Source organism: Roseobacter sp. FCG-D35, from assembly GCF_033436665.1.
Lineage (GTDB): Bacteria > Pseudomonadota > Alphaproteobacteria > Rhodobacterales > Rhodobacteraceae > JAWQFO01.
In genome coordinates, this window is record NZ_JAWQFO010000001.1 from 1 (window position 1) to 56,797 (window position 56,797).

At 63.3% G+C, this 56,797-nt stretch carries 49 protein-coding genes, 2 tRNA genes, 1 other RNA gene and 3 pseudogenes (1 of these 55 cut by a window edge); 35 read left to right on the top strand and 20 right to left on the bottom strand.

The features are described 5' to 3' along the window. Positions 1–69 precede the first annotated feature (69 nt). The 13 genes and pseudogenes from R5H30_RS00005 to R5H30_RS00065 all read left to right on the top strand — a co-directional run. Positions 70–324: pseudogene (locus tag R5H30_RS00005) on the top strand (DDE-type integrase/transposase/recombinase); the annotation flags it as partial. A 57-nt stretch (positions 325–381) separates the two neighbouring features. Beyond that, positions 382–786, top strand: coding sequence for an IS66-like element accessory protein TnpA (tnpA, locus tag R5H30_RS00010; RefSeq protein WP_318325934.1), 405 nt, complete (start codon positions 382–384; stop codon positions 784–786). Next, positions 783–1,133 (top strand): annotated as a pseudogene (gene tnpB, locus R5H30_RS00015) (IS66 family insertion sequence element accessory protein TnpB). Before tnpA ends, tnpB begins: the two are co-directional and overlap by 4 nt. Positions 1,134–1,194: 61 nt before the next feature. Continuing rightward, a protein-coding gene (tnpC, locus tag R5H30_RS00020) for an IS66 family transposase (RefSeq protein WP_318325935.1) occupies positions 1,195–2,819 on the top strand; the annotation gives its coding sequence in 2 pieces (ribosomal slippage) (positions 1,195–1,867 and positions 1,867–2,819; 1,626 coding nt in all). A gap of 154 nt (positions 2,820–2,973) precedes the next feature. After that, positions 2,974–3,228: pseudogene (locus tag R5H30_RS00025) on the top strand (integrase core domain-containing protein); the annotation flags it as partial. A gap of 764 nt (positions 3,229–3,992) precedes the next feature. Next, on the top strand, positions 3,993–5,348 hold the full coding sequence (locus R5H30_RS00030; RefSeq protein WP_318325936.1) for a tyrosine-type recombinase/integrase: 1,356 nt from the start codon (positions 3,993–3,995) through the stop codon (positions 5,346–5,348). Between the two features lie 744 nt (positions 5,349–6,092). Beyond that, positions 6,093–6,299 carry a helix-turn-helix transcriptional regulator gene (locus R5H30_RS00035; protein ID WP_318325937.1) on the top strand — a complete coding sequence of 69 codons (207 nt, stop codon included), beginning with the start codon at positions 6,093–6,095 and terminating at the stop codon, positions 6,297–6,299. Between the two features lie 93 nt (positions 6,300–6,392). Continuing rightward, positions 6,393–8,579 carry an AAA family ATPase gene (locus R5H30_RS00040; protein WP_318325938.1) on the top strand — a complete coding sequence of 729 codons (2,187 nt, stop codon included), beginning with the start codon at positions 6,393–6,395 and terminating at the stop codon, positions 8,577–8,579. 500 nt (positions 8,580–9,079) lie between these two features. Further along, positions 9,080–11,098 (top strand): type I restriction-modification system subunit M, encoded by a 2,019-nt coding sequence (locus tag R5H30_RS00045; RefSeq protein WP_318325939.1) that lies wholly within the window; start codon positions 9,080–9,082, stop codon positions 11,096–11,098. Beyond that, positions 11,095–12,474: a restriction endonuclease subunit S gene (locus tag R5H30_RS00050; RefSeq protein ID WP_318325940.1), complete on the top strand. Its 1,380-nt coding sequence runs from the start codon at positions 11,095–11,097 to the stop codon at positions 12,472–12,474. Before R5H30_RS00045 ends, R5H30_RS00050 begins: the two co-directional genes overlap by 4 nt. Beyond that, positions 12,471–13,406 carry an HNH endonuclease gene (locus tag R5H30_RS00055; RefSeq protein WP_318325941.1) on the top strand — a complete coding sequence of 312 codons (936 nt, stop codon included), beginning with the start codon at positions 12,471–12,473 and terminating at the stop codon, positions 13,404–13,406. The genes R5H30_RS00050 and R5H30_RS00055 overlap by 4 nt, the downstream gene beginning before the upstream one ends. Next, positions 13,399–14,253: a hypothetical protein gene (locus R5H30_RS00060; RefSeq protein WP_318325942.1), complete on the top strand. Its 855-nt coding sequence runs from the start codon at positions 13,399–13,401 to the stop codon at positions 14,251–14,253. Before R5H30_RS00055 ends, R5H30_RS00060 begins: the two co-directional genes overlap by 8 nt. Then, positions 14,253–17,219 carry a type I restriction endonuclease subunit R gene (locus R5H30_RS00065; RefSeq protein ID WP_318325943.1) on the top strand — a complete coding sequence of 989 codons (2,967 nt, stop codon included), beginning with the start codon at positions 14,253–14,255 and terminating at the stop codon, positions 17,217–17,219. The genes R5H30_RS00060 and R5H30_RS00065 overlap by 1 nt, the downstream gene beginning before the upstream one ends. A 75-nt stretch (positions 17,220–17,294) precedes the next feature. Here the strand turns inward: R5H30_RS00065 and R5H30_RS00070 are convergent, their stop codons facing one another. The 3 genes from R5H30_RS00070 to R5H30_RS00080 all read right to left on the bottom strand — a co-directional run bounded on the left by R5H30_RS00070 (position 17,295) and on the right by R5H30_RS00080 (position 20,027). Beyond that, entirely contained in the window at positions 17,295–18,314 is a 1,020-nt protein-coding gene (locus R5H30_RS00070; RefSeq protein ID WP_318325944.1) for a hypothetical protein, read from the bottom strand. A 644-nt stretch (positions 18,315–18,958) separates the two neighbouring features. After that, positions 18,959–19,033, bottom strand: a tRNA-Asn gene (locus R5H30_RS00075). 82 nt (positions 19,034–19,115) lie between these two features. Next, a complete protein-coding gene (locus tag R5H30_RS00080; RefSeq protein ID WP_318325945.1) occupies positions 19,116–20,027 on the bottom strand; it encodes an MBL fold metallo-hydrolase in 912 nt (303 codons plus the stop codon). A 45-nt stretch (positions 20,028–20,072) separates the two neighbouring features. Between R5H30_RS00080 and R5H30_RS00085 the strand changes: the two genes are divergently transcribed. Next, on the top strand, positions 20,073–21,398 hold the full coding sequence (locus R5H30_RS00085) for an ATP-binding protein (protein ID WP_318325946.1): 1,326 nt from the start codon (positions 20,073–20,075) through the stop codon (positions 21,396–21,398). A 32-nt stretch (positions 21,399–21,430) separates the two neighbouring features. Here the strand turns inward: R5H30_RS00085 and R5H30_RS00090 are convergent, their stop codons facing one another. After that, positions 21,431–22,219, bottom strand: a complete 789-nt coding sequence (locus tag R5H30_RS00090; protein ID WP_318325947.1) for a hypothetical protein — start codon at positions 22,217–22,219, stop codon at positions 21,431–21,433. Between the two features lie 1,123 nt (positions 22,220–23,342). Further along, a tRNA-Ile gene (locus R5H30_RS00095) sits at positions 23,343–23,419 on the bottom strand. A 112-nt stretch (positions 23,420–23,531) separates the two neighbouring features. Here R5H30_RS00095 and purM point away from each other — a divergent pair. From purM to rnd, 3 genes are all read left to right on the top strand, one after another. Continuing rightward, on the top strand, positions 23,532–24,578 hold the full coding sequence (gene purM / locus R5H30_RS00100; protein ID WP_318325948.1) for a phosphoribosylformylglycinamidine cyclo-ligase: 1,047 nt from the start codon (positions 23,532–23,534) through the stop codon (positions 24,576–24,578). Beyond that, a complete protein-coding gene (gene purN, locus R5H30_RS00105) occupies positions 24,575–25,171 on the top strand; it encodes a phosphoribosylglycinamide formyltransferase (protein ID WP_318325949.1) in 597 nt (198 codons plus the stop codon). The genes purM and purN overlap by 4 nt, the downstream gene beginning before the upstream one ends. Before the next feature lie 73 nt (positions 25,172–25,244). Next, positions 25,245–26,408 carry a ribonuclease D gene (gene rnd, locus R5H30_RS00110; protein WP_318325950.1) on the top strand — a complete coding sequence of 388 codons (1,164 nt, stop codon included), beginning with the start codon at positions 25,245–25,247 and terminating at the stop codon, positions 26,406–26,408. Here the strand turns inward: rnd and R5H30_RS00115 are convergent. Further along, positions 26,405–26,914, bottom strand: a complete 510-nt coding sequence (locus tag R5H30_RS00115; protein WP_318325951.1) for a hypothetical protein — start codon at positions 26,912–26,914, stop codon at positions 26,405–26,407. The two genes, rnd and R5H30_RS00115, sit on opposite strands and share 4 nt — an antisense overlap. Before the next feature lie 125 nt (positions 26,915–27,039). Between R5H30_RS00115 and R5H30_RS00120 the strand changes: the two genes are divergently transcribed. Next, on the top strand, positions 27,040–27,444 hold the full coding sequence (locus R5H30_RS00120; RefSeq protein WP_318325952.1) for a SufE family protein: 405 nt from the start codon (positions 27,040–27,042) through the stop codon (positions 27,442–27,444). A 128-nt stretch (positions 27,445–27,572) separates the two neighbouring features. Here the strand turns inward: R5H30_RS00120 and R5H30_RS00125 are convergent, their stop codons facing one another. Then, positions 27,573–28,169 (bottom strand): DUF1638 domain-containing protein, encoded by a 597-nt coding sequence (locus R5H30_RS00125; RefSeq protein WP_318326756.1) that lies wholly within the window; start codon positions 28,167–28,169, stop codon positions 27,573–27,575. A gap of 157 nt (positions 28,170–28,326) precedes the next feature. Here R5H30_RS00125 and R5H30_RS00130 point away from each other — a divergent pair, with 157 nt between their 5' ends. Next, positions 28,327–28,827, top strand: a complete 501-nt coding sequence (locus R5H30_RS00130; RefSeq protein WP_318325953.1) for a hypothetical protein — start codon at positions 28,327–28,329, stop codon at positions 28,825–28,827. Positions 28,828–28,863: 36 nt separating this feature from the next. On the opposite strand, the gene R5H30_RS00135 is transcribed toward R5H30_RS00130, so the two are convergent. Then, complete coding sequence (locus R5H30_RS00135) at positions 28,864–29,562, bottom strand: cobalamin B12-binding domain-containing protein (protein WP_318325954.1); 699 nt, start codon at positions 29,560–29,562, stop codon at positions 28,864–28,866. A 203-nt stretch (positions 29,563–29,765) separates the two neighbouring features. Between R5H30_RS00135 and R5H30_RS00140 the strand changes: the two genes are divergently transcribed. Further along, a complete protein-coding gene (locus tag R5H30_RS00140) occupies positions 29,766–30,845 on the top strand; it encodes a PA0069 family radical SAM protein (RefSeq protein WP_318325955.1) in 1,080 nt (359 codons plus the stop codon). 4 nt (positions 30,846–30,849) lie between these two features. Here R5H30_RS00140 and bmt read toward each other — a convergent pair whose 3' ends face one another. Next, entirely contained in the window at positions 30,850–31,872 is a 1,023-nt protein-coding gene (gene bmt / locus R5H30_RS00145) for a betaine--homocysteine S-methyltransferase (protein WP_318325956.1), read from the bottom strand. 157 nt (positions 31,873–32,029) lie between these two features. Further along, positions 32,030–32,347, bottom strand: a complete 318-nt coding sequence (locus R5H30_RS00150) for a DUF1476 domain-containing protein (RefSeq protein ID WP_318325957.1) — start codon at positions 32,345–32,347, stop codon at positions 32,030–32,032. Between the two features lie 159 nt (positions 32,348–32,506). On the opposite strand from R5H30_RS00150, the gene purC reads away from it, so the two are divergent. The 6 genes from purC to R5H30_RS00180 all read left to right on the top strand — a co-directional run bounded on the left by purC (position 32,507) and on the right by R5H30_RS00180 (position 40,616). Then, the gene (purC, locus tag R5H30_RS00155; protein ID WP_318325958.1) at positions 32,507–33,268 is read left to right on the top strand and encodes a phosphoribosylaminoimidazolesuccinocarboxamide synthase; all 762 of its coding nucleotides are present in this window, start codon (positions 32,507–32,509) and stop codon (positions 33,266–33,268) included. Positions 33,269–33,321: 53 nt separating this feature from the next. Further along, the gene (gene purS, locus R5H30_RS00160; protein WP_318325959.1) at positions 33,322–33,552 is read left to right on the top strand and encodes a phosphoribosylformylglycinamidine synthase subunit PurS; all 231 of its coding nucleotides are present in this window, start codon (positions 33,322–33,324) and stop codon (positions 33,550–33,552) included. Beyond that, positions 33,552–34,220, top strand: coding sequence for a phosphoribosylformylglycinamidine synthase subunit PurQ (gene purQ, locus R5H30_RS00165; RefSeq protein WP_318325960.1), 669 nt, complete (start codon positions 33,552–33,554; stop codon positions 34,218–34,220). The genes purS and purQ overlap by 1 nt, the downstream gene beginning before the upstream one ends. 36 nt (positions 34,221–34,256) lie before the next feature. Then, a complete protein-coding gene (locus tag R5H30_RS00170) occupies positions 34,257–36,017 on the top strand; it encodes a sensor histidine kinase (RefSeq protein WP_318325961.1) in 1,761 nt (586 codons plus the stop codon). Positions 36,018–36,020: 3 nt separating this feature from the next. Further along, on the top strand, positions 36,021–37,355 hold the full coding sequence (locus R5H30_RS00175) for a sigma-54-dependent transcriptional regulator (protein WP_318325962.1): 1,335 nt from the start codon (positions 36,021–36,023) through the stop codon (positions 37,353–37,355). 501 nt (positions 37,356–37,856) lie between these two features. Further along, positions 37,857–40,616, top strand: a complete 2,760-nt coding sequence (locus R5H30_RS00180; RefSeq protein WP_318325963.1) for an Rne/Rng family ribonuclease — start codon at positions 37,857–37,859, stop codon at positions 40,614–40,616. Positions 40,617–40,677: 61 nt separating this feature from the next. Here R5H30_RS00180 and R5H30_RS00185 read toward each other — a convergent pair whose 3' ends face one another. Next, a complete protein-coding gene (locus R5H30_RS00185; protein ID WP_318325964.1) occupies positions 40,678–40,908 on the bottom strand; it encodes a sulfurtransferase TusA family protein in 231 nt (76 codons plus the stop codon). Between the two features lie 94 nt (positions 40,909–41,002). Between R5H30_RS00185 and R5H30_RS00190 the strand changes: the two genes are divergently transcribed. From R5H30_RS00190 to R5H30_RS00205, 4 genes are all read left to right on the top strand, one after another. Next, on the top strand, positions 41,003–41,755 hold the full coding sequence (locus tag R5H30_RS00190; protein WP_318325965.1) for a cytochrome c biogenesis CcdA family protein: 753 nt from the start codon (positions 41,003–41,005) through the stop codon (positions 41,753–41,755). 57 nt (positions 41,756–41,812) lie between these two features. Then, the gene (locus R5H30_RS00195) at positions 41,813–43,048 is read left to right on the top strand and encodes a hypothetical protein (RefSeq protein ID WP_318325966.1); all 1,236 of its coding nucleotides are present in this window, start codon (positions 41,813–41,815) and stop codon (positions 43,046–43,048) included. Further along, positions 43,045–44,397: a cytochrome P450 gene (locus R5H30_RS00200; protein WP_318325967.1), complete on the top strand. Its 1,353-nt coding sequence runs from the start codon at positions 43,045–43,047 to the stop codon at positions 44,395–44,397. The genes R5H30_RS00195 and R5H30_RS00200 overlap by 4 nt, the downstream gene beginning before the upstream one ends. Before the next feature lie 66 nt (positions 44,398–44,463). Next, a complete protein-coding gene (locus R5H30_RS00205; RefSeq protein WP_318325968.1) occupies positions 44,464–45,357 on the top strand; it encodes a fructose bisphosphate aldolase in 894 nt (297 codons plus the stop codon). A gap of 52 nt (positions 45,358–45,409) precedes the next feature. On the opposite strand, the gene R5H30_RS00210 is transcribed toward R5H30_RS00205, so the two are convergent. Genes R5H30_RS00210 through fumC form a run of 4 tightly spaced genes read right to left on the bottom strand, consistent with a single transcriptional unit; the run spans position 45,410 to position 47,467 of the window. Continuing rightward, positions 45,410–45,601, bottom strand: a complete 192-nt coding sequence (locus tag R5H30_RS00210) for a hypothetical protein (protein ID WP_318325969.1) — start codon at positions 45,599–45,601, stop codon at positions 45,410–45,412. Between the two features lie 54 nt (positions 45,602–45,655). Continuing rightward, entirely contained in the window at positions 45,656–45,889 is a 234-nt protein-coding gene (locus tag R5H30_RS00215) for a ribbon-helix-helix domain-containing protein (RefSeq protein ID WP_318325970.1), read from the bottom strand. Continuing rightward, positions 45,886–46,065, bottom strand: coding sequence for a DUF4169 family protein (locus R5H30_RS00220; protein WP_318325971.1), 180 nt, complete (start codon positions 46,063–46,065; stop codon positions 45,886–45,888). The genes R5H30_RS00215 and R5H30_RS00220 overlap by 4 nt, the downstream gene beginning before the upstream one ends. Before the next feature lie 10 nt (positions 46,066–46,075). Continuing rightward, entirely contained in the window at positions 46,076–47,467 is a 1,392-nt protein-coding gene (gene fumC, locus R5H30_RS00225; RefSeq protein ID WP_318325972.1) for a class II fumarate hydratase, read from the bottom strand. Positions 47,468–47,671: 204 nt separating this feature from the next. On the opposite strand from fumC, the gene R5H30_RS00230 reads away from it, so the two are divergent. After that, on the top strand, positions 47,672–48,226 hold the full coding sequence (locus R5H30_RS00230) for a hypothetical protein (protein ID WP_318325973.1): 555 nt from the start codon (positions 47,672–47,674) through the stop codon (positions 48,224–48,226). 6 nt (positions 48,227–48,232) lie between these two features. Here the strand turns inward: R5H30_RS00230 and R5H30_RS00235 are convergent, their stop codons facing one another. The 3 genes from R5H30_RS00235 to R5H30_RS00245 form a co-directional block, all read right to left on the bottom strand. Next, positions 48,233–48,742, bottom strand: a complete 510-nt coding sequence (locus tag R5H30_RS00235) for an SspB family protein (protein WP_318325974.1) — start codon at positions 48,740–48,742, stop codon at positions 48,233–48,235. Between the two features lie 89 nt (positions 48,743–48,831). Continuing rightward, positions 48,832–50,079: a chromate efflux transporter gene (gene chrA, locus R5H30_RS00240; RefSeq protein ID WP_318325975.1), complete on the bottom strand. Its 1,248-nt coding sequence runs from the start codon at positions 50,077–50,079 to the stop codon at positions 48,832–48,834. Beyond that, complete coding sequence (locus R5H30_RS00245) at positions 50,076–50,891, bottom strand: chromate resistance protein ChrB domain-containing protein (protein ID WP_318325976.1); 816 nt, start codon at positions 50,889–50,891, stop codon at positions 50,076–50,078. The genes chrA and R5H30_RS00245 overlap by 4 nt, the downstream gene beginning before the upstream one ends. A gap of 462 nt (positions 50,892–51,353) precedes the next feature. Here R5H30_RS00245 and R5H30_RS00250 point away from each other — a divergent pair, with 462 nt between their 5' ends. Both R5H30_RS00250 and R5H30_RS00255 read left to right on the top strand, forming a co-directional pair. Then, the gene (locus tag R5H30_RS00250; RefSeq protein ID WP_318325977.1) at positions 51,354–52,934 is read left to right on the top strand and encodes a ShlB/FhaC/HecB family hemolysin secretion/activation protein; all 1,581 of its coding nucleotides are present in this window, start codon (positions 51,354–51,356) and stop codon (positions 52,932–52,934) included. Between the two features lie 17 nt (positions 52,935–52,951). Next, positions 52,952–54,019 carry a hypothetical protein gene (locus R5H30_RS00255; protein ID WP_318325978.1) on the top strand — a complete coding sequence of 356 codons (1,068 nt, stop codon included), beginning with the start codon at positions 52,952–52,954 and terminating at the stop codon, positions 54,017–54,019. A 115-nt stretch (positions 54,020–54,134) separates the two neighbouring features. Here R5H30_RS00255 and ssrA read toward each other — a convergent pair. Further along, positions 54,135–54,482, bottom strand: a transfer-messenger RNA (tmRNA) gene (gene ssrA / locus R5H30_RS00260). Between the two features lie 100 nt (positions 54,483–54,582). Further along, positions 54,583–55,317 carry a FadR/GntR family transcriptional regulator gene (locus tag R5H30_RS00265; protein ID WP_318325979.1) on the bottom strand — a complete coding sequence of 245 codons (735 nt, stop codon included), beginning with the start codon at positions 55,315–55,317 and terminating at the stop codon, positions 54,583–54,585. 89 nt (positions 55,318–55,406) lie between these two features. Here R5H30_RS00265 and R5H30_RS00270 point away from each other — a divergent pair, with 89 nt between their 5' ends. Together R5H30_RS00270 and R5H30_RS00275 are read left to right on the top strand one after the other, a co-directional pair. After that, a complete protein-coding gene (locus R5H30_RS00270) occupies positions 55,407–56,195 on the top strand; it encodes a DUF2182 domain-containing protein (protein ID WP_318326757.1) in 789 nt (262 codons plus the stop codon). Positions 56,196–56,197: 2 nt separating this feature from the next. Beyond that, positions 56,198–56,797, top strand: the 5' portion of a protein-coding gene (locus R5H30_RS00275; RefSeq protein ID WP_318325980.1) for a DUF1326 domain-containing protein. 108 nt of this gene lie beyond the right edge of the window; only the first 600 of its 708 coding nucleotides appear in the window; the start codon lies at positions 56,198–56,200; the stop codon falls past the right edge of the window.

Below are 56,797 nucleotides of genomic sequence, written 5' to 3' on the forward strand. Positions count from 1 at the left end.
CCCTTGGCCTTCGAAGCTCAGGCGGCGTAAATGAGAACCCGGGGCGGCATCAAATCGTGACAGGTCCAGCCAAACCAGAGATGGTCGCTCGACTTCGTGTCGGACGCTCTGGCTGACGGCCGCCGGTTCGCTCGCCATTGTTCTTGAACCAATGGCGCACAGTGGCTCGCCCTTTGCGTGATCGACGACTTCAGCCGGGAATGTCTGGCGACGGTCGTGGACACCTCGATCTCGGGCATCCGGGTGGCGCGGGAGCTGGACCGGATCTCCGAGATGCGCGGCCTCCCCTGCATGGTGGTCTCCGACAACGGCACCGAGCTGAGTATGCCTCCGGCGGGGACCGTCTGACGGATTTGGGTCGGCGGTGATAGATCCGGCCTTATGGCCGACCTTACGTTCAGACCCGAGATCGAAGTTCTTTCCGCGGCGGATGGTGTGCGGCGCCGGCACTGGAGCGATGCGGACAAGCTGCGGATCGTGGAGGAGAGCTTCGTCGGGCACCGCCAGGCCAGTGCCACGGCGCGTCGACATGGGATTTCGCGATCCTTGTTGACGACCTGGCGGCGGCAATTCCGGAATGGTGAACTCGGGGCCATGCGCACGCCGATGTTCACGCCGCTCGCGGTTTCTGCGACGCCTCCGACATCGGCCTCCATGACGTTCCCTGCGTCGAGCTTGGACAACAGGGTCGAGATCGTTCTGGGGAACGGGCGCCGCCTCGTGGTAGCGGTCGACGTGGACCCGCAGGCTTTGGCCCGATTGCTTCCGGTGATCGACGGCCGATGATTGCCTTTCCGGCGGGGGTGCGCGTGTGGATCGCTGGCGGGGTGACGGACATGCGCCGGGGGATGAACACGCTCGCGCTCCAGGTTCAGCAGGGGCTCGGGCGCGATCCGCATGCCGGCGAGATCTTCTGTTTCCGCGGGCGCAAGGGCGACCTGGTCAAGCTGCTCTGACACGACGGGGTGGGCATGTCACACTACACAAAACGGCTCGAGGCGGGGAAGTTCATCTGGCCGGCGGGTGGTTCGGGCGAGGCAATGCAGATCTCCGCAGCCCAGCTGGGCTATCTTCTTGAGGGGATCGACTGGCGCAATCCGCGCTGGACCCAACGCCCTGCAAAGGCGGGATAAATCGGGCTCGCGGGGCCTTATCTGTATGGGCTTTCCGATGCCCGTGTGGTAGCTCTCCGCCATGTCAGGGACCGCCTCCGAGATCGCCGGATTGCGTGCCGCGCTCGCGGCGTCAGAGGCCCGTGCCGAGGCGGCCGAGAGCGAGCTGGCGCAGGCCCGCGCGGTGGTCTCGACCTCCGAGGCGATGATTAAGCATCTCAGGCTCGAGATCGCCAAGCTGCGGCGGGAGCAATACGGCCGCAGTTCGGAACGTCGCGCCCGCCTGATCGATCAGATGGAGTTGCATCTCGAGGAACTCGAGGCCGCGGCCACCGAGGACGAACTCGCCGCGGAGACAGCGGCAAGGACCACGCCCGTCGCGGGGTTCCAGCGCCGGCGTCCGGCGCGCAAGCCCTTCCCGGAGCATCTGCCACGTGAGCGCGTGGTGATCCCGGCTCCCACGGCCTGTTCCTGCTGCGGCTCGGATCGCATCGTGAAGATGGGCGAGGACGTCACCGATACGCTGGAGATCATTCCGCGGCAGTGGAAAGTGGTGCAGACCATCCGCGAGAAGTTCACGTGCCGCCAGTGCGAGAAGATCTCGCAGGCGCCAGCGCCATTCCATCCGACACCGCGGGGATGGGCGGGGCCGAACTTGCTGGCGACGATCCTCTTCGAGAAGTTCGGCCAGCATCAGCCCCTGAACCGGCAGGCCGAGCGCTATGCGCGGGAAGGCGTCGACCTCAGCCTGTCGGTCTGGCCGACCAGGTCGGCGCCTGCGCGGCCGCGCTCGCGCCTGTTCATGCGCTGATCCGCGACCATGTCCTCGCAGCCTCCCGACTGCACGGCGATGACACGACGGTGCCGCTGCTGGCGAAGGGCGGGACCAAGACGGCGCGCCTCTGGACCTATGTCCGCGATGACCGGCCATTCGCAGGTGGCGCTCCCCCGGCCGCGCTTTTCCACTTCTCCCGCGATCGGGAGATGGCCCATCCCAACCGGCATCTCGCGGGCTGGCAGGGTATCCTGCAAGCCGATGCCTATGGCGGATACAACGATCTCTATCGCGTCGACCGCGATCCCGGCCCGGTCGAGAGCGCGCTCTGCTGGAGCCATGCCCGGCGCAAGTTCTTCGAACTCGCCGACATCAAGGGGACTGTCCGCAAGGGCAAGCCCGCCCACGACATATCGCCCGTGGCCCTGGAGGCGGTGACGCGGATCGATGCCATCTTCGACATCGAACGTCAGATCAACGGTCTTGATGCCATGTCGCGGCTCGCGGCCCGGCAACGGCTGGCCCGTCCGTTGGTAGAGGACCTTCACGACTGGATGCGCACCGAGCGTGACACGATGTCGAGACACAACCCGGTGGCCAAGGCGATCGCCTACATGTTCAAGAAGGACCGCTGGGAGGCCTTCACCCGCTTCCTCAAGGATGGCCAGATCTGCCTGACGAACAATGCCGCCGAGCGGGCGCTGCGCGGCGTGGCCCTCGGCCGGAAGTCATGGCTCTTCGCCGGCTCGGAGCGCGGCGGCGACCGTGCCGCCTTCATGTATTCCCTGATCGTCACGGCCAAGATGAACGACATCGACCCCCAGGACTGGCTGGCCGATGTCCTCGCCCGGCTGCCCGACATGACCGCGTCTCAGGTGCCGACTCTTCTCCCATGGAACTGGCAATCCCAAAAGCTTCGCCAAGCCGCCTGACCGTGGCCTACGCCGGATGCTTACGAGCGGGTAGGAGTTGCGTTTTCCGTTCCTGGTTCTGGCTCTGCGCTGTTTAGAGGTCCTTTGCGCACTTGCTTCGGTCCGTGGTCAGCGACAACGTCCTTTGTCGGGAAATTCTGGCTGCTTAGGTCAGCAGGTCGAATGGCACTACATCGCGCCCGGCAAACCGATGCAGAAGGGCCCGGTCGAAAGCTTCAACGGCAGGCTTCGAGACGAATGCCTGAACGAGCACCTGTTCCCGACCCTGCGCCATGCCCGCCATCTGATTGCGGAATGGCGCGACGACTACAACCACCACCGCCCGCACTCGAGCCTCGACGGGCTCACCCCGCGGGAGTATCACCAACGGTCAGAAGAGGACCAAAACCTGAACAGAGCTAACCTATAAACGCGGACTCCGAGGGGAGCAGGTCAATTCTTGCCGAGAAACTTGGTTCCATCTTGCCGAGATTGTAACAGCGAGATGAGGGCAGCATTTCCAACTGTGGCAAACAGACAAATTATTCATCCCTACTTGGATGACGACCATTTTTTCACGGAGAAGTGGACCACGGCCACCGTTGTGCGAACTGATCCGATTACGGTGACGTTTTCTGTGGCAGCGCCAAATTACTGGAGCTTGGTCGATCAAGACAGGGTTTGGTATCATTTTGATGACTGTGATTTAGCCCTCAGATACAGCAAGCAGGTACCGGGCGAATTCGGTCCGCTCATCGATCAATGCAAATACTCGCTTCGAAATTTGCCAGTTGTGGACTTCCGAGCGGTCTTGAGAGACGTAGCTGATAGCAACACGCTTCCACATGCCCCAAGTCCTTCAAAAACAGAAAGTGATCAAGCCGTACACACCTACCGTAGGGATGGAGTTATCATGCGGACAGTGTTTGCTGTACTTATCCTGTAATCGGAAAAAAAGACCTAGCGGATTTGCGCTAAGTCCTTGAAATCATTGGCTCCGGCGGTAGGGATCGAACCTACGACCAATTGATTAACAGTCAGGTTTCGGGACTTTCATTGAGTTTCACCACGTTGCACAGAAGATCATTAAGAGCCTGAATTAATTCGCATATTGTTTCATCCAGCCTGACTGTCTATCTTTGGCTTTGAAGCCACGGTGGCGACTCGGTGGCGACTAATTCAGAGGGGAGCCTAATGCCGACCGTGCGACTGACCCGCAAGACCATTGCCACGCTGCCAGCATCAGAGCGGCGTGTGGTGTTCTACGATGAAACATTGAAGGGCTTTGGCTTGGCAGTGCGTCCAACGGGCGCGCGCAAGTGGATCGTGGAATACCGCCCCGGCAGCGGCGGACGCGGCGTCGCGAAGCGACGTATCACACTGGGCGACCCCGAGACTCTGACGCCAGAAGCGGCGCGTGCGATGGCAAAGGAAATTCTGGCGAAGGCGAGGCTCGGTCAGGATGTGGCGGCGGAACGGTCGAGCGAACGACTGGCCGAAACGGTGGCTGAGATTGCCGAAAGGTGGATGGCAAACCATGTCGAGCCAAAGCGGAAGCCCAGCACAGCCGCACTCTATCGTGGCGTTCTTGACTGCCATATTCTGCCCGCTTTGGGGTCGAGGAAGGCCGTTTCGTTGACCCGGCAAGACGTAAGCAAGATGCACCAAAAAGTGGCCGCCAAGGTCATCGTGAAAGCCGAACCGCGCGCCCGCCGAGGCGCGCGGGTTAAGTCGCGCGGCGGCCCGTATATCGCCAACCGTTGTCTTGCAGTCGTGAAGGCTATGTTTTCTTGGGCGCTCGACATGGGTCTCCTTCCAGAAAGTTCGCCCAACCCCGCCGCACGCGTCGAAGCCTTCAGAGAAAAGGGGCGGGAAAGGTTTTTGACCGAAGCCGAAATGGGGAGACTCGGAGTTGCATTGAGTAAAGCAGAAACTGAGGGTCTTCCGTGGCAGGTTGATGAGACCATGCCGAACGCGAAGCACCTGCCGAAGACGAAGAACCGAGTCACATGCTTCGACGCTCACTCGGTCGCCGCAGTCAGGCTGCTTCTTCTGACTGGCGCACGTGTCAGCGAAATTCTCAATCTTGAGTGGAAGAATGTCGATTGGGAGCGTGGCCTTCTCCGATTGCCGGATTCGAAAACAGGGGCTAAGCCGATATTTCTTTCTTCGGCTGCATTGGCCATCCTTGATGAGCTGCCGAAACTAGGGCGTTACGTGATCGCTAGCACATCCGCAGGGACTTCAAAGGAAAAGCCGCGCGCGGACATTAACCGCCTCTGGCGCGCCGTGCGCACAGAAGCGGGGCTGGAGGGCGTTCGGCTCCACGATCTAAGACACAGCGCAGCGGCGGTAGGCGCAGGGGCGGGTCTCAGCTTGCACCAAATTGGCGGGCTACTAGGGCACAGCCAGCCTTCCACGACCCGGCGCTATGCACACTTGGCCGACGATCCGATGCGCCGGGCCGCCGATGTGATAGGTAGCGAGGTCGCATCGGCGCTGGGGCTCGGAACGAATGTCGTGCCTTTGGTCCGGGCTAGCCGCACGTGACCGGAAGACCGTTGTTGGTGCGCCAGATGGGTGCACTCAAACACTGGCTCACAAAGCCTCGGTGGACGGCGCGTGAAGCAGCTTGCCTAATGATTGGTGTCCTTCCTCCCGTTCGCGGCGACAAAAGGGAGTTCGGCGCATGGCTGCCGGGGAAGGAGGCATGGGAACATGCTCGGGACGCATGGGATTTTCAGGTGTCAACCGAGATTGATCACATCGAAGCCGTTCTAACTGATTCAAAGCCTTTCCGTGGCCGGACACCTAGACATTTTCTTATCCTCGGAGCGGCATTGGACATCATCCCGCCTTGGCTCCAAGCCGCTAGAGCAGATGCGGATTGCAGCGCGCTTTTGCCGAACGAGGTGCTGGGCGAAGGACAGCGACACGACGTTGACGTTCCTGTCACGGTTGCTGCCAACGCGAGTAAGGCCGCGAACACGCGCCACCGAAATGACACGGAAGCCGAAGAAAAGAGAAAAGCGCGACAAGAGCGCGCGAAAGAGTTGAAGGACCTAGGCAAGGGGCGGGGGGAAACGGCTTCGATATTGGAGGACGAGTTCGAGATAGGTCGGAGCACCGCCTACGAAGACGCGCGAAAGGTTTTCGGACCTATGTCACCGAAGGCTTAGTAGGCCGTTGAAAACGGAATCCGGGTGCGTGCATCCGGAATCCAGATGCTTGCAGCCATTTGAAAATATTAGTGAATCATGCCCAGTGGTCTCCAGTGAAAGTTGGAGGCGATCAATGGGCCGTGCTAAATTTGAACCGATCCTCGTGGATACTTCCGAAGCTGCTCAGATGCTCGGGGTAAGCGCCTCGCTGCTCGAGAAGTGGCGCTTCTTCCGCGACCCCGACGCCCCGCCCTACACCAAGATTGGGCGCTGTATTCGGTATCGCATCGCCGACCTCCGCGCTTGGGCCGACGAACGCGCATCGAGCGGCGACCGGTAGCTAAAGCGCCGTCCCGGTGGCTCGGGACGGCGCTTAAGTTGATGACCCCCGCTCGGGATGTCGTGAGACAAATTCATAAAATTGGTCAACAACATGAGAAATTATAATGATTGCACCGTTTCGGATCAAGAGTCTGAAGACAGCTGGCTGAACCATAGTTTCGCGGTGACGATCTGGCCCGGTGGGCAAAACGACATCAATAAGCCCTTGCGGCGCGAGATGACCGCGCCTGAGTTGGCTGACTGGATCAAGGAGCAACACGCGCCCCGGAAGGCCAGCCAGAAGATCGAAGGTCGCTGGGTCAAGGAGCTCCCGTTCGCCAAGCTGGCCGAGTTCGGCGATCAACGGAACATCAAGGGCGACGGCACTGAAGGTTCTTTTCGCTGCAACAAGAACATGATTTCAGCGACCGGCTGCGAAGGGGATTACGACCTTGGGGAGATCGATTTCGAGGAAGCGCAAATGCGCTTCAAAGGGGTTCTGACGGTCCTGTATGACAGCCCCTCCCACGGCGTGAAGGGCAACCGTTGGCGTGGGTTCCACCCCTTCTCCAAGCACTATCCGCCCAGCGAAAGAGGGCGCTTCCTAGCTCGGGCCAATGGTTTGATCGGTGGCGGCTTCGACCGTGCTTCTTTCACGATGAGTCAGGGCATGTTTGCGGGGTCCGTCGAGCAGGTAGACGACGCTGAAGGGAACGTGATCGCCCCCGGCCAGCCCATCCGAGTAGTCGTAATTCCAGGCACGCCCATCGATCTTCTCGACGATTTGGACTCAATCGCCATAGAGAAGCCCCGGAGGGGTTCGCGCGGAACCCGTATGCACAAGCACGAAGACGACGAACTGCTGGAAGACATCCGCAACGCCTTCGAGATAAATCCGTCCAGCTGGGAGTATGCACAGAAGCACGCAACGCGCGGGACCCCCAAGGAAGTTGTCTTGGCGGACCTGTCGACCGCCTACATCGAAGGTATGCGCCGTGCCGTCGAGGCCAACGAGCAAGAGGTCGTGGCACGCTTTGTCGCGCGGCAGGGCGCACTGCTGGAACTCGTGAACCGCGCATATGGACTAGACGTCGCCCGCCCAGATGCGAACCTCCTGCTGACTAAGGATGATGTGCCCGAAGCCGACGAAGTGATGTCGTCTGAGCTGATCGAAGAACAGCGTCGGGCGCTGGACCCGGAGGGCTTCGCACTGATCTGGGGTGCGCCGAACGACCCGACCTTCGGGCTCACGCTGCTTGACCCGGATCAGTGCGCTAGCTTCAAGCCCGCGCCCTACGTCGCGAAAGGCCTGATCGCTCAAGGTGATGTTGCCTGCATTGTTGGCGCGCCCGGCGTCGGCAAGACCCCGGCAGCATCCGAGATTGCCTATTGTGTCTCGCTTGGCAAGGAAGCGTTCGGTATGCGCACCCGGCAGGGTGGTGTCCTCTATCTCGCGACGGAAAACGAGCGCGACATGCGCAAGCGGGTGACGGCGCTCAGGAATCGGCACGACTATAGCCCGGACTTCCACGTCGTCGCAGACTGCGCCGGACGCTTTACTGACAAGGACTTCCTGACCCGGCTGAAGAGCCTGATCGCCGCGCGCCGCCCGGCTCTGATCGTGGTGGATACGCTCGGCGCGGCCATGCCCGGTTTCGAGGAAAACAGTTCCGAGGGCATGGGTGTGGTCTTGGCGATTTGCCAGAGCCTGCGCCGCCTCGGCCCGGCGGTCCTGCTGGTCCACCACGACACGAAAGGGGGTGACGGGCTGCCCCGGGGGCACAGCTCGCTCAACGGCGCACTGGACATGAACCTCGCCTTGAAACGGGGCGACGATGGGATCGTCGTCGGCGTCCCGTCGAAGAACAAGAACGGCCCGTCGAATGAGCCCATCTTGGCCTTCCGCAACGAGGTCGTTGAACTGGGTCTCGACGAGGATCTCGATCCGATCACGACCGTTGTTGCCGAAGTGGAGCCCTTGTCCGGGGTGTCGAGAAAAAAGGCTAAAGGTGAGAAGTTGGCCCCCTCTGCGAAGGCGGCGCTCAAAATCCTTGAAGACTTGACGCGAGACGGGGAGAAGCCCACGACCCGGGTGGAATGGCAAAAGGCGTGTGTCGCTAGCGACAAAGTCAGCGCGGCGAACCCCGATAGCCGCGTTCGAGCCTTCCAGCGGGCTATGGAGTCTCTCGCCCGCGCCGAAAACTACACGGCCCACGGGGACGACGGGGAGGAAATCCGTCTGGTAGTGGCGCGCGAAATGCTGGACTCGAACGACGATGACGGGGATGCGCTCCTATGAGGAGATGCCACAGGGTAACTTACCGTGGGATTCGCACTGTGAGAGCCCTCGCCGCCAAGACGCGGTAGTTCAGAGGATCGGACGGACACGGACAAATGCCGGACATGTCCGGACATGTCCGATGGCAATTCGGTGGTGCGGGACCGGACGGACACGGACACACCCCTTAAGGGGTGTCCGTCTGTCCGGTCCGCCCGTTGCTGGGCGTTTTCTTTGTGGGGTGCCAGCCATAGGGGCGTGCTGTCAGGGGGTGCAGAAAGTGCGCAATATGACGGTCCCATAGAAGATGCGGTTCTATCGGTTCGCTTGGGTCCCTCTGGGGTGGTAGAGCCTCCGGGGGGTGCGCGGAGGTCCCGGTTGCCCACAGCTTTCGGAAGGCACGGGCAGCACAGACCTATAACCCGCACCTTGGATGGTTTCAGAATCTCGTCTAGCGTGTGGTCGAACATTAACGGGAGGATTCCCGAGAAAGAACACAGAGATAGGGGCAGGCGGCACAGATGAATACGGACATCAAATCACTTGGCTCCTTCGTCTGGTCCATCGCTGAACTCCTTCGGGGCGACTTCAAGCAGTCCGAGTATGGCAAGGTCGTCCTGCCCTTCGTTGTCCTGCGCCGCCTCGACTGCATCCTAGAGGAGACCAAGTCGGCGGTGCTCGACATGGCTGCTTCACTTCCCGACGAGATGGACGACGACGCCCGCGACACGCTCCTCTCTGGCGCGGTCGGTCAGAACATCAGGCTCTACAACCTGTCCCGCTTCACCTTCGCCTCGCTCAAGGGGCAGGACGCCAAGGACATCCACAAGAACCTGATCGACTACATCACCAAGTTCTCGCCGAACGTCCGCGACATATTTCTCGACAAGTTCCTGTTCACCGATCAACTGAAGCGCCTGAACGACGCTGGCCTTCTTTATCAGGTTTTTGACAGGTTCACCCAGATCGACCTGCACCCGAACGCAATCTCGAACCTCGAAATGGGGTATCTGTTCGAAGACCTGATCCGTCGCTTCTCGGAAATATCGAATGAAACGGCTGGCGAACACTACACGCCGCGCGAAGTCATCCGATTGATCGTGTCGCTCCTACTGATCAACGACAAAGATGCTCTAACGGGGTCGGGCGTGATCCGGCAGGTCTACGACCCTGCCGCAGGAACGGGCGGTATGCTGTCGATTGCCGAGATGGAGATGAAGGCGCTCAACGACCGCATTCGCGTCGAACTCTTTGGGCAGGAACTCAACCCCGAGTCCTTCGCGATCTGCAAGTCCGATATGCTGGTGACCGAGCACAACCCCGAGAACATCGCCTTCGGTAACACGCTGACCCAAGACGCCCACGCCACCAGACGCTTCCACTACATGCTTTCGAACCCGCCATACGGTGTGGACTGGAAGAAATACGCCGACCCGATCAAGGACGAGGCGGCGGAACAGGGCATGTCCGGTCGCTTCGGCGCGGGTCTGCCCCGCATCTCGGACGGTCAGTTGCTGTTTCTGCAGCACATGATCTCCAAGATGCGCAATGACGAACAAGGGTCGCGCATCGGCATCGTCATGAACGGGTCGCCCCTCTTCACCGGCGGTGCCGGGTCGGGCGAAAGCGAAATTCGCCGCTGGATGCTGGAAAACGACTGGGTCGAGGCGATCATCGCGCTGCCGACCGACCTCTTCTACAACACCGGCATTCAGACCTATGTCTGGTTGCTCACAAACCGCAAGGACCCCGCCCGCCGTGGCAAGGTGCAACTGATTGACGCCAGCGGCGAGAGGTTCTGGAAATCGATGCGCAAGTCGCTCGGGTCCAAGCGTCGCGAAATCCCGCCCGAGGCGTGTGATGAGATCGCCCGCATCTATGCCGAGATGCTGAACGGCGATGGCGACTGGGGCGATGTGTCGAAAATCTTTGCCACGACCGACTTCGGGTATCGCGAAATCCGCGTCGAACGCCCACTTAAACTCGCCTTTGCAGTGACGCCCGAGGCGCTGGAGACGCTGCGCGAGGCGAAGCCGTTCCAGAGGCTCGACGAGGACGAGCAAAGCCGCGTTCTGAGGGCGCTGGAGGCGCTGCCAGCCGATGAACGCTGGGTAGACCGCGACGACTTCGACAAGACTCTCTCACGCGCGCTGAAGGCGTCTGGCGTAAAGGTCGGTGCCCCGGCCAAGAAGGCAATCCTGTCCGCGCTGTCTGAACGCGACGAAGATGCCGAGGTCTGCACCGACAAGAAGGGAAATCCCGAACCCGACACCGATCTGCGCGATCATGAACTGGTGCCGCTGAAAGAAGACTGGCGCGACTATGTGCAGCGCGAAGTCTTGCCGTTCGTCCCCGATGCCTGGGTCGATGAGACCCACACCGACGCGCAGGATGACGGCGTCGGGCGTGTCGGGTATGAGATCAACTTCAACCGCTACTTCTACAGATACGTGCCCCCGAGACCACTGGAAGAAATCGACGCCGAGTTGAAGGCGCTGGAAGCAGAGATCGCCGGTCTGCTGCAGGAGGTGGTCGAGTGAGCGACCTCGAACAGATGCGGCGTGAAGTCAGGCAACGCCTGATCGAAGAGAACGAGTTTCCGCATATCCCCGAAGACTGGGGGGTGGAACGCCTGCGCTTTCTCTTCACCGAAAGCAAAGAGCGAAACGGGAAGTCGCCCGTTGGGGAGATGCTGTCAGTCTCGGAGTATCGAGGTGTCGTTCCTCGCGAATATGAGAACGAAGAGCAAAAGCGAACTGACGACGAGTTGGAGAACTACCGCGTCGTCAGACCGGGACAACTCGCCGTCAACTCAATGTGGTTGAACCACCTTGGGTTGGGCGTGTCCGAACATACGGGACACGTCAGTCCAGCATATAACGTCTACGATATTTCGCATCGGTTGGACCGCCGTTTCGTGCATCACCTGATGCGTTCCAACTACTACCTGAAAATCTATCTGCGTTACCTTTACGGCATCCGCCCGAACTCGTTCCAGATCAAGTCAAACGACTGGGCTTCGATCCCAATCATCGTCCCCGACCTCGCGACCCAACGCCAGATCGCCGACTTTCTGGACCGTGAGACCGCAAGAATAGACCTGTTGATCGAGAAAAAGCAGCGGTTGGTGGCGTTGCTTGAAGCAAAACGCGAAGAGGTCATCAGCAACGCAATTATCAAAGGGCTGAATCCTAAAGCCGACATGCGGCAGACCGGTATACCTTGGCTGGGCGCGGTGCCATCTCATTGGACCGTGCAACCTATCAAGTATCTTGTTTCCCGCTCTTTGACAGACGGTCCGCACGTGACACCGACAAAACGAGATGAAGGTGTTCCATTCATCTCTGCGGAATCAATTTCCAACGGAAAGATCAACTTTGATAAGAAGTGGGGCCACATTTCTGCTGAAGATCATCGCTTTTACTCCCGCAGCTATAAGCCTCAGAGACATGATATTTTTGTTGTTAAGCTAGGGGCAACCACAGGGAGGGTTGCGCGGGTGGAAACAGACATGGACTTCAATATCTGGGTTCCGCTGGCCGCAATTCGACCCAAGTCACCTTTGCTGTCAAAACTCATCTACTTTGCGTTGCAATCGTCGCACATCAAAGATGCCTATCAGGTGCTTTGGACATACGGGACACAGCAAACTTTGGGTCTAGGAACTCTTTCAAAAATCAGATTGCCGATCCCGCCGGACAGTGAGATCGAGGAGATTGCAAACCACATTGAAACAAGACTGCCTGCTTTGGAGCAAGTTTCGGAAAGGACGTTGGTTTCCATTGACCGCCTCAAAGAATACCGCTCTGCCCTAATCACCGCCGCTGTCACGGGTCAGATCGACGTATCGACCTACGCCAAAACCGGCACCTCCGACCGCCGCCTCGACGCCATTCAAGAGGAGATGGGCGCGTGAACCAGTTTGTCTTCAAAGTCAGCGGTATTAGCGACTGCCCGAATGGGATCGTTCGGCCTGCCACCCCGGATGATTGGGAAGGGGGCGAAGTCATTACACCTCAAGCTGGCCCGGCGTTGGCGCGAAAAGGGCCGCACCAAGCTGCGCCTGACATCCAAGAGGGTGACAAGGTTTGGATATGGACCTACGAGGACAAGGAATATGGAGACGGGCTAGGGCTGACGGCGACGGCGACAGCCGGAGCACAACGCGAGGCGGGTGAGTTTCTTGCGGTTCGCATCCACAACGTAGAATTGTTGCCCCACCCGGTGGGTTTTCGAAAGAACGCACCGAATAAGTATGTGTTTAAGAACGACACTCGCCTGTTGTCCTATCTCCGAGCGAACCGGCATCACGGCGCATACCTTATCGAAGAGGACGATTTCGAAGATTTTCAACGTGCAATCGAGGACGCGACGCGGGGATTGCCCGACGACATCCGATACGCTGGAGAGTCCGAGTGGGCGCGACACATCCGAGAGAATAAGGAAAATATCCTCGCCGATCTCACCGAACGCCGTCTCAACTGGCAAAAGGTGCGACCCGTTCAAGGCAAGTTCCGTGACGACCTGTTCGACGTCTACGACGGAAGATGCCTGCTGACCCATTGCGCGGTCCCCGAAGCCTTGGAGGCGGCACATGTTCTGCCGCACAATGGCGATCCGGTTCGTGACAGGGCGGACAACGGTCTGCTCCTCCGCCGTGACCTTCATTCAATGTTCGATGCCATGCTTTGGAGTATCGATCCGAAGACAAGCATGGTTCGACTGGCGCGACGCTTGGAGGACAAGTCTTATCGTGCGTTGGACGGCAAGATGATCGAGCATCAGGTTAATGCCGACGTGCTTCTGTTTCATTTCACGCAGTTCAATAAGGCTGACCAGCATGGTTGATCAGTCTCTCATCAATCGCCGTTCACGAGGAGATGACCGTCACATTAGTGATCTGAAAAGCGTTCAGGGCCAGCTGACCCTTTCACATATTATGACGCCGCGCGAACACTTCATTTGTTGTGGTGCAGATGAGCCAGCGCAGGGCGTAATGGAGCGCGTCTCCGAAGTCTTTGATGCCGTGCCTGTCGTTGAATCAAGTGACCCAACGGACATTGCAGCGCCGATCCTCGGATTATTGCACCGCGACCGCATACCCTTTCGCAATTCGACGATCCGTGCGGCAGATTGCGCGGATACTTCAGCACTGAAAACCGCACACCCCTTGGACAGAAACCTTCTTGTCTACATCAATGGTTTGAACGGGCATCCTGTCGAGTTCGTTGCTTCCGGCAGCGAGATCGTCGGCTTGGTTACGCCATATGACCTTGAACGCCTTCCGGTCCGGACTGCCCTGTTCGCGCAAATCATCGATGTCGAGCGCCTGATGGGAGACCTGATCAATGCTCGTTTCCCCGACACTGCTGCGTGGGAGGAAAGAATTTCGAAGCGTCTATCGGGAAAACTGCAGACGGGGCTGAAGCGCGCCATCAAGAACGAGAGCGTGGGGCAACCCATTCTTTCGGTGGATTTTGCCGTAAAACTTGATCTGCTCCCGCATTGCTTTGAAGGCCCTCACGACGCCACGTGGGTCGGCAAGGAAAGTGACGAAATCAGGGAGTTGCGTAACGTGGTGGCTCATGGCGCGCCCTTCGCGAATGTCACTCAACTGCCAGACCAATTGAGAAACCTACTGCGCCTGCGTGGACTTATTTCTAAACGCATTTCAGAACTCAGGGGGCAGTCTTAATGTCCGACCAGATACATACCACTGCCGTCATACACCAAGAGAAGGTTTTTGAGGAGCATATCGTCGCCTGCCTGACCCACGGTCAGGGCTATGTCGAACGCGACTGCGCGTCTCACTATGACGTTGCCAATGCGCTCGACACGGAGTTGCTGTTCAGCTTTCTCAAGACGACGCAACCCGAGGCATGGCAGACGCTGGAAGACCACTACAGCGCGCAGGCAGAGGCAGAGGTTCTCAAGCGCCTCGAACAGGCGCAGAAGCAGAACCCAACCCATGTCGTGCTGCGAGAAGGCATCAAACTGGTGCCGAACATCCCGTTTTCGCTCTGCTTCTTCAAGCCCGCCTCGAACCTGAACCCAGACCTGACTCGTCTCTACGAGGCCAACATCCTGTCCGTGATGCGGCAGGTGACCTATTCGGCGAAGAATAGGAAAGCCATCGATCTCGTGACCTTCGTCAATGGTATCCCGGTCGCGACCCTTGAGGTAAAAAACCTGCTTACAGGGCAGAACGTCAAGCACGCCGAGAAGCAATATCGTCAAGACAGGTCCCCGTCTGGCGAACCGCTCCTGACTTTCAAGCGAGGTGCTATCGTCCACTTCGCCGTGGATCAGGACAATGTGTCGATGACAACGCGCCTGATGAACGGCAAGACACGCTTCCTGCCTTTCAACCGTGGGCGTGATGGCGGTGCCGGAAACCCGGATGTGCCAGACGAAAACCGGACGGCGTATCTCTACAAGGATTTGCCCGAAGCGCGCGCGGTGTTCTCGCGCGAAGTTTTGCTAGACCTCATCGGGCGTTTCATCCACCTCGAACGCGATGACGGAAAAGAGGTGCTGCTCTTTCCTCGGTTCCAGCAGTTTGACGCCGTGCGGAAGCTGCTAGCAGACGCGCGCGCCACCGGAGCGGGGCAGAACTACCTGATCCAGCACAGCGCCGGGTCTGGCAAGTCGAACACCATTGCGTGGACGGCACACCAGATAATCAACTTGCATGACGAGCAAGACCAACCGTCGTTCGATACTGCAATCATTGTGACCGACCGGTTGGTGCTGGATCGCCAGTTGCAGAACACCATAGGTGGTTTTGCCCAGACCGAAGGCGTAGTGAAGAAAATCGACGGCACCTCCCGCGATCTGAAAGACGCGATCCTCAAAGGTGCCCGTATCATCATCACGACGATTCAGAAATTCGGCACCGAGCATCTCGCGACGATCTCCGGACAAGCTGGCAGGAACTTTGCCGTCATCATAGACGAGGCGCACTCGTCCCAGTCTGGCAAGGCGGCGCAGGCGATGAGCGATGCTCTGACCCGTGATGCTACGAGTTCCGACGACATCGAGGACATGGTTCTCGCTTTCCAGAAGGCGCGTGGGCCACAGAAGAACATCTCGTTTCTCGCCTTCACCGCGACCCCACGAAATGTGACGCTCGAACGGTTTGGGCGCATCGGTTCCGACGGCAAACCGCACCCGTTCCACCTATATTCCATGCGTCAGGCAATCGAGGAAGGGTTCATTCTGGACGTGCTCCAGAACTACATGACTTACAAGGCATACTACCAACTCGAAAAGACCATCGAAGACGATCCTGCCTTCAAAGGGCGCAAGGCGCAGTCGCGTGTCGCCCGCTATGCCTCGCTGCATCCAACCGCCATCGATCAGAAGGTCGAGGTGATCGTGGAACATTTCCGGCGTCACGTTGCCAAGGAGTTAGGCGGCAAGGCGAAGGCAATGATCGTCACCAACGGCATCGAGGCGGCGATCCGATATTGGCAGCACGTCAATCGCTACATTCAGGACAAGGGGTATACCGAACTCAAGGCGCTAGTCGCGTTCTCCGGAACAAAAGAGGTCGATGGTGTTGAGTGGACTGAAGCGGGTGCCAACGGTTTTTCTGAAACTGAACTGCCGAAGAAGTTCGATACTGATGAATATCAGGTTCTCGTCGTTGCGGAGAAATACCAGACAGGGTTCGATCAACCGAAACTCGTCGCGATGTATGTAGACAAGAAACTCGCCGGATTGCAGGCAGTCCAGACACTTGCACGTCTGAACCGGACGCATCCCGGCAAGACACGCACCTTCGTTCTCGACTTCCAGAACTCGATGGAGGACGTGAAAGAGGCGTTCGCGCCCTTCTTCGAGGCGACCGCGCTCGAAGAACGCACCGATCTGAACCAAATCTACGATCTCGAACACCGCATTTCGTCCTCGACCTACATCAGCAAAGACGAGGTCGAGCGGTTTGCCGATCAGTTCTTCAAAGGCGATCTCACGACCCAAGACCGCCTCGTGCTGGAGGGCACTGTCCGCCTCGCCGTGGAGCGGTTCCAATTAGACGAAGACGAGGCACAGCAGGAGGAGTTCCGCCAACTCCTCAAGAGTTTTCAGAGGTTTTACGCCTTCGCGGCACAGATCGTGCCGCTCAATGATGTGTGGCTTGAAAAACTCTACGCGTACACCTCATGGCTCTCTCGTCTTCTGCCCTCTCGCAACGTGCCCGCTGAAATCAATATCACCGACGACATGCTTAACCTGTCCGCCTTCAAATTACAGAAGGGCGAAGAGGGTAGCGCGTCGCTGGCAGCAGGTCAGACAGCCACACTCCAGCCGATCACTGAGTTTGGCGCGAACCCCTACACCGAGGAAGAAGAGAAATCGCTGTCCGAGATCATCGACTCGTTCAACGAACGGCATGGCACACAGTTCTCGCGCGAGGACTTCTTACGCTTCGAACGTGTGACGCGCGAGATCATGGACGAAGACATGACCGAGATGGTCAAGAACAACCCGGCAGACGTGGTCTACAACGCCTTCTCTCAGGCGTTTTTCCAAGGCATGGTGAAAATGTTCCAGCAGGACAATGAGATGCGGAACATCGTGATGACTGACAAGGAAGCGCGAGAACAAGCGACGCGACATTTCTTTAAGAGGGCACAAAGACAGGCAAGAGAAGCCTAGGTAGGCAGAAGTCGCCGCGTTTATTCAAAGATGCAATCCTAGCGCGGAAACAGCGCAATCTAGGATGTCTCCTTGTTACTCGCGCTTTTCAAAAGAGATGCGACCTTCGGAAAAAAATGCAGACGCACTTTCTATTCTGCGGTAGAGGGAAAGCAAGACCTTGGCAAATACTAGATTGTTTGATGAGCAAAGGTCTAGTATTTCGGACGCTCTCTTTACTTGAAGTTTACCTCCTAAGGCGTCGGCCTGCCTCTTAATTTCCTTACTCTCACTGGAACTATTGTCAAATCGGGAGGCAGACTGTGTCAGTAACCCTTGCTTCGAAAGAAAGCCGCGAAGAGCATCGTATGCCTTCTTTATTTCAATTCGATCATCATAGAAATTTGAGATGAGTTCCTCTAACTCGGCAAAGCCTTCTGTCGTGCCCTTCATTCGCACGTCTCCGGGGGAGTTGTATTCGATGCCCTCAAGTTCAAGTTGCTCCCGGCGAGGAACGCAATCGTGCAATTCGCCGAACATGTGCATGTAGCTCGTTCCGCCCTTGAACGGTTTCGAAGAAAAGGCGTGCTTTATCTTGCCCTTGTATACTTGGTCTGTGTTCGGATCGTCGTAGTTCCGAACGGCAGAGGTAAAGAAATAGATGTCTGAATATTTCTGATAGAATTTTCCAAACTCATTCAGCTGCCATTGACCATCGATGAATAACTTTTCGCGGCCCGATGCCCGTGGCAAGCTGATGTATTCTTCTGTGTGGTCTGTAGAGAAGAAGCCCGGCGAGGGGAGTAAATCATTCGAAAACTCGTTCTCGTGTGGGCGAAGCATTACGGTTTCGTCCCTCATTGCTTTCGCGGAGAAGACGTAAAGTGACCTTTGAAATGGATACGTGAATAGGTATCTCAGGTCGACGTGGCCGTCGATGTATCTCTCCCAGTTCTTGGGGGTAACTGTTGCGGCGATGTGATCGAAGTCTCTGCCTTCGTCAGGAACTGCCAAGGCGACGACTTGCGATTTGCCTGCCTTTAGACAAAAGAGTTGAGGCCCGTCAACTATGACGAGGTTGGCCTCAAAAACCGCTTTCCTTCTACGCTGCGTCATTTTCAATCACCTGTTGGACGTGGTCCATAGGATTGAACGAACTATACATCCAAAAACTGATGTGCCCTCTATCGTTTTCGAGCGACTGACCTGCGCCCTCTGGGACAGAAATCTCTGCGAAGTGCTTCACGCGCAACCTTGGAAGACGCCGTGCGCTCTTGAAGCCAACACAATCTCGACTGGTGAAAAGCGAACACGCTCGCAGCACACACGGGTCCGCACCCGGTCGAACCTCGCCGAGCGCAGCCAGTGAAAGGAAGTGATCCAGTTCGAGTTCGTGCTGGTTCGGCGTCGGCACAAATCGCCATGCAATGAAGGCTTTGTCTTCCGCTTCGCCGGGTGGGCAGTTTGTCGGCGGTAGGTCTTCGAGGAAATCTGCGGAACTATTCATAGTAGGCCACTTATCAACATGTTTGGAGCGGGTCCACTTGCGCGGGCGATGTTGGCGAGAAAATCAGTTGAATTGATACTGTGGCATCACTCTTTAGCGTGTAGACGTCGAATATGGCCTTTGGCGTGTGGGGCGCTAGCGAGCAAGCCCAAAAATTGGACGGCGTGGCGACTCCGTGGCGATTCAGGTTGTGGGAACAAGACCCTTCAAAAACAAAAAACCCCTCAAGTCTTTGTGACTTAAGGGATTTTTATGGCTCCGGCGGTAGGGATCGAACCTACGACCAATTGATTAACAGTCAACTGCTCTACCGCTGAGCTACGCCGGAACGGTCCGGGCGATATAGCAGCGGTCCGGGAGGGCGTCCAGAGGGTTTCCGGCAAAAATCGCTGGAAAATCGCGCGGCGCGGTCACGACAGGCGAAATGGGCTTTCAGCATGCATCGGGCCGTCTGGAGCCGCCAGAGATTTACCTTTTAGATCAACGAGATGTGCGAGGACATTGCGCGTGGCCGCGGGGAGAAGCGGGGCCGGTGTGTCGGTGTAGATGCGCGCGGCCAGAGCGCTTGCCGTGGCCGGTCCGTCTTTCAACGCCTGCAGGATGGCGGCCTCGCGCGCGCGCCGGTGCCCGATCAGCCAGTCGAGCCGGCTCATGGGGTCGGCGATCGGCGCGCCGTGGCCGGGAAAGAACCTGCGCCAGTCGCGGGCGCGCAGGCGCTCGCAGCTTGTCATGAAGTCGGTGAGATCCCCGTCGGGCGGCGAGACCAGCGAACTGGCCCAGCCCATGACATGATCGCCGGTCAGGCAGAGCGCGTCCAGCGCCAGGCAGATGTGATTTCCGATGTGTCCCGGCGTGTGCAGCACCTCGAGACGCCAGCCGTCACCGGTGATATGATCGCCGTCCGCAACCTCGATGTCTGGCGCGAACGCGCTGTCGATACCCTCGCCGCCCCCGGCGAGGCCCGATGCCGCGAGGCTCTGCATCACCTCGGACCGCCCGGCCTGCGGTCCTCCGAAGGCGATGACTGATGCGCCGGAGCGATCCGCCAGCGGGCGCGCGAGTGGCGAATGATCGAGGTGGCTGTGGGTGACGACGATATGGGTGATTTCCTGGCCCTGAGTGCAGGCCGCGAGGATCGCGTCGAGATGCGCCGCGTCGGCCGGTCCCGGGTCGACGACCGCGAGGCCGCGCGTGCCCACGAGATAAGTATTGGTGCCGCGCCATGTCATCGGCGAGGGGTTGGGAGCCACGATCCGCCGAAGACCCGGCTCGAGCGTCTCCGCGATGCCGATGGGCGGGTCGAAATCCTCGGGCGGCTGCATCTTTCGGGCCTTTCTAACGCACTGGCGGCCCGGTAGATTTAGCCCATGTCCTTCGACTGGCTCAAACACTATATGCCGCGCAGCCTTTACGGGCGCGCCGCGCTGATCCTGCTGTTGCCAGTGGTTTTCCTGCAGCTTGTCGTGTCGGTGCTGTTCATCACGCGGCACTTCGAGGATGCCAGCCGCCAGATGACGACCGCCGTGTCGCGCGAGATCCGGCTGGTTCTGGACGCTGCGGACACCGCGCAGAGCCGTGCGATGATCCCGGCGGCGGTGCAGCAGAAGGCCGGCGCGCTCGACATTACGACCGTGCCGGTGGAGCCCGGCGACGTGCCCGCGCCCGAAGTGCCGCCCTGGTACGATTTCGCGGGGCGGGTGATCGTGTCGGAACTCGAAGGCGGGGTGGCCGGATACCTCTCGGCGGACGTGTCCCAGCGCCGGCTGGTCTCGGTCTATGCCGACACGCGCAGTGGACCGGTGCGCATGACATTTGATCGCCGTCGCGTGTCGCTGTCGAACGCGCACCAGCTTTTCGTCAACTCGATCTTTTTCGGAGCGGTGGTGACGGTGATCGCAATGCTCTACCTGCGCAACCAGCTGCGCCCGATCAACCGGCTGGCCCGCGCAGCGGAGGCGTTCGGGCGCGGACGGCATGTGCCTTATTCTCCGGCGGGTGCCACCGAGGTGCGCGCCGCGGGCAGCGCCTTTGTCGATATGCGGGCGCGGATCGAGCGGCAGATCGAACAGCGCACGCTGATGCTGTCCGGGGTCAGCCACGACCTGCGCACGCCGCTCACCCGGATGCGGCTCAACCTGTCACTACTGGACGACGAGGATCGCGAGGCGCTGGAACAGGACGTCGACGACATGCAGAAGATGCTCGACGCGTTTCTGGACTTCGCCAAGGGCGAGGGGGAGGGTGCCTCCGAGCCTGTCGATCCGGTGGCCCTGGTCTCTGACGCGGTCGAGGATGCCCGGCGGCTGGGCCAGTCGGTCACGATGCGCCCCGTCGAGGGTGAGGGTCAGGGGACGGTGATGCTCAAGCCGCTGGCGATCCGGCGCGCCGTCGATAACCTGATCAGCAATGCCGCGCGCCACGCCAGCCGCGCGGACGTGTCGGTCATGCTGACACCCAAGACGCTGCGGATTCGTGTCGATGACGACGGGCCCGGCATTCCGGAAGATCGCAGGGCGGAGGCGCTGCGCCCGTTCACGCGGCTCGATCCGGCGCGCAACCTCGACAAGGGTGGGAGCGTCGGGCTCGGATTGGCGATCGCGTCCGATATTGCGCGCGCGCATGGGGGCATTCTGCGCCTTGGCGTTGCGGAAGAGTTGGGCGGGCTACGGGCCGACGTCGTAATCGCCCGCTGAAAAGTACCGAGGTCCGAGAGACGTCGAGCCTCTCAACCGGTGCGCTTGCGCGCCCGGAGCGCGGCGAGGGCCGCGAAGGCCGACAACAGGGCCCAGGCCGGTGCCGGCAGCGGCACGGCGGGCGGCGCGGGAGTATTCTCGGTCGTGCGCGGCGGGGACCGGGGGTCGGAGAAGGGGTCGTCGAGCTTGTCCGGACCATCGGGCCCCGGATAGGGCTGCGGCAGGCGCTCGGGATCGGACGAAGATCCGCGCCCGGGATCGTCGAAGGACGAGCCGTCCGTGATGACTTGCGACACCTCGGTTCCGTCGTCGTCGCCGTCGAAGGAAGTGCCGCCGCCAAGGAAGCCGCCGCCCGGGAAACCACCGCCCAGTCTTCCTCCGCCAGAAGTCCGGCCAGCAAGAGGCGTGCTTATGCTGCGGCCGACTGGAAGCAGCGGCGCCCAGAAGCCGGCCGTGTCGTTGGGCAGCCCAGCCAGAACCGTGTCACCGGCGTCATCGCCGAACGGGGTCACCTCGGCGCGGCAAACCTCGCCGTAGCGCGCATAGTAGTCGTCCCATTCGCGCGCCGTCGGAGCATGACCCAGGAGCGATGCGTAACGATCCCGCGACAGCGCTTCCTTGCACGGATCGGGCAGGCAGGTCTGCGGCATCGCGAGCCCCTTGTCGGACAGCTGGAACGCGGCATCGAGCAGTTCCTCTGGAACGCATTCGTAGCCGAGCCCGTCGCGCGCGACCAGGTCGGAGAGAATGTCGGAGCCGTGCACCGGCCCGACGCGCGCCATGTCGAGGGGCATCGTCGCGGCGTGAACTGTGCCGGCCACAAGGCAGGTCAGATGAGCCGCGGAAAGGACCGCACAGAGGAAAGAGAAGCGACGCATGGACTTAGCCGGGTGACGGGTTCGTGCGGAGAACACGCTCCGTCGATGGCCCTTGGGAACGGAAAAGGAAAAAACAGGAAAACTTCATAACTTCGACACACTCGTGAAAAAATCGCTTCAAGAACCTAGCGCCAAATCCGCGCATTTGATTCGGGCACCATTGTTTTAGCGCGCAAAAAGCGCGCTGAAAATTTGGAATATCAGACAGGATGAACGTCCATTCGGGCTGGTCTGTGCGAATTTGGACAGGTCACATATCCATTCGGATAGGTTGCAGGTGCAAATAGGGCGTAACGCACTGTTATATATGCATGAAGTGGCTTCTACCGCAGGTGCATGAAAATGCACGACCAGGTAGCATGCGGCCAGAATGTAACAGAATAAAATTGTTTCTATTTCGAATTCTGCAAATTCGCACAACCGCCGCGATAAGCGCCACTATCTCGGGTTGCAGCAATGTCCTGCGGGGCTTCTGCAATTCAGTCGCGCCGGTGCATTTTTGCCCCATTTCTGCCACAATTCGGCGGTCGCGCGATCTTAAGCATAATGAGAGCGCGGTCGAACAGTGTCCGTGATCAGCCGTAATGCCTCGCGTCGGCACGCGAAGAACCGAACCGCGGCGCGGTCCGGGGGATCGGAAAAAATTTCAAGTTCGGCCAGCTGGTTCTGCCGGTCTGAAATGGGCCGGCTCAGGACTTGTCGGTGTCCGGCACCTTGCGCTTGGCGAGCTCGGTCCAAGCCGCAAGACCTTCCATCCAGCCCGCGATATCCGGCTCCGGCGGCTGCGGCTTCTGCTTGTTCCGTTGCATGACAGCTCCTCCTTGTTCGTTGCGAAATCGAGCCTTCCCCGATCGGGCTAGGGTGACGTTGTGGCAGATCTGGCCTCGCGCGGCGCGAATGCGGACCCGAAAGACCGCTGAACCCGATGTCGCCACGGAACCAGACAACCCCCGAAACCTGTCGCAATTATGGGCGAATTGCGGTTATCCCGATCAACGGCCCGCGCGCGGATACCGGGTCGCCCAAATTCGCAGGACAGTGACAATGTGACGTGACCATGGCGACGTGGTAGGCCCGGCAGGACTTGAACCCGCAACCAAAGCGTTATGAGCGCTCTGCTCTAACCAATTGAGCTACAGGCCCGCCTAGCCCGGGTTGCTATGCGCAGGCGCTGGCGGCGTCAAGTCTTGCCGTTGCATGGCGCAGTCGAATGCACTAACCCGCAGGCGCAGAGGCGTGGCATGGGACGGGCAGCATGAGAGCGAAAAAGAACGGGATGACCTATGCCGAAGCCGGTGTCGACATCGACGCCGGAAATGCGCTGGTCGAGCGGATCAAGCCGGCCGCGAAGCGCACGATGCGTCCAGGGGTCGCTTCGGGTCTTGGCGGGTTCGGCGCGCTCTTCGATCTGAAGGCGGCGGGCTATGACGACCCGGTGCTGGTCGCGGCGACCGATGGAGTCGGCACCAAGCTGCGCATCGCCATCGACACCGGACATGTCGACGGTGTCGGGATCGACCTCGTCGCGATGTGCGTGAACGATCTGGTTTGTCAGGGCGCGGAACCGCTGTTCTTTCTCGATTATTTCGCCACCGGCAAGCTCGAGACCGAGCAGGCGGCGCGGATCATCGAAGGCATCGCCACCGGCTGCGAACGCGCGGGCTGTGCGCTGATCGGCGGCGAGACCGCGGAAATGCCGGGCATGTACCCGCCCGGCGACTTCGACCTCGCCGGGTTCGCCGTGGGTGCTATGGAGCGCGGCACCGCTCTGCCGGAGGGCGTAACCGCGGGCGACGTGCTGCTGGGTCTCGCCTCGGACGGGGTGCATTCGAACGGGTATTCGCTGGTCCGCAAGCTGGTCGAGTTTGCCGGCAACGGCTGGGACGATGCCTGCCCCTGGGCCGAAGGCGATCTGGGTTCTGTGCTTCTGACGCCGACGCGGCTTTATGTGAAGCCTGCGCTGACAGCGATCCGCGCGGGCGGCGTGCACGCGCTGGCCCACATCACCGGCGGCGGTCTCACCGAGAACCTGCCGCGGGTTCTGCCCGAGGGCATGGGGGCCGAGATCGATCTCGACACCTGGCTGTTGCCGCCGGTGTTCCGCTGGATGGCGCAAACCGGGGGCATGGATCAGGCCGAACTGCTCAAGACCTTCAATTGCGGGATCGGCATGATCCTTGCCGTCGACGCGGATCGGGCCGACGAACTGAGCGCAATCCTTGCCGGATTGGGCGAGGACGTGACCCGGATCGGCAGCGTGACGGATACGCCGACGATCCGCTATACCGGTCGGCTTTCGTGACGACCCGGGTCGCGATCTTCATTTCCGGCGGCGGATCGAACATGCAGAAGCTGGTCGAAAGCATGACCGGCGCACATCCCGCGCGGCCCTGCCTGGTTCTGTCCAACGTCGAGACGGCGGGCGGATTGGAGATTGCGTCGGCGGCCGGTATTCCGACCGTCGCGGTCTCGCACAAGCCGTTTGCCGGGGATCGCGCGGCCTTCGAGGCGGCGCTGACCGAGGCGATCGCCCCGCATGCGCCGGATCTGATCTGTCTCGCGGGGTTCATGCGCAAGCTGACAGCGGGTTTCGTCGAGCCGTGGGCGGGACGGATGCTCAACATCCACCCATCGCTGCTGCCGAAGTACCGCGGGCTCGACACGCATGCCCGTGCTCTGGCGGCGGGCGATGCCCTGCATGGCTGCACGGTCCACGAGGTGACGCCGGAGCTCGACGATGGCCCGATCCTCGGGCAGGCGACGGTGCCGATCGCGCCCGGCGACACGCCCGAGACGCTCGCGGCGCGGGTGCTGACGATGGAGCACCGGCTATATCCCGAGGTCCTGCGCCGCTTCGTGGCCGGTGAAGGGCTGCCTGTGCGGCTGGCGGCATGAGCCTCGTCGCTGGTCAAACCGGTGCGCCTCGTGTAGCTGTTGCTGGACCTCGCCAGCAAGACAGAAGCAGTGCATGAGAACCATCACCAAGACCGAGGACCTCGCGGAATTCTGCAAGGCCGCATCCCAACATGACTACGTCACGGTCGATACGGAATTTTTGCGTGAACGCACCTATTTCTCGAAGCTCTGCCTGATCCAGTTGGCCATGCCGGGCGAGGGCGACGAAGGTGCGGTTCTGGTCGATCCGCTCGAGAAGTCGCTTTCGCTCGAACCGCTTTACGAGCTGTTCCGCGACACCTCTGTGGTCAAGGTCTTTCACGCCGCGAGGCAGGATCTCGAGATCTTCTATGTCGACGCCGGCGTCTTTCCCGAACCGCTTTTTGACACGCAGGTCGCCGCCATGGTCTGCGGCTTCGGCGAACAGGCCGGCTATGAGACGCTGGTGCGGCGCATCGCCAAGCAATCGCTCGACAAGACCTCGCGCTTCACCGACTGGTCGCGCCGGCCCCTGTCGGAGGCACAGAAAAGCTATGCCTTGGCCGATGTGACGCATCTGCGGGTGATCTACGAATTTCTCGCCCAGAAACTCGCCGAGTCGGGACGCAGCCGCTGGCTGCAGGAGGAATTGGCGGTCCTGACCAGCCCCGAGACCTATGTGACCGAACCGGACGAGGCCTGGCGCCGGGTCAAGACCCGCACCAATTCGCCCAAGTTCCTGGCCATTGTGCGCGAACTCGCCGCCTTTCGCGAGCGCTTCGCGCAGACCCGCAACATCCCGCGAAACCGGGTGTTCAAGGACGACGCGCTGGTCGAGCTTGCCTCGATGAAGCCCAAGTCGCTCGAAGAGCTCGGGCGCGCCCGCCTGCTGCTGCGCGAGGCCCGGCGCGGTGACATCGCCGAGGGGATCATCGAAGCGGTGAAGGCAGGGGTGGCGTGTCCGCCGGACCGGATGCCGCAGGTCGACCGGTCGCGCGACAAGCTGCAGGTCAACCCGGCGCTGGCGGATCTGCTGAGGGTGCTGCTGAAGGCCAAGACCGAAAGCTCGGGCGTTGCGGCCAAGCTCATTGCCTCGGCCTCCGATCTCGACCTGATCGCCGCGGGTCAGCGCGACGTTCCGGCGCTGTCGGGCTGGCGGCGTGAAGTTTTCGGCACGGACGCGCTGCGGCTGTGCGACGGCGAGATCGCGCTCGCTGCCAGCGGCAGCGACGTGCGGATCGTCGATCTCGGCGCCTAGCGGCTGGAGACGCGGGCGTTCTGCAGCCCTTCGACGCGGATCGTGTGCGTCGCACGCAGCGTGTTGTCGGTGATCTTGCGGGCCGCCGTGACTTCGCGCGAGGCCGGTGTGCCCTGACTTGCGACCTCAGGGTTGCGCAATCCTTCGAGCCGGAAGGTGAGAACGCCGTCGACCGGCGCGACCTCCGGGTTGGCGGGTGTCAGGCGCACGTCGTAGACACCCTGCCGGGCGGAGATCCCGGAAGCGCGCACGATGGCCCCGCCGGGCACCCGCTCGATGGTGAGGTCGGTGATGCTGTCGATCGGCGTGCCGCGGTAGACCGCGACCTCGGCCCGGCGCGATCCGAAAAGGCCGGTGCGCGTCGGGATCAGCGGGTTCGTCGCCTCGATCGGCTCCGTTACCGGTGCCGGGGTCGAGCTGCCGAACCAGTTGACCGGGTTGAGATTGCTGTTGCAGGCCGGCAGGAGAAGGGCCGAAACCAGAAGGACGGAAAGTGTGCTGCGCATGTCGCCTGCCGTTGAAACTGCTCCCGTCGAGACCTAACCGATCGGCCCGGTGTTGAAAAGCGTCAAGGGGCTGGACCTTTGGCGCGTGCGGACCTACCTCTGGGCCGCATCGACAGGGGTCCGGGATGGCAAGTGCTGCGTTCGAAGAGCTGGTGGAGGATTTCGAGTTCCTCGAGGACTGGGAGGACCGCTATCGTTTCGTGATCGAGCAGGGCAAGGCGATGGACCCGCTGCCGCAGGCGCTGAAGGTGCCCGCGACCAAGGTCGATGGCTGTGCGAGCCAGGTCTGGCTGCATGTGCGCACCGAGGGCGACGTTCTCGAGTTCGACGGCGAAAGCGACGCGATGATCGTCAACGGGCTGATCGCGGTGCTGCGCAAGCTTTATAACGGCCTGTCGCTGCAGGACGCGCTGGCGGTCGACGCGCGCGCCGAAATGGCGCGGCTGGGGCTCAATGACCATCTTTCGGCGCAGCGCTCGAACGGGTTGCGCGCGATGATCGAACGCCTGCGCAGCGTGGCTGCCGGCTGAGCGGGGGCGCCTGCGGCGCCACGAGATGTCTTGCGCCTTCCCCTGGAAGGCAGGTTTTTCGTCTTGTGTCTTTCCATAAAAGGCGCGGGGCCTCCGGCGGGGATATTTGTGAACCAGAGAGGGGGCGGTCAGAGACGGGCGAGGGCCGGGGCGAGGTCGCCGTAGCCTGTGAAGCGGCGCTCGAAGGCGAGGCCGAGCCGGTCGGCGCAGGCGCGCGCCTTTTCGGTCAGGGCCGGATCGTCGGTCTGGGCCTGATAGACGAGTTTCGTGTAGTTTCCGAAATACATGTCGCGGAGTTCGGGGTGCCGGTCGAGACCCATCGGGCGGATCACGAAGGCGTCGAACTGTCGGACGAGGAAATCGGTAAGGTAGAAGGCGGTCATGTCGGTGTCGCCGCGGGCGGCGAAGGCGGCATTGCCTTCGAAGAAGCTGTAGCAATGCGGGCCGGCGATCATCTCCACCCCCATCTTGTCGCAGGCCTTTGCGAGGTCGCCGCCCGTGCCGCAATCGGCGTAGACCACGAAGATCGCCGCGTACGCGTCGCGGTGGCGCGCGACGGCTTCGCGCACCGCACCGGTGATCCGTTCGGGGTAGAGGTGCAGCTTGGCCGGCAGGCATGTCAGGTCGAGATGGGTCCAGCCGTTGATCGCGCGCAGATCGAGGATCTCGCGCGCCAGTGCGCCGCAGGCGATCAGCAGGATGCGCCCCTCGCGGCGCGGCGACATGCCGGCCTCGGTGAGGGTCTGCGGATCGGGCAGGGGGCTTTCCGTCACATTCCTGACCTTTGCGTGTAAGCTTGCAGCATTCATTGTCCCGCGGCGCCGACCGTCCCAGATGCGGGATGCGGAGGCGCCGCGCCTCTGGTCATGAGGAGACGAACACATGAGTACGTCAACTGCAATCGCCCGGGAGGGCCGCTTTCCGCCCCTGAACCGCGACACGCTAGGACTGATGTTCATCGCCGGCGTCTTCGCCACGATGGCCTTCGATTTCTGGGGCCAGGTGGTCAGCCCCGGTCTCGGCTGGGCCAACCTGTCGCCGCACGGCCTTGCCAAGAGCCTGCTCGGCGCGCTGGGACTGCCGAACGGCGACTTCGCGGGCTACTTCATGCATTTCTACCTCGTAGGCCTCTTCGGATACCCCATCGGTTGGCTGTTCGTCTTCCGGCCGGCCTGGGAGGCGTTTGTCGGACGCGGAGGCTGGCTGCTGCCGTCCGCCGTCTACGGGTTCGGTCTCTGGGTTTTCGCGATCGGCGGGATCACCGCAGTCGCCGGCCTGCCGTTCTTTTTGAACTTCACCGGCATCACTTGGGTCGCGCTGGTCGGTCACGTGCTTTACGGCATCGTGATGGTCGCGGTCATGCAGGTTTTGCGCAGGCCCTGACGCCGTCGGGCCGCGGTCTGCGCGGCCCGGTGTCGTTCAGGCGGTGCGCCGGTTGTGCATGCGGCCGACGAATTCCTTCGCGGTCTCGACCGCCACGGCGGCGTCGCGGCAATAGGCGTCGGCCCCGATGGCCTTGCCAAATTCCTCGTTGAGCGGGGCGCCGCCCACCAGGACGATGTAGTCGTCGCGGATGCCCTGTTCGACCATCGTGTCGATGACCACCTTCATGTAGGGCATCGTCGTCGTCAGCAGGGCGGACATGCCGAGGATCTCGGGTTTCTCGCGTTCCAGCGCCTCGAGATATTTCTCGACCGCGTTGTTGATGCCGAGGTCGACGACCTCGAAACCCGCACCTTCCATCATCATCGACACCAGGTTCTTGCCGATGTCGTGGATATCGCCCTTGACGGTTCCGATCACCATCTTGCCGACCCGCGGCGCGCCAGTCTCGGCCAGCAACGGCTTGAGGATCGCCATGCCGCCCTTCATCGCGTTCGCGGCCAGAAGCACTTCGGGCACGAAGAGGATCCCGTCGCGGAAGTCCGCGCCGACGATGGTCATGCCGCCGACAAGCGCCTTGGTGAGAATGTCGTAGGGCTCCCATCCGCGTTCGAGAAGGATGTTGACGCCTTCCTCGATCTCTTCCTTCAACCCGTCGTAGAGGTCGTCGAACATCTGCTGGACGAGTTCGTCATCGTCCAGTTCCGAAAGGATGATTTCGTCTTCGTCCGACATGGGCCTTCCTTTGCAAGCGCCGGGGCGGGGCGGATCCCCGATTGCGCCCCTTTTGACAGAACGTCGCAGGCGGACTTTCCGAATTGCGACATGCGCGGCGTGATGCGCGACGCGTGTTTCGTTCCTAGCGCCACGCGGGCGCGCCGTACAGCGCAGGGTGCATCGAGATTGCAAATGTTCTTGTATTGTTCTAGTCAAACAGCATGGATATCGAGCGGAGACGGCATCGGATGAAGGGGCGCGGCGCGGCGACCAACGCGGCTGGCCGCTTCGAAGCCCATACCCGCGAGGCGGTGGATGACGGCTGGGACGGCGACGGCGAGGCGCTGCCGGTGCTGCGCACGCAGATCAGCGAGGAACGCCCGCGCAGCGTCATCACCTACAACAGCTCGCCCGATCTGCCGTTCGACCGGTCGCTCAACGCCTATCGTGGTTGCGAACACGGGTGCGTCTACTGCTTCGCGCGCCCGAGCCATGCCTATCTCGGCCTGTCGCCCGGGCTCGACTTCGAGACACGGCTGGTGGCCCGGCCCGGCGCGGCGGAGGTGCTGCGGCGCGAACTCGGGGCGCGCGCATACCGGCCTGCGCCGCTGGCGATGGGCACCAACACCGATCCCTACCAGCCGATCGAGGCCGAGTACCGGATCACGCGGGCCTGCCTCGAGGTTCTGGCCGAGACGGGCCATCCGGTGGCGATCGTCACCAAGGGCACGCTGATCGAGCGCGACATCGACGTCCTGTCGGACATGGCGCGGCGCGGGTTGGTGCGCGTCGGGATGTCGGTGACCACCCTCGATCCGAAACTGTCGCGGCTGATGGAGCCGCGCGCCCCGGCGCCGGCGCGGCGCCTGCAGACGATCCGGCGCATGGCCGGGGCGGGGATCCCGGTGCGGGTGATGGCCGCGCCGATGATCCCGGCGCTCACCGATCCGGAGCTCGAGGCAATTCTGCAGGCCGGACGCGAGGCAGGCGCGCGCAGCGCCAGCTGGATCATGCTCCGCCTGCCACGCGAGGTGTCGCCGCTGGTGCGCGACTGGCTGGACCGGGTTTTCCCGGACCGTGCCGGGCGCATCATGGCGTGCCTGCGCGAAATGCACGGCGGCAAGGATTACGACGCGCGCTGGGGTCACCGGATGCGCGGCGAGGGGCCTTATGCCGAGATCGTCGCGCGGCGCTTCGAGGTGGCGGTGCGGCGGCTGAGACTGAAGACATCGCTTCCGCCGATGCGCTGCGATCTCTTCGCCGCGCCAGCGCGCGACAGCGCGCAGCTTTCGCTGTTCTGACCGCTCAGCCCCGGCGGCGGCGTCCGGCGCGCCGCGCGGCACGGGCCTCGCCCGCATCCTCGCCGGTGCCGTCGCTTGCCGACGAAAAGGCGCCCAGACGGTCCACGATCTCTTCGAGCGAGGGCGCGTGGTCCATCTGCCGGGTGTCCAGCGCCTCGCGCATGTGGCGCAGGTGCTCGGGCATGGTGCCGCAGCAGCCGCCTATGATCCGCGCGCCACACGCGCGTGCCATGACGGCGTAGTCGGCCATCAGGTCCGGCGTGCCGTCGTAATGGATGTGACCTTCGACGTATTTCGGGATGCCGGCATTGCCCTTGGCGATGATCGGCTTTTCCGGCCCCTGTGCCGTAAAGCCCAGCACGGTGCGCAAGAGGTCCGAAGCCCCGGTGCCGCAATTCGCGCCGAAAGCCATCGGCGGATTGTCGAGATCGCCCACCAGCTTGACCATGTCGGCGCTGGTCACGCCCATCATGGTGCGCCCGGCGGTGTCGAAGCTCATCGTGCCGCACCAATCGAGCCCGGCCAGCGCGAAGCCCTCGGCCGCGGCGCGAAACTCCTCTGGGGCGCTGATGGTCTCGAGCCAACCGACATCCGCGCCGCCGGCCTTGAGGCCATCGGCGGTCTCGTGGAACATCTCGACGGCCAGCGCATGGCTCAGAGCGCCGACGGGCTGCATGATCTCGCCGGTGGGGCCGACCGAGCCTGCGACGATCACCTTGCGCCCGGCGGTTTCGGCGACCTCGCGCCCGATCTCGGCAGCAACGCGGGAGAGTTCGTGCGCGCGCTTCTCGGCCCCGTGCAGCTTGAGGCGCGAGGCGTTGGCGCCGAAGGAGTTGGTCAGGAACAGGTCGCTGCCGGCCTCGACCGCGCCGCGGTAGAGCGCCTCGATCTTTTTCGGCTGGTCTGTGTTCCACAACTCCGGCGCATCGCCCGACATCAGCCCCATGTTGAACAGGTTGGTGCCGGTGGCGCCATCGGCCAGCAGGGTGCCGCGCTCGGACAGGAGCGCGATGAGCGGGTTTTCCATGGGTCGGATCTCCGGGGACGTCGCGCGCTTCCTGTCACGGCAACGGCAGGGAGGCAAATGCATAAATCTCATCATCAACATGAGCCGCGCGACCGGCTTTAACCAAAACGGGCGCCCGAGGGCGCCCGTGAAGATACTGTCCGGCGAAGGGGTGGGTCTACTTCACTTCCTGCAGGATCTGCGCCTTGGCCTCGGTCATCAGCAATACCATCTTGGAGCGGATGGTCTTTTCGTCGGCCTTGTCGCCGAGGTCGCCCGACACCTTGCGATAGACGTCCTCGTCGCCGGCCTCCTCGAAATCGGCTTTCACCACTTCCGCGGCGTAGCTGGTGGCGGCATCGCCCTCCAGCCCCATCAGTTCGGCGGCCCAGAGGCCCAGCAGGCGGTTGCGCCGTGCCTCGGCCTTGAACTGCATCTCGGCGTCATGCGCGAACTTGTTCTCGAAGGCGTTCTCGCGGTCGTCGAAAGTGCTCATGCGGTGGTCTCCCCGGTTGTCTGTAGAGCGTTGACCCACATATGCGTTCTGCCGCAGGCCAACACAAGTGCGCGCTTGCTTGCAGCATTGCGGGGCTTGCACTATGAGGTGCGCGGACGAGGCGGGATGACCCCGCTTTGCGATCCCACAGGTGTGCCCATGGCCCGACGCAAGAAAATCTACGAAGGCAAGGCGAAGATCCTGTACGAAGGCCCCGAACCGGGCACGATCGTGCAGTATTTCAAGGACGACGCGACCGCCTTCAACGCCGAGAAAAAGGCGGTTTTCGACGGCAAGGGCGTACTCAACAACCGCCTCAGCGAATTCTTCATGACCGGCCTCCAGCAGATCGGCGTGCCGACGCATTTCATACGTCGCCTGAACATGCGCGAGCAGCTCGTGCGCTCGGTCGAGATCATCCCGCTCGAGGTGATCGTGCGCAACTATGCCGCGGGCTCGATGGCCAAGCGCCTCGGCCTCGAGGAAGGCATGCAGCTGCCGCGCCCGATCGTCGAGTACTGCTACAAGGACGACAAGCTCGGCGACCCGCTGGTCACCGAAGAGCACATCGCGGCCTTCGGCTGGGCCAGCCAGCAGGACATGGACGACATGCTGAGCCTGGCGCTGCGGGTCAACGATTTCCTCTCGGGCGTGATGCTGGCCGTCGGCATCCGGCTCGTCGACTTCAAGATCGAGATCGGGCGCATCTACGACGGCGATTTCCAGCGCCTCGTGGTGGCCGACGAGATAAGCCCCGACAGCTGCCGGCTGTGGGATATCGAGACCGGTCAGAAGCTCGACAAGGACGTCTTCCGGCGCGACCTGGGCAACCTGACGGATGCCTACACCGAGGTCGCGCGCCGGCTTGGCGTGATGCCGAAGACCACGGGCCAAATCACCAAGCCGACGCTGATCAACTGACTGCGGCCGGCCGGGATCATCATACTGGACGACAGAAAGCGGGCGAGGCGCAAATGAAGGCACGGGTGCATGTGATGCTCAAGAACGGGGTGCTCGATCCGCAGGGCGAGGCGGTGCGCCACGCGCTCGGCGCGATGGGTTTCGACGGGGTCAAGGGCGTGCGCCAGGGCAAGGTGATCGAGCTCGACCTCGAGGAGGGCGCCACCGAAGCCGACGTGACCGCGATGTGCGAAAAGCTGCTCGCGAACACGGTGATCGAATCCTACACGGTGGAGATCGCGTGATGCACGCCGCGGTCGTCGTCTTTCCGGGATCGAACTGCGACCGCGACCTCGCCGTCGCCTTCGAACAAGCCGGGGCCAGGGTGTCGATGGTCTGGCACAAGGACACCGACCTGCCGCAGGGCGTCGATATCGTCGGCATTCCGGGCGGCTTTTCCTTCGGTGACTACCTGCGCTGCGGCGCGATCGCCGCGAAGTCTCCGATCTGCCGCTCGGTCGTCGCCCATGCCGAGCGCGGCGGGTATGCCATCGGGATCTGCAACGGCTTCCAGGTGCTGACCGAAACCGGGCTGCTGCCCGGCGTCTTGCTGCGCAACGCGGGGCTGAAATACATCTGCAGGACCGTCGGACTGAAGGTCGAGACGTCTGCCTCGCCCTTCACCCAAGGCTACAATGCCGGCGACGTGATCGATATCCCGATCGCGCATCACGACGGCAACTACTTTGCCGACGACGACACCGTGGCGCGCCTGAATGGCGACGACCGCATCGCCTTCACCTATACCGAGAATCCGAACGGGGCGCGGGCGGACATCGCCGGCATCCTGTCGGAGAACCGCCGGGTGCTCGGCATGATGCCGCACCCCGAACGGGCCGCGGACAGCGGTCACGGCGGCACCGATGGACAGGCGCTCTTTCGCGCACTCGCAGGTGCTCTGACGCCGGCCTGACTTGAGCGCGTCGCGCCGCAGGCGTAGATTGCGGCAATGAGCGGCAACGCAAATACCGAGCGCAAGACGCCCAAGATGAACTGGCGCGTGCGCGTGGCGCTTGCGCTGCTTCTGGTGCTGGCCACGATCACCGTTTACGTCACCAACCGCCTGCTGACCGACCGTTTCACCGAAAGCACGCGCACGCGCGCGGAATTGCGCCTTGCCCTCTACAGCGGCAACCTGCTGTCCGAGCTGCGCCAGAACGCCATCGTGCCGCAGCTTCTGGCGCGCGATCCTTCGCTGATCCAGGCGCTCGATACCGCGGATTACACGGCCTCGACGCGTCGGCTCATTTCGTTCGTCGAGGAGATCGGCGCCGCCTCGCTGATCCTGATGGATGTCGATGGGCGCACCGTCGCCGCGACCGATCGCAACCGACTGGGCCAGCTGCACAAGGCCGAGGGGTTTTTCGTCGAGGCGATCCGCTCGAACGCGACCGTCTTCTCCGTCGTGCAACGCGAGGGCGGCGGGTTCGGCTTTTATTATTCGCGGCGCGTGCAAAGCGGGTCCGAAGTCACCGGGGTCATCGCCGTCGAGGTCGATCTGCAGAAGTTCGAGCGCGCCTGGGCGGGGATTTCGGACGCGGTCATCGTGACCGATAGCACCGGGGCCATCATCCTGACGACCGAGCCGCGCTGGCGCGGGCTGACCGAAGAGGCGGCACTGGCGCGCCAGACCCCGCAGAACGCCATCGAACGCGCGATCCAGGCGACGGCCGACTGGACGGCGCTGCCGCCGGACGCCTATCTGCAGGGCGAGGCGGTGATGCGCCTCGAGAACCGGATTCCGTTCCGCGGCTGGCGCATGACGTCTTTCACTACCTACGCCTCGGTGCGCGAGCGGGTGAACGGGGTTCTGGCGCTGGAAATCATGGGCTTCGCGCTGCTTCTGGCGCTCAGTTTCTATGCGCTGAACCGGCGCACGACCCTGCGCATGGCGCTGTTCCAGCGCGAATCCGCCGAACTTCGGGCGCTGAACCTCGCGCTCCAGCGCGAGATCGCCGAGCGCAAGCGCGTGCAGGAGACGCTGGCGGTGGCCGAGCAGACGCTGGAGCAATCGAGCAAGCTTGCAGCGCTGGGCGAAATGTCTGCCGCGGTGAGCCACGAACTGAACCAGCCGCTTGCGGCGATGAAGACGTACCTTGCCGGCGCGCGACTTCTGCTGAGGCGCAACCGGCCCGAGGAAGCGCTGTCTTCCTTTGGGCGCATCGACGACCTGATCGAGCGCATGGGCGCGATCACGCGGCAGCTCAAGTCCTATGCGCGCAAGGGCGCCGAAGCCTTTGCACCGGTCGACATGAAAGAGGCTCTGGCCTCGTCACTGTCGATGATGGAGCCGCAGCTGCGCCAGCGCCAGGTGCAGATCTCGCGCATCATGCCGGACGATCCCGTGCGCGTCGTCGGCGACCGTTTGCGCATCGAGCAGGTAATGGTCAACCTCTTGCGCAATGCCATCGACGCCACCAAGTCCGAACGCAATCCCAAGGTTGACATCATCCTGTCGGCGGGGGAAACGGCAACGCTGACCGTGCGGGACAACGGGCCGGGGATCGAGGATCTCGACGCCCTCTTCGAGCCCTTCTACACGACCAAGCAGCCGGGAGACGGAGTGGGCCTGGGGCTCGCCATCTCCTCGGGGATCGTCAGCGACCTCGGCGGACGGCTGACGGCGCGCAACGGCCAGAACGGCGGCGCGGTTTTCGAGATGCAATTGCCCATCATGGGCGACGACCAGACGACACAAGCGGCGGAGTAAGCCATGACACAGGCCATGAAAATCGCGATCGTGGACGACGAACAGGACATGCGGCAGTCGATCAGCCAGTGGCTCGCGCTGTCCGGCTATGACACCGAGACCTTCTCGAGCGCCGAGGACGCGCTCAAGGTGCTGGGCCCGGAGTATCCGGGGATCGTGATTTCCGACATCAAGATGCCGGGCATGGACGGCATGCAGTTCCTGAAAAAGCTGATGGGCAACGATTCCGCGCTGCCCGTCATCATGATCACCGGTCACGGCGATGTGCCGATGGCGGTCGAGGCGATGCGTGTGGGCGCGTTCGACTTTCTCGAGAAACCGTTCAATCCGGACCGGATGAGCGAGCTTGCCAAGAAGGCGACGAGCGCGCGCCGGCTGGTGATGGACAACCGCGCGCTGCGCCGCGAACTGTCGGACGGCTCGCAGCTGATGAAGAAACTGATCGGCCAGAGCCCGGTCGTGGAGCGCCTGCGGGAGGACATTCTCGATCTCGGCCAGGCCGACGGTCACGTGCTGATCGACGGCGAGACCGGCACCGGCAAGACGCTGGTCGCCCACGCGCTGCATGCCGTGGGCTCTCGCGCCGGCAAGAAGTTCGTGCTGGTCAGTTGCAGCGCCTTCGAAGAGGACGCGCTGTCCAAGCGGCTGTTCGGCCCGATGCAGCCCGAGGATGCCCAGCTGCCGGCGATCGAGGAGGCGCGCGGCGGCACGCTGGTGCTCGAGGACGTGGAGGCGCTGAGCGAAACGCTGCAGGCGCGGCTACTGAGCGTCATCAACGAACAGGGAACACCCGCCGAAACCCGCATCGTCGCGATCTGCAACCTGCAGGAAGCGGGGCGCACCTGCGAGGATGCGCTGCGTCCGGATCTCTTTTATCGGCTTGCGGCGCTACGCATCACTGTGCCGCCGCTGCGCCAGCGCGGCGAGGACATCCTGACGCTGTTCACCCGTCTCAGCGACCAGTTTGCTGACGAATACGGCTGCGACGCGCCCAAGGTCTCGGCCCAGGAGGCGGCGCAACTGCTGCAGGCGCCGTGGCCGGGTAACGTGCGCCAGCTGATCAATGTCGCCGAACGCGCGGTTCTGCAGTCGCGGCGCGGATCTGGGACCATCGCATCGCTGCTGATGTCGGACCATGACGAGATGCAGCCGGTGATGACGACCGAAGGCAAGCCGCTCAAGGAATATGTAGAGGCCTTCGAGCGCATGCTGATCGATAACACCATGCGCCGGCACAAGGGGTCGATCTCGTCGGTGATGGACGAACTGTGCCTGCCGCGCCGGACACTGAACGAAAAAATGGCCAAGTACGGCCTGCAGCGCTCGGACTATCTGTGACAATCGCGCGCAGCCTGGTGCCCGCAAGGGTTGTGTCTTAAGTGGCTGAAACTTTGTCTTAATTGCGGGCGTTGTGGAAAACTCTCGCGTTTCGCGCCACATTCGCCATTGCGTTTTGTGACATCGTGGCTTTATCTAGAAGCCACCGGGGAAAGGGTCGAATGATCGTCCTTCCCCGTATGAGTTTCGCTGACCTGGTGCATGGTGCGGTTTCCCGCGCCGCCGGGACAGACCGATAGGGTCGGAAACGGCCACCGAACCGCTGAACCGTTGCAAGGCGACTCGCCCCAAGACCTTCAGTTTTCACAATGGATGCGCGGCCGCTTTCCAGCGCCCGCATCGGAGAAGAACCGCGATGACGCGCGCAGATGCATCGAGCAGACAGGCGATTGCCCCACCGGGCCGCGCCGCGCACGCGTCACATATCGCCCTGACAAGACACAGCCCGCCCCCCCGCCAGCCATTGCGCAGACGGGGCGCCGGTGCGTGCACAATGGATAAATGGCAAAGAAAATGCTCATCGATGCCACCCACGCGGAAGAGACCCGCGTCGTGGTGGTGGACGGAAACAAGGTCGAGGAGTTCGACTTCGAATCCGAAAACAAGCGGCAACTCGCCGGAAACATCTATCTCGCCAAGGTAACCCGAGTCGAACCGTCGCTGCAGGCGGCGTTCGTCGAATACGGCGGAAACCGCCACGGCTTCCTGGCGTTCTCGGAAATTCATCCCGACTATTACCAGATCCCCATCGCCGACCGTCAGGCGCTGATGGAGGAAGAGCGCGCCTATGCCGAGGCGCAGAAGGAAAGCGAAGAGGACGAAGAGAAGCCAAAGAAGCGGTCGCGCTCGCGCGGCCGCTCGAAGTCCAAGGCCGCGGAGACCGCGAGCGAGGACGCGACGACCACGCGCGAAATCTCGGGTATGGAGACCGTCGACCTCGAGGACGAGGACGAAGGCGTCTCGCCCATGGAACGGGTCGGCGAGACCCCGGTCGAGGAGCCGGAAGGCGACAGCGGCGACACGCCGGATGTCAAAGCCGGTGACGCGGACGCTTCGGACGACGGCGACGCAGCGCGCGCCAACGAAGACGAGTCGGATGACGATCACGAAGAAGACGGTGCCGCCGACGCTGCCGAGCGCGACGAAACCATCGAATCCGTGGCCGAGGAGGACGACTCCGAGGACCTGCGCCCGGTGCGCAAGCCGCGCCCGCGCCGCTACAAGATCCAGGAAGTGATCAAGGTTCGCCAGATCCTGCTGGTTCAGGTGGTCAAGGAAGAACGCGGCAACAAGGGCGCCGCGCTCACCACCTATCTCAGCCTCGCCGGCCGCTACTGCGTTCTGATGCCCAATACCGCGCGCGGTGGCGGCATCTCGCGCAAGATCACCAATGCGGCGGACCGCAAGAAGCTCAAGGAAATCGCCTCGGAAATCGACGTGCCGCAGGGTGCGGGCCTGATCGTGCGCACGGCGGGCGCCAAGCGGACCAAGGCCGAGATCAAGCGCGATTACGAGTATCTGCAGCGGCTCTGGGAGCAAATCCGCGAGCTGACGCTGAAAAGCATCGCGCCGGCGAAGATCTATGAGGAAGGCGACCTCATCAAGCGCTCGATCCGCGATCTCTACAACCGGGACATCGACGAAGTTCTGGTCGAGGGCGAGCGCGGCTATCGCATCGCCAAGGACTTCATGAAGATGATCATGCCGTCCCACTCGAAGAACGTGAAGCTCTACGCCGAAAGCCTGCCGCTCTTTGCGCGCTACCAGGTGGAAAGCTATCTGGCGGGCATGTTCAACCCCACGGTACAGTTGCCCTCGGGCGGCTATATCGTGATCGGTGTCACCGAGGCGCTGGTGGCCATCGACGTCAACTCGGGCCGGGCGACCAAGGAAGGCTCGATCGAGCAGACCGCGCTCAAGACCAACCTCGAGGCCGCCGACGAGGTGGCGCGGCAATTGCGCCTGCGCGACCTTGCCGGGCTGATCGTGATCGACTTCATCGACATGGACGAGCGCAAGAACAACGCCTCGGTCGAGAAGCGTATCAAGGAAAAGCTCAAGACCGACCGCGCCCGTATCCAGATCGGGCGGATCTCGGGCTTCGGTCTGATGGAAATGTCGCGCCAGCGCCTGCGCCCCGGCATGATCGAGGCGACGACGCAGCCCTGCGCGGCCTGCCACGGTACCGGCCTGATCCGCTCGGACGACAACCTCGCGCTGTCGGTTCTGCGCCAGGTCGAGGAAGAGGGCACGCGCAAGCGTTCGCGCGAGGTGCTCGTGCGCGCGCCGGTGGGCATCGCCAACTTCCTGATGAACCAGAAGCGCGAACACATCGCCCAGATCGAAGCGCGCTACGGCATGGCCGTGCGGATCGAAGGCGATCCGGCCTTGGTCAGTCCGGACTTCTCGCTCGAGAAGTTCAAGACGGCAACACGCACGGTGCCGATTGCGGCCCCAGTGGTGTCGGTCGACACGTCGCTGATGGACCAGGTCGACGAAGACGAGGCGCAAGAGCCGGTGGCCGAAGAAGCACCCGCGGCTCCGGATGCCGAGACCCAGAGCGGCGGGGACGATGGCGAGGGCAAGCCGAAGCGGCGCCGCCGCCGTCGGCGTCGCGGACGCGGAAAGTCCTCCGGAGCCGAGCAGCAGACCGATGCCGAGAACGGGTCCGACACGGATCAGGACGGCGACGCGTCCGAGGGCGAAAAGGTGTCTAACGAGGCGCAGACGCCTGCCGAAAGCGATTCGCCGGCAGAGGAGGCCGAGGCCTCCGAGAAGCCGAAGAAGTCGCGCAGCCGCAGCCGCTCGCGCAGCCGCAAGTCCGAGGACGCGGCGGAGATCGCCGAGACGGCTGACGTCTCGGGTGACACTGTAGTTGCGGAAGAGGCCGAGACGGCAGAAGCCGCGCCGAAGCCGAAGAGATCGCGCAGCCGCAGCCGCAAGAAGGCCGAGCCGGCCGAGGAGCACGCCGCCGCCGCGACTGCCGTGGAGGCGCCCGAGGCCGAAACGACCGAGGCGGCGCGCGCGCCCGCGCCTGAAGAGGATGCCGCAGAAACGCCCGCTGATGCCGCCGAAGCGCCGGAAGAGCCTCAGGCCGAGCCACTCGACCTCGAGCAGCCCGAGGCGACGCCGGAGCCGGCCAACACCCAGTCCGAACCGGCCTCGGAGCCCGCACCCGAACCCGAGACGGAACCGGTCGCGGCCGAGGAACCGGCAGAACAGAAGCCCAAGCGGCGCGGCTGGTGGTCTCTGGGCGGCTGACGCCCGACACCGGACGCAGAAAGTCAGGCAGGCCTTCGGGCCTGCCTTTTCCGTTGCGGTGTCAGGTCTTGCAGATCACGTAGGTCTGGACGGGCCCGTCCGTCTCGGTCGACACCAGCGTATGGCCGGCTTCGGCGCAGAAATGCGGCACGTCGACGATGGCCGCCGGATCATCGGCCTGCACGGTCAGGGTCTCGCCCGGCGACAGCGACATCAGGCGCTTGCGGGCCTTCAGGACGGGCAGGGGGCACAGCAGCCCGGTGGCATCGAGAAAGAAGCGGTCGTCGGTCATGTCCGACGGCATAGGGGCGATGTTTCAGCCTGTCCACAAGGATGTGACGCGCCGGCGCGTGACGGACCTGCAAGAATGGCCTAAGGGAGATTCCATGTTCGGGATAGAGATCATCGATGCCAGCCTCCTGCCGGCCATGGCGGTCGCCATGCTGGCCGGGATCATCAGCTTTCTCAGCCCCTGCGTCCTGCCGATCGTTCCGCCCTACCTCGCCTACATGAGCGGCGTCAGCCTGGGCGAGATGGAGGGCACAAGTGCTGCACGCCGCCGCGCGACCATCGCGGCGCTCTTTTTCGTGCTGGGCCTGTCGACCGTCTTCCTGATTCTCGGCTTCACGGCCTCGGCCTTCGGGGCGTTTTTCCTTCAGAACCAGATCCTCTTCACCCAGGTCTCCGGGCTCGTCGTGATCGTCTTCGGGCTGCATTTCCTGGGACTGTTCCGGATCCCGTTTCTCGACCGCGAGGCGAGGATGGATGCCGGCGACCGCGGTGGATCGAGCTTCGGGGCCTATGTCCTGGGGCTCGCATTCGCCTTCGGCTGGACACCCTGCATCGGCCCGCAACTCGGCGCGATCCTGTCGCTGGCGGCCTCCGAGGCCTCGGTGGGGCGCGGCACCTTTCTTCTGGGGCTCTACGCGGCGGGCCTCGGGATCCCTTTCCTGCTGGCCGCGATGTTCATCACCCGTGCGGTCGGTGTGATGAACCGGCTCAAGCGGCACATGCACGCCATCGAGCGTGTCATGGGTGGGCTCTTAGTACTGGTCGGCGTGGCGCTGGTCAGCGGGGCCTTTACCACCTTCTCCTGGTGGCTGCTCGAAACCTTCCCGGCGCTGGCGACGCTGGGATAGGCGGCTTACGCCGGGCAAAGTTCCGGTCTAGTCTGCGCCCATGATCGAGGCCCTCACATGAGCGAACCCGCGCCGGTCCGGCGGCGCCGGGTGTTCTGCATCCCGGGCTTCGACCCGGTGCCGGCCCGACGCTACCGCGAACTCTATCGCCGCGAGGCTGCCGAACAGGCGCGCCTCTCGGGCTACGTCTTGACCATGCACCCCGGCGAGACCGCGCGGGCCGGCGCGGTCACCTGGCAGGTCGAGACGATGATTGACGGCGCCCGAACGGTCAGCGAGTTCGAGGTGCTGGGCTGGTGCGATATCGTCCGCGACAGCATGCGCGGCGGCATTCTATCGAGCTACATCGCGCTGTTCCGCACCGTCTGGGTCTATCTCTCCACCGGGGCCTTCCTGCGCCTCGCAAGGTTGCGCAAGGGGCCGGTTCTGGCCGCGCTCTACCCTGTTGGGATGCTGCTGGTGCAGTTGCTCGTCGCAGTGCTTGCAGGCCGGGTCGTGGCGGAGGTTCTGCAACATGTCTGGCCCGCTTCGCAGGGCGGCGTTGTTTGGGTGCTACCAATTGCCCTCGGTGTCGCGACCGCCTGGGCCGTTTTGCGCCTGTTTCGGGCGCGGGACGGGCGCCTCTTCGCGCATTACCTGATGCAGGATTATGCTTTCGCCGCCAGTAGGCACGGTGCGACACCGCCAGTGCTGGAGCGTCGCCTTGACGACTTCCGAGAGCGGATTGCGGCGGCCCTGAACGAGGATGTCGACGAGGTGCTGGTTGTCGGCCATTCGTCGGGCGCGCAGCTCGCGGTCTCCACGCTAGGCCCGTTGCTGCGAACGGCGCGCGTGCCAGACGCGGGACCTGCGCTGTCGCTGCTGACCCTCGGGCAGGTGATCCCGATGGTCTCGTTCCTGCCCGGGGCGCACACGCTGCGGGCCAATCTGAGACTGATGGCCGGTCAGGATCGCATCGCCTGGGTCGACGTCAGCGCCCCGGGAGACGGCTGCGCCTTCGCGCTTTGCGATCCCGTCGCGGTGTCCGGCGTCGCACCAGAGACCGCGCGCTGGCCGCTGGTCTTCTCGGCCGCCTTCACCCAGACGCTCGGCCCCGAGCGCCGGCGCGCCCTGCGCTGGCGGTTTTTCCGCCTGCATTTTCAGTACCTCTGCGCCTTCGACCGGCCCAAGGACTACGACTATTTCCGCGTGACCGCCGGGCCACTGACGCTCGGGGCGCGTTTTGCCGGCCGCCCGGCCTCCCGCTCGCGCCGGACCCGGCCGCTCAGCGGGTACACGTCCATCGCCGCATGACGCTGCCGCCGAAACCCTCGGGCCGCGCCGGGGATGTGCCGCTCTGGCGCTACGCGCGGCTTTTTCGCGCCGACATCCTGTCGGCCCAGCCGGACCGGCTCTACCGGGCGTGGATGGCGGAGTTCCGGACGCCGTTCTTCCGAAGCTACCTCGTGAACCAGCCCGATCTTGTCCGGCAGATCACGGTCGACCGGCCGGACGACTTTCCGAAGTCGGACCGCGTGGCGGAGGGGCTGCGGCCGCTGCTGGGTCGATCGGTGTTCCTGAGCAACGGTGCCGAATGGGCGCGCCAGCGCCGGATCATCGACCCGGCCTTCGCGCGCGGACGCATCGCCGCCGCGGTTCCGGCCATCGCGGCGGCCGCGGAGGCCGCGGTAGACCGGCTGCGAGGACGGGCTGGCGAGGTTGTCGAGATCGAGGCGGAAGCCAGCCATGCCGCCGCCGACGTGATCTTTCGCACGCTGTTCTCGGTTCCGATCGAGGACCGGGCGGCGCGCGCAGTTTTCGATGGGTTCCGCGCCTATCAGCGTGCCCAGCCGGTGTTGACCCTCGCCGCTCTGGTGCCGCTGCCGCGCTGGTGGCCGCGCCGTCCGCAGCGTGCCGTGCGCGCCGCCGCCTGCGACCTTCGCGGACGGATCGCTGCACTGGTGTCCGAGCGCGTGGACCGGATCGCGGACGGGACCGCGCCCGACGATCTCGCCACGCGCATCATGACGACGCCGGACACCGAGACCGGTCGATGCTTTTCGCCCGATGAGATGGTCGACCAGGTGGCGATCTTCTTTCTGGCCGGTCACGAGACCAGCGCCGCGGCGCTGGCCTGGGCGCTCTACCTACTGGCCGAGAACCCCGACTGGCAGGAGAAGGTTGCGCACGAGGCCGCCGATCGGCGCGACGCGGGCGAGGACCCGATGGCGGCCGGGCCGATCAGCCGCGACGTCTTTCGTGAGACGCTGCGGCTCTACCCCCCGGTGCCGATGATGGTGCGCGAGGCCAGTCGGGACGCCGACTGGCGCGGCCGGCGTGTGCTGCGCGGCGCCCAGGTGGTGCTGAGTCCCTGGCATTTGCAGCGCCATGAACGGCTCTGGTCGCACCCCGACGCCTTTGATCCGGGGCGCTGGCGGACCCAAGACGGCCAGCACAGCGCGCGCACAGCCTACATGCCTTTCGGTTCCGGGCCGCGGGTCTGCCCCGGGGCCGGATTCGCGATGATCGAAGGCCCGCTGATCCTTTCGCGCCTCGTTAACGCATTCCGGCTAGAACCGGTCGCGGGCGATCGGCCCGTTCCGGTCGCCCATCTGACGGTTCGGGCGCGCGACGGCATTCGCCTGCGCCTTGTCTGCCGCTAACATGTACCAAGCGGTCTGCGCCTGTTCTATTCAGTGGCAGATTGGAATCATCAGTACGGAGCGATTATGAGCGATCTCGGCAAGATGCGTGACCAGATGAAATCCGGACAGGGCTTCATCGCGGCCCTGGACCAGTCGGGCGGCTCCACGCCCAAGGCGCTGAGCCTCTACGGCGTCGAGCCGTCGGATTACGCCGGAGACGAGGAGATGTTCGCGCGCATCCACGAGATGCGGTCCCGGATCATTCTCGCCGACGCGTTCACCAGCGAAAAGGTGATCGGCGCGATCCTCTTCGAGCGCACGATGCAGAACGAAATCAACGGGACGCCGGTGGCGGAACTGCTCTGGAGAGAGCGGGGGATCGTGCCGTTCCTGAAGATCGACAAGGGACTGCAGGCCGCCAGCGACGGGGTGCAGTTGATGAAGCCGATGCCCGGTCTCGAGGATCTGCTGAAGGAGGCTGTGGCCAAGGGGATCTTCGGAACCAAGGAACGCTCGGTGATTCAGGAGGCCGACGCGGCTGGCATCAAGGCGATCGTCGCACAGCAGTTCGAGGTTGGCGCCACTGTGCTTGCCGCCGGGCTGGTGCCGATCCTGGAGCCCGAGGTCGACATCCACTCGCCCACCAAGGCCGAGGCCGAGGAGATGCTGAAGCAGGAAATCGAGGCGCACCTCGACACGCTGCCCGAGGGCGCCGAGATCATGCTCAAGCTGACGCTTCCGACCCAGGCGGGGCTCTACGACCAGCTCGCCCAAGACCCGCGCATCCTGCGCATCGTGGCGCTTTCGGGCGGGTATTCGACCGACGAGGCTTCCGAGAAGCTGGCGCAGAACTCGGGCATGATCGCCAGCTTCAGCCGGGCGCTGACCGAGGGGCTGAACGCGAAGATGTCCGACGCGGAGTTTGAGTCTGCCCTGGGATCGAACGTCGACCAGATCTACCGCGCCTCCGTCGCCTGAGCCGGCCCCGGAAAATTCCAAGTTTCCGGTCCGTTTTCTTGCAAGAAAACGGCTACAGCACCTGACGCACGGACTCCTGGTTGCAGAACACCACCAGCTGCCCGGCGTTCTCGACCGCGCGATAGCCGCGGCGTCTGAGTTCCGCCTCGAAGGCCGCGCGGCCGACGAAGCGTTCGATGTCGCGGATGCTGCGCCGCACCACGCCGCCGTCGCGTGCCGCCTTCGAGCTGAAGACATGGCGCATCCAGGCGTGGGCGGAAAGCGGCGCGGGTATGGTCGGGACGGACATGCGCCGACGCTAGGGCTGACGGGGTAAACGCGCCCTTATGTCCCGCAACACATAAAGCCGGATCGCCGAGGCCAGCCCCGTGGAGGTGCCACGCGCCACGTCGATCTCGGCCACCAGCGCGTTGATCGCCATGTCGCGCGCCCGTGCGATTTCCCGCAGCGCCTGCCAGAATTCCGGTTCCAGCGAGATCGACGTGCGGTGCCCCTTGAGCGTCACCGAATGCTTGACGGGCCGATCGCTCACGGCTCGCGCTTGTGACCGTCGAGCGTGCGGTCCGCCTTCGCTGCGCGGTCCTTCTCGGCTTGCCGTTCGGCCTTCGTGCGTCCGAAGGCCGCGGCGTTGCGGTCCGCCTGTGCCTTTTTCTCGGCCTTCGCGCGCTCCTTGCGGCGCTTGTTGAGGTTGATCGGCGTGCTGCTCATGGCGCCACGGTCACTTCGGCCCGATCATGTCTTCGGGGCGCACAACCCGGTCGAAGGTCTCGGCGTCGACGAAGCCCAGCGCAATCGCTTCTTCCTTCAGCGTTGTGCCGTTCTTGTGCGCGGTCTTGGCGACCTTGGTGGCGTTGTCGTAGCCGATCGTCGGCGCCAGGGCGGTGACCAGCATCAGCGACTCGTGCAAAAGCTTCTCGATGCGCGGCTCGTTGGCCTCGATGCCGTCCACCATGTTGTCGGTGAAGGCCGAAGCACTGTCGCCGAGAAGTTGCATCGACTGCAGCACATTGTAGCTCATCATCGGGTTGTAGACGTTGAGCTCGAAATGCCCCTGGCTGCCGGCAAACCCGACCGCCGCGTCGTTGCCCATGACATGCGCGCAGACCATGGTGAGCGCCTCGGCCTGCGTCGGGTTGACCTTGCCAGGCATGATCGACGAGCCGGGCTCGTTTTCGGGCAGGATCAGCTCGCCCAGCCCGCAGCGCGGACCCGACCCCAGCAGGCGGATGTCGTTGGCGATCTTGAACAGGCTCGCCGCCACCGTCTTGAGCGCGCCCGAGAACATCACCATCGCGTCATGCGCGGCCAGCGCTTCGAACTTGTTGGGGGCGGTCACGAAGGGCAGGCCGGTGATCTCGGCCATGTTCCGTGCCACCATCTCGGCCCACCCTTGCTTGGTGTTGAGGCCGGTCCCCACAGCGGTGCCGCCCTGCGCGAGTTCGTATATGTCGCCGAGACACGCCTGAACGCGCTCGATCCCCTTGCGGACCTGGTGCGCGTAGCCGCCGAATTCCTGTCCCAGTGTCAGCGGCGTGGCATCCTGCGTGTGCGTGCGCCCGATCTTGATGATGTCCTTGAACGCCTCGGACTTCGCTTCGAGCGCCGCGGCGAGCTTTTCGAGCCCCGGCAGCAGTACGTCGCGCGCCTGCATGGCGATGGCGACATGCATCGCCGTCGGGAACGTGTCGTTCGAGCTTTGCCCCATGTTGCAGTGATCGTTGGGATGCACCGGCGTTTTCGAGCCCATTTCGCCGCCCAGCATCTCGATCGCGCGGTTCGAGATCACCTCGTTGGCGTTCATGTTCGACTGCGTGCCGGATCCGGTCTGCCAGACCACCAGCGGGAAGTTGTCGTCGAACTTGCCCTCGACCACTTCCGAGGCCGCGGCCACGATGGCCTCGCCGATGTCCTTGTCGATGCTGCCAAGCTTGATATTGGCCTGCGCGCAGGCTTTCTTGACCACGCCGAGCGCCCGCACGATCGGGACCGGCTGCTTTTCCCAGCCGATGGGGAAATTCTTGATCGAGCGTTGCGTCTGCGCGCCCCAGTACTTGTCTGCGGGGACCTCCAGCGGTCCGAAGCTGTCGGTTTCGGTGCGGGTGGCGGCCATCGGGCATCTCCTGAAGCGTTTGCGACTGTCGGGCTGCGTTTAGCGGTCCCGGCCGGCTCACACAAGGATTTGAACGCAGGCGCCCGTCCGGAAGACCGCCGCCGGGCGTTGAGCGCAAGGTTGGATGTGCATGAAAGGCCATCTCGTTGTATGATGGTGGAAAATCACGCCGCGTCCGTGTTTCTGGTCGCAAGGAGTAGACCGATGTCCGTCAGAGTCCCGTTCCGCCCAATCCTGGCCCCGATCATCGCCGCGGGCCTGACGCTGCTTCTGACAATGGCGGCCGCGGCGCAGATCGAACCCTTCGTGGGATCCTATTCCGGCTCAGCCCAGGTCAGTTCCGCCGACGGGCGCAAGATCGACCGCGACATGAGCGTCCAGATCGCCGAAACCCGCGACGGTTTCCAGGTGAACTGGACCTCGACCACCTATCGCGAGGATGGGCGCATCAAGGAGGCGAAATATTCGATCAACTTCGTGCCCAGTGACCGAGCCGGGGTTTATGCCGCCGCGATGAAGCGCAACGTTTTTGGCCACGAGGTCCAGCTCGACCCGATGCGGGGGGAGCCTTACGTCTGGGCGCGCATCGTGGACGACACGTTGACGGTCTACTCGCTCTACGTCGATGCCGACGGCGGGTACGAGTTGCAGCAGTTCGACCGCAGTGTGGCAGAAGGCGGGCTCAACCTCGATTTCCAGACGATCCTCGACGGTGAGATCCAGCGCACCGTCTCGACCTTCCTCGAACGCGACGGGTGATCGCAGCTACTTGCGGAAACTGTCGAGCGACACGATCTCGGCGTCCTTGCCGGCTTCGCCAGCTGCCTCACGGTCGTCCTTGGCCTTGGATGCGGGCCGTGCGGCGGGCTTGGGAACCTTTGCAGACGGACGCGGCGTCGCGGCGTCGTCGTCCTCGTCGCTCGAATGGGTTTCGAACCGCAGCCCGAACTCCACGGATGGATCGACGAAGGTCTTGATCGCATCGTATGGAATATAAAGCGGCTCGGGCAGGTCGCCGAAGTTGAGCGTGATGGAAAACCCGTCATCGCCGACCTCGAGATTGTCGTACCAGTGCTGCATCACGACGGTCATTTCATCCGGATAGCGGTCCGACAACCAGTCGGCGAGCTCGGCATCGGGATGGCTGGTGTCGAAGGTGATGAAGAAGTGATGCGCCCCCGGCAGACCGTTTTGCGCGACATCGAGAAGGACCTTCCGGATGAGACCGCGCATGGCCTCATGCATGAGATTTCCATAGTCGATGCTGCGGTCCATCGGCGTCCCTGAGATCAAAGGCTTCCGTGGCTTCGAGCATAGCCGATTCCCGACTGGAAGGAAGGGGGGTGCGCAGGCCGCCGAGGCGATCAGATCAGGCTGGTCAATATGCCGGCAACTGCCATGACAAGAAGCGTTTCGCCAATGCTGCGCCGCAGGCCGAGCATCAGACCGGCGGCCAGAACCGTCAGCGCCGCGGCCCGGATGTCGAGCGTGGCGACGACGGGAAGGGTAAGCGGCAAACCCGCGACGGCGCGTGTTTCGGCAAAGAGCACATGCATGCCGAACCAAAGCGCGAGGTTCAGGATCACGCCGACCACCGCGGCGGTGATCGCGTCGAGCGCGCCCGAGAGACGCGGACGCCCCGCGATGGCGTCGAGGTAGGGGCCGGCGAGAAAGATCCAGAGGAAACAGGGAACGAAGGTCACCCAGAGCGCCAGCGCCCCGGCGACAAGCGCCAGTCCGAAGCCGCCCTCGAGATAGCCTGCCAGCAGGGCCACGAATTCGGTGACCAGGATCAGCGGGCCCGGGGTGGTTTCGGCAAGGCCCAGAGCGTCGATCATCTGTGCGGTGCTGATCCATCCGTGATCCGTGACCACGGTCTGGGTCATGTAGGCCAGCACCGCGTAGGCGCCGCCGAAAGTGACCACCGCGAGTTTGGAAAAGAACAGCCCGAGTTGCAGCAGAAAGGCGCTGTTCGTGACCCAGAGCAGCGGCAGCGGGGCCAGCCAGAGCCCGCCCCAGAACAGCAAGACCGGCAGGCTGCGCGACAACCGTGCGCCCGAAGGCGGTTCGGGCAGGGTACCCGGTCGCGCCACTACAGCACCCAGCAGTCCGGCGACAAGCACGATGAGCGGGAACGGCAGTCCGAAGACAAAGAGGGCAAGAAAAGCCGCCCCTGCCAATGCCCATGCGACACGCGAACCGAGGGCGCGGCGGGCGAGTTTCAGCAGCGCCTGAAGCACGATGACGATGACCGCGCTCTTGATCCCGAGAAAGGCGGCCTGGACCAGCGGCACGCGACCCCAGACCGCATAGAACAGCGCCAGCACGAGGATCACGGCGGCACCCGGCAGCACGAAGAGCAGACCGGCCACGAGCCCCCCGCCGATCCCGCGCAGGCGCCAGCCGGCGTAGGTGGCCAGTTGCATCGCTTCTGGGCCCGGCAGCAGCATGCACAGCGACAGCGCACGAAGGAACACTGCCTCGCTTAGCCAGCTTCGCTCTTCGACCAGTTCGCGATGCATCAGGGCGATCTGCGCCGCCGGCCCCCCAAAGGACAGCACACCGATGCGTCCGAAGACCCGGAAGAGGTCGCGAAAGGAGGGCGCGGTCATGCCTTGCGTTCCGCCGGCCAGTCGTGGCCTTCGCCCTGCCCATCGCGCGCCCAGCGGTAGAGCGCGTCGTAAAGCGCCAGGCCTGCGTCAAGCTGGCGGCTGTCGTCGCGGTACTGCCGCGACAAACCGACCGAAATGGCCAGCAGCCCGGCGGCTTCCGGGGCAAGATCGTGACGATTGGTGTCCGCCGCGCGGATGACCTTTGCCAGTCGCTGCAAGGCCGGCGTGGCGAGGCCGAAGGCGCCCAGCATCGTGTCGAAACTGCACTTGTCGCCCTGGTGGGACCAGAAGGCGCCTTCGATGTCGAAAGGGGTCGCGCCGAAGCGCGCGGCCACGCCTTCCACCTCCGAAGGTGCGACGAACAGAAATCGTGCGTCCCGGTCGACAAAGCGCCGGATCAGCCAGGGGCAGGCGATCCGGTCGATCTTCGGCCGATGGCGTGTCACCCAGAGCGTTGCCCCGCCGACAGGTTCGGGGATCGCGCCGAACGGCACCCGAGGCGCCGCATCGAGCGCGCGCCAGCCATGCATGCCGCCCTGCAGGTATTGCGCGTCGATGCCGTCCGCGCGCAACCAGGCCGCCAGCCCCTGCGACAGTTTGAGTCCCTTCTGGCAGGCCAGAATGCAGGCTCTGCCGGCGAGGCGGGTCTTGAGGCCTTCGACATCGCGGAACGGATGCCGGACAGATCCGGGTATGAGATAGGGGCCCGCGGCAAAGTCCTCGTCCGTGCATAAGTCGACGATGACCGGCGCATCGGGCAGGCCGATAAGCCGCAAGAGCTGTGCGGGCACGATTTCATTCGGTGCAGCCATGAGCATGAATCCCTTGTCAGAGCGGATACATGCGAACTTGGGCTGGCGCCTCACGGGGTGTTCGCAGCCGATGGACCCCATGCAATAAAGGTCGCCGCCGGACAGGGCGATGTCAAGCACGCGGGGCGCGCGCCTTGCCCGTGAGGCGGAACGGCAGACCGTCCGATGGACCTACATCGCTATCGCGCCCGGCCGTCGTGGAGGCCGCACCCCTTTTTCCAAAAGTGGGTATCAGACCGCCGTCCGGCCGATGCAGTCTATGTTGCAGCCTCATTGCGAGCCCCGCACCTCTGACATCTGTCCCGGTGAGCTCTCCTTTTGCGTGTTTCTGGCAACAGATCTGTGACGATTGCCCGCGATTTGCACGCCAGTGCCCAAATCGGCTCAACCATAGGTTAACGTCTCGTAAAGGGTTGCTTTGCGAGCCTGCGCGAAGGACCGATCTACAGCGGAGTTGCACCCGTGACCGAGAAGACTTTCCGGCCCGTCTCACGCACCCATGGCTGCACGCGCGCCGTGATATTTGGCGCGACGCTGGCGTTCGCTGCGTTAACGGCATTGCCGGGGCTGGCGCAGAACGCATCGGCGACGGAGTTTCCGATCCATGGCGTCCGCTCATATGATCCGGGACACCTTCTGGAATTCGCCTACGCCCATGTCGCGGAAACCGACGGCGTCGTCACCGCGGATCGCCTGGCCGAGGCGGTCGAGCTGATCTACCACGAAGACGGGTACTTCATGGCACGTGCCTGGGTCGTGCCTGCCAACAACGGGCACGGATTGTCACTTGTCGTCGACGAGGGCAGTATCGACCACGTCGAGATCGCGGGGGCGGACGCGCGGACCGGCCGGCGCATCGCGGGCTATTTCAGCCACGTGACGGACGACGTGCCCCCGCACATCGGCGATTTCGAACGTGCGCTCATGCTGTCGGACGACCTGAGCGGCACCTACGTGACGTCGGCCATCGAGATGCCGGACGGGCCAGGCGGGGCGACGGTCATCCTCGAGGTCGCCCAGGACCGCCAGCACGGCAGCTTTACCCTGGACACCCCGCCGGGCGAACAGGAATCCGCACTCGGTGCCTACCTGGTTCAGGAGTTTTACGGTGTGGGCGCGGCAGGGGACATGCTGCGCGTCGAACTCGGTGCGACGAGTTACTACAAGGAAGGCGACACCGATTTCTACGGCGAGCTCACTTACCGCATCCCGGTCGGCGATGCCGGGGCCTACTTCGAGGCGCTTGGCGGCAACCTGCGCAGCGGCCGGTCCGAGGACGGCCCGCTGGTTGCCACGGACCTGACCGGGCTCGACTATGGCATCGCCTTCGGATTTCCCATCCGGCGCACCATCGGACATTATTCGTACATCCTGTTCGAGGCGTTTCATTCCGAAATCGAAAGCGAGGGCGGCGGCGACACGTTCGTCAGCGCCGCCGAGGTTCTTGCGGCGTCCTGGATCCGTGGCGATGCGCATGACAACGGCAGCTCGACCGAGTTCGCGGCGACCCTTGCCACCGGTCGGCGCGCCGAGGACTCTCCCACGCCCTTCGACGACGGTGACGACGATTTCTGGTACCTGCGCTTTGGCGCCGGGCTCGAGGCGCCGCTCGGCGGGCAGGCCAGCGGTTACTGGCTCGATACCGACATGTGGGCGCAATACAGCCCGAACCGGCTGCCGTCGGTCGAGCAGCTTTACTTCGGCGGCCGCGGGTCTCTGCGCGGATACTTCGCCGGCGAGATCGGCGGAGACCAGGCGGTCGGTGCAACGGTCAGTGTCGGCCGCTCGCTCGGCGGCGGCGGGTGGCGCGCGCTCGAAGGCTGGTCGCCGTACCTGTTCTTCGACGCGGCCTATGTCTTCAACGAAGAGCCCAGCAGCATCGAGGTGGGCGAGGACTCGCTCTATTCCGGAGGGCTTGGCGTGCAACTTGCTTTCGTGGAAAATTACGACGTCGACATGTGGGTCGGCGTGGCCGGCAAGGACGGACCGGTGACCGAGAGCGGCGACACCACCGCCTACATAGGAGTGACAAAGTCATGGTAGGACATGGGCGGTACGCATTGGCTGTCTTGGTGTTGATGGCGGCGTCGCAGGGCGAGGCGGCGGGCAACCATTATGGCTGGTGCATCGGGGTCGGAAACCCGCACCGGACCGCGAACTGCGACCACGCCGCCACCGGCACCGGCACGGGGGGCAGCACCACGACACAACCCAGCACGGTGACGCCGTCCACCGGCACCACGACCACGCTCGGTCCGACCCAGCCCGCGATGCAGACGCCGGTTCTCGCACCGACCCTGCAGCCGCAGCAGGTGCCGCAGAGGGTGCCCCAACGCGTGCCGCAACCGATACCGCAGCGCGTGCCACCAAAGAAATCCAATACCGGCGGCGGATACCATCAGGTCCCGCCGACACAGAATGTCGCCGTTCCGACGCCGCTGCCGCAACGCACCCCGCAGATCGTGCCGCCGACGATCAATGTGCCGCCGCACAAGGTCACCGCCGTCCCGAAACCGCTGCCTCAGCGACAGCCCGTGCTGGTCCCGCCGCTTGCGCCGCAGCGTGTGCCCGGGCGCGTTCCGACCGCGCAGCCGAGCGCGATCCCTGTACTTGTCCCGCCGCTGGTTCCGCAGAGAGTTCCGAACCGGGTTCCCAATCAGGTGCCGACGGCGACGCCAGGGGCGATCCCGGGGGCCATCCCGATCCTGCGCCCTCAGCCGACCGTCCCGATCCGACCCGTCAAGGGTCCGGCGACCGTTTCGCTGACCACCGTGCCCGGCACGCAGGTCGTCACCGGCGGACCCGGTACCTCGGTGCGTCCACCGCTGCGGCCGGGCGGGTCGCGGACCCTGACCAACAACGGCCACACGATCGGCACGGTGGTCCCGATGCACACGCCCGCGAAACCCGGCCGCCAGCCCGAGCATCGACGACCGATATTCGAAACCACAAAAAGCCATCGCTATTCCGAGTGCATCTCGGCGGGATACGGTGCCCGACGGCTCGACCAGGCCACCGGCACAATTCGCCACGCCGGCGAAATCGACAGCTTCGCACGGGACGTCCCCGCCCGGCATCCGAACCGCGCCCACTGCCTGGTGCAGATACACCACCGCAAGCGGCGCTAGAAAATCGGCAGCGCGGGGGGCCGGGTAGCACCGGTCAGCTGTATGCGCGCGTGATCCAGGATCACAGTGGTGCGACAGCGCCGTCGTTTCCATATCCGTGATGTCAGGGAGTGAAAGTGCAGGCTTCTGTTGCCAGGTGCCTGCGAACCCCGCCTCACGCTGCTAGGCGAGAGGGCTTAGATTTCGGTAGATCCGACTGCTTACGCAGCCATTGCCACCGGAGCACGATTGTCGTTTGCAACTATGCTTTTCGGACCGATAACGGTGGTACCTCACCGGGACAAGGCAATCCCCTTTAGACGTTCGTCGATCCTGTTTCGGCCCCATGATCCCCAAACGAAGGATGGTGGTGGAGCCGCCGGGTACCGCCCCCGGGTCCGATCCGCTTATTACGAGCGCGTTTATGTCCATAGTCCCGAAGGACGAGACAAATATAGGCGAGCGTGGGGCGATTTGCAATCACCAGCACGCAAGACCGGTTACCAGTTCTTGGACATTTACGGGCAAGGCTTGTGGCCGCCGGTCTCGTCGAAATTACATCGGTTTCGGGCTGCAAGCCGTTGTCACCGCTTGTTTCTTTCACGCTCCGCGAAAACGTCGCGGCCAAGACGCAGGGTTTCCGCCTCGAGCGCCAGCAGCCCGTCTCCCGCGCCCGGCCCGTCCTTGGACGCCACCGCGTCGGCGATATCGCGGTGCAGGGCGACGATGCGTTCGCGCGAGCGGGCGGTGAAGGTGATCATGTTCATCAGCGGCTGCATCGCTTCGACCGCCCCGGCAAGCTGGTAGGAAAGCACGGGATTGCCCGCGCCGTCGACCAGCGCGCGGTGAAAGGCCACGTCCGAGGCGCAGAACGCCTCGTCCGAAAGCGCGGGATCCGATTGCCGCGCGATCTCGGTTTGCATCGCCTCGAGATGGGGTGCCTGCCGCCGCTGGGCCGAGAGCGGCGCGCAGGCCCTTTCCAGCGCGAACCGCGCCTCGCAGGCGGTCTCGAAGCTGATCGCGTTCATCGACAGAAGCAGTGTCGAGGTGGTGATCTGCTGTGCCTGCGCCTCTTGGAACGACAGCCGGTTGACGAAGGCGCCGCCGCTGGCGCCGCGCTGGGTGCGGATCAGCGATTGCGCGGCAAGCCGCTTCAGAGCCTCGCGCACTGTGGGCCGCGAGACGCCGAACTGTTCGGAAAGCTCGGCCTCGGATGGCAGGCGCTGGTCGACGATCAGCCGCCCCTGGACGATGGCGTCGCGCAACGCGGCCGCGATCCGGGCGGACAGGTCCTCCGGTCTGGCAGGCGTGGCGGTCATGGGCGCTTTGCGGAAATCATTTGTCTTACATTTAATTGTCTGGCATTTGAATGGCAAGCAGCGAGTCGCAACGGGAGGCAACGGCGCGGATGATGCAGGTCGCACGATCGACGCTCTGGCTGGCGTTCTTCGCGGCGATCCTCGCGTCGTGGGTGGTGATGTACACCCAGAGCATCGGCATGGGGCTCGACCTGCTCGGGCGACCCGGCCCGATAGCCGAGGCGATGCGGAACATGGACCCCAACATGGACATGGCGATGCCCATGGCCGAATTCGGGCCGCTCTGGACCATGTGGGCGATCATGATGGCGGCGATGATGCTGCCGACTTTGGTGCCGACCCTGCGTGCCTACGAGGACCTGATGACGAGTGCCGGCGCGACCCGGGCGGGTTGGGCAGGGGTGGTTGTGGGGTATTTCGCGGTCTGGGTGGGGTTCGCCGGGCTCATCGCCGTGGCGCAACTGGCGCTGCTTCACGCAGGGTTCGTCGACATGCTGGGCATCGCCCGGTCGCCTCTGCTGGCCGGCCTGCTGCTGATCGCTGTGGGCCTGTTCCAGTTCAGCCGAACCAAGGAGATCTGCCACGGCGTCTGCCACTCGCCCGCGATGTATTTTGTCACGCGATGGAAGGCCGGGGCGGCGGGCGGTCTGCGCATGGGTGCAGGGCTCGGGGCTTTTTGCGTCGGTTGCTGCTGGGGCTTCATGGTTCTGGGTTTCGTCGGCGGTGTCATGAACCTCGCCTGGATGGGCCTTGCGACACTTTTCATGATCATCGAAAAACTGCCGCAGGTCGGTCACCACGTGACACGCCCGATGGGTGTCGTACTGACGCTCTCGGGCATCGTGCTGATCGGCTGGACCACGGCAACGGGAGGATAGAGATGGCGGTCAATCGAAAACAAAAGGCGGACAGGCTGCCGATCAGCCAGCGCATCGACAGCCGGATGCCGAACCCGAAGCGTCGGCAGGCGACGCCGACGGAATGGGCGATCAAGGGCGAGTTGTTCCTGAACTGCTCGTGCGAAGTGTTTTGCCCCTGCGTCGTCAGTCTCGGGGCGCATCCGCCGACCGAGGGGCATTGCCACGCCTGGATGGCGGTCGCCATCGACGAGGGGCATTACGAGGGCGAAGACCTCTCCGGCCTCAACATCGGGCTTCTGGTCGATATTCCCGGCCGGATGGGCGAGGGCAACTGGAAGGTCGCGGCCTATGTCGACGAACGCGCCAGCGGCAAGGCCTACAACGGGATCCTGCAGATCTTCAGCGGGGCCGCGGGCGGAACCACGGGGCTTTTCACCATGCTCGTGAGCGAGATCATCGGGGCCGAGCGGGCGCCGGTCGAGATCGTGCGGGACGGGCGCAAGCGCTCGATCCAGATCGGACGCCGCATTCAGGGCGAGATCGAGCTGATCACCGGCAAGGACCCGGAGCATCCCGTCGTGGTGAGCAACTCGAAATACTGGATGGGGCCGGACATTCTC

Coding starts and splice junctions, on each gene's coding strand:
- tnpA (WP_318325934.1), top strand. CDS start 382: ATGGCCGACCTTACGTTCAGACCCGAGATCGAAGTTCTTTCCGCGGCG.
- R5H30_RS00030 (WP_318325936.1), top strand. CDS start 3,993: ATGCCGACCGTGCGACTGACCCGCAAGACCATTGCCACGCTGCCAGCA.
- R5H30_RS00035 (WP_318325937.1), top strand. CDS start 6,093: ATGGGCCGTGCTAAATTTGAACCGATCCTCGTGGATACTTCCGAAGCT.
- R5H30_RS00040 (WP_318325938.1), top strand. CDS start 6,393: ATGAGAAATTATAATGATTGCACCGTTTCGGATCAAGAGTCTGAAGAC.
- R5H30_RS00045 (WP_318325939.1), top strand. CDS start 9,080: ATGAATACGGACATCAAATCACTTGGCTCCTTCGTCTGGTCCATCGCT.
- R5H30_RS00060 (WP_318325942.1), top strand. CDS start 13,399: ATGGTTGATCAGTCTCTCATCAATCGCCGTTCACGAGGAGATGACCGT.
- R5H30_RS00065 (WP_318325943.1), top strand. CDS start 14,253: ATGTCCGACCAGATACATACCACTGCCGTCATACACCAAGAGAAGGTT.
- R5H30_RS00070 (WP_318325944.1), bottom strand. CDS start 18,314: ATGACGCAGCGTAGAAGGAAAGCGGTTTTTGAGGCCAACCTCGTCATA.
- R5H30_RS00080 (WP_318325945.1), bottom strand. CDS start 20,027: ATGCAGCCGCCCGAGGATTTCGACCCGCCCATCGGCATCGCGGAGACG.
- R5H30_RS00085 (WP_318325946.1), top strand. CDS start 20,073: ATGTCCTTCGACTGGCTCAAACACTATATGCCGCGCAGCCTTTACGGG.
- purM (WP_318325948.1), top strand. CDS start 23,532: ATGAGAGCGAAAAAGAACGGGATGACCTATGCCGAAGCCGGTGTCGAC.
- rnd (WP_318325950.1), top strand. CDS start 25,245: ATGAGAACCATCACCAAGACCGAGGACCTCGCGGAATTCTGCAAGGCC.
- R5H30_RS00115 (WP_318325951.1), bottom strand. CDS start 26,914: ATGCGCAGCACACTTTCCGTCCTTCTGGTTTCGGCCCTTCTCCTGCCG.
- R5H30_RS00120 (WP_318325952.1), top strand. CDS start 27,040: ATGGCAAGTGCTGCGTTCGAAGAGCTGGTGGAGGATTTCGAGTTCCTC.
- R5H30_RS00125 (WP_318326756.1), bottom strand. CDS start 28,169: ATGTCGCCGCGCCGCGAGGGGCGCATCCTGCTGATCGCCTGCGGCGCA.
- R5H30_RS00130 (WP_318325953.1), top strand. CDS start 28,327: ATGAGTACGTCAACTGCAATCGCCCGGGAGGGCCGCTTTCCGCCCCTG.
- R5H30_RS00135 (WP_318325954.1), bottom strand. CDS start 29,562: ATGTCGGACGAAGACGAAATCATCCTTTCGGAACTGGACGATGACGAA.
- R5H30_RS00140 (WP_318325955.1), top strand. CDS start 29,766: ATGGATATCGAGCGGAGACGGCATCGGATGAAGGGGCGCGGCGCGGCG.
- bmt (WP_318325956.1), bottom strand. CDS start 31,872: ATGGAAAACCCGCTCATCGCGCTCCTGTCCGAGCGCGGCACCCTGCTG.
- R5H30_RS00150 (WP_318325957.1), bottom strand. CDS start 32,347: ATGAGCACTTTCGACGACCGCGAGAACGCCTTCGAGAACAAGTTCGCG.
- purC (WP_318325958.1), top strand. CDS start 32,507: ATGGCCCGACGCAAGAAAATCTACGAAGGCAAGGCGAAGATCCTGTAC.
- purS (WP_318325959.1), top strand. CDS start 33,322: ATGAAGGCACGGGTGCATGTGATGCTCAAGAACGGGGTGCTCGATCCG.
- purQ (WP_318325960.1), top strand. CDS start 33,552: ATGCACGCCGCGGTCGTCGTCTTTCCGGGATCGAACTGCGACCGCGAC.
- R5H30_RS00170 (WP_318325961.1), top strand. CDS start 34,257: ATGAGCGGCAACGCAAATACCGAGCGCAAGACGCCCAAGATGAACTGG.
- R5H30_RS00175 (WP_318325962.1), top strand. CDS start 36,021: ATGACACAGGCCATGAAAATCGCGATCGTGGACGACGAACAGGACATG.
- R5H30_RS00180 (WP_318325963.1), top strand. CDS start 37,857: ATGGCAAAGAAAATGCTCATCGATGCCACCCACGCGGAAGAGACCCGC.
- R5H30_RS00185 (WP_318325964.1), bottom strand. CDS start 40,908: ATGACCGACGACCGCTTCTTTCTCGATGCCACCGGGCTGCTGTGCCCC.
- R5H30_RS00190 (WP_318325965.1), top strand. CDS start 41,003: ATGTTCGGGATAGAGATCATCGATGCCAGCCTCCTGCCGGCCATGGCG.
- R5H30_RS00195 (WP_318325966.1), top strand. CDS start 41,813: ATGAGCGAACCCGCGCCGGTCCGGCGGCGCCGGGTGTTCTGCATCCCG.
- R5H30_RS00200 (WP_318325967.1), top strand. CDS start 43,045: ATGACGCTGCCGCCGAAACCCTCGGGCCGCGCCGGGGATGTGCCGCTC.
- R5H30_RS00205 (WP_318325968.1), top strand. CDS start 44,464: ATGAGCGATCTCGGCAAGATGCGTGACCAGATGAAATCCGGACAGGGC.
- R5H30_RS00210 (WP_318325969.1), bottom strand. CDS start 45,601: ATGCGCCATGTCTTCAGCTCGAAGGCGGCACGCGACGGCGGCGTGGTG.
- R5H30_RS00220 (WP_318325971.1), bottom strand. CDS start 46,065: ATGAGCAGCACGCCGATCAACCTCAACAAGCGCCGCAAGGAGCGCGCG.
- fumC (WP_318325972.1), bottom strand. CDS start 47,467: ATGGCCGCCACCCGCACCGAAACCGACAGCTTCGGACCGCTGGAGGTC.
- R5H30_RS00230 (WP_318325973.1), top strand. CDS start 47,672: ATGTCCGTCAGAGTCCCGTTCCGCCCAATCCTGGCCCCGATCATCGCC.
- R5H30_RS00235 (WP_318325974.1), bottom strand. CDS start 48,742: ATGGACCGCAGCATCGACTATGGAAATCTCATGCATGAGGCCATGCGC.
- chrA (WP_318325975.1), bottom strand. CDS start 50,079: ATGACCGCGCCCTCCTTTCGCGACCTCTTCCGGGTCTTCGGACGCATC.
- R5H30_RS00245 (WP_318325976.1), bottom strand. CDS start 50,891: ATGGCTGCACCGAATGAAATCGTGCCCGCACAGCTCTTGCGGCTTATC.
- R5H30_RS00265 (WP_318325979.1), bottom strand. CDS start 55,317: ATGACCGCCACGCCTGCCAGACCGGAGGACCTGTCCGCCCGGATCGCG.
- R5H30_RS00270 (WP_318326757.1), top strand. CDS start 55,407: ATGATGCAGGTCGCACGATCGACGCTCTGGCTGGCGTTCTTCGCGGCG.